The sequence below is a fragment of the Oceanimonas sp. MB9 genome, assembly GCF_011319775.1.
Lineage (GTDB): Bacteria > Pseudomonadota > Gammaproteobacteria > Enterobacterales > Aeromonadaceae > Oceanimonas > Oceanimonas doudoroffii.
Genome location: NZ_VFBE01000007.1, coordinates 55,655 through 112,111, shown reverse-complemented (window position 1 = coordinate 112,111; position 56,457 = coordinate 55,655). Strand labels below are relative to the sequence as shown.

The following is a 56,457-nucleotide window of genomic DNA, read 5'->3' as shown; positions in this document are numbered from 1 at the left end:
ACATGATTTTGAACGCCAGGGGAGGCATGTCCGGGTGACGCACCAGATTGTGGGGCTGACCAATCAGTTCCTCGCGGGTATAACCGCTGACGCTCACAAAGGCATCGTTGCAGTGAAGGATGGTGCCATGCACATCCGTGGTGGATATCAACCGCTCGGCGGCATCAAAGGTACGTTCGTTGCTGGTGACGGGAAGATTTTTTCTCATGCCAAATCCTTGCCTGATGCTGATACCACAAACCGAAACAGGGTGAGCCCGCGTGAATTGTAAGGCATAACGACATCAATCCCTTCCGACTTGACCGCAAATTACCGGGCCTCTGACCTAACCCCGCCGAAAGGAAGCAACCGATTTAGTATGGTTCCAAACAGACCATTGTGCCGACTATTTCTTTCTTATTTGAAGTTGAACACTTAAGTCCCGGCGCCCAAGTGTCATACAATGAGCGCCTGAAGTTCCGCGCGGCGGATTCAAGTCCAGCGCCAGTACCGGTTATCCTTCGGTGCCAGGTGCAACCGCTGCTCCCCCAACATCAACCTGGGAAATAGGGAAATAATGACCACCAAACAATCGACCATCGTCTACACCCTCACCGACGAAGCCCCCGCTCTGGCCACCTACTCTCTGCTGCCCATTATTCGCACCTTTACCGACGCCGCCGGCATTGATGTCACCCTGAGCGACATCTCCCTGGCCGGCCGTGTACTGGCTGCCTTTCCCGAGCGTCTGACCGACGAGCAGCGCGTGGCCGACGGCCTGGCCGAGCTGGGTGAGCTGACCCAGGATCCGCACGCCAACATCATCAAGCTGCCCAACATCAGTGCCTCCGTGCCCCAGCTGCGTGCCTGTATCAAGGAGCTGCAGTCCCAGGGTTATGACGTGCCCGATTTTCCGGAAAATCCCAAGACCGATGAAGACAAGGCCATTCGCGAAGCCTACACCAAGGTGTTGGGCAGCGCCGTGAACCCGGTGCTGCGTCAGGGTAACTCCGACCGTCGCGCTCCGGCCGCGGTCAAGGCCTTTGCCCGCAAATACCCCCACTCCATGGGTGCCTGGAACAAGGCGTCCCGCTCCCACGCCGACTACATGAACGGCGGTGACTTCTTCTCCAGCGAGCAGTCCGTCACCATGGACAAGGCCCAGACCGTGCGCATCGAGTTTATCGGTCAGGACGGCAAGCCCCAGCTGAAAAAAGAGCTGGCGCTGCAGCAAGGTGAAGTGCTCGACAGCATGTTCATGAGCGCCAAGGCGCTGGAAAGCTTCTTTGAGCAGACCCTGCAGGAATGCAAGGAAGCCGGCGTGATGTGGTCCCTGCACGTCAAGGCCACCATGATGAAGGTGTCTCACCCCATCGTGTTCGGTCATGCGGTCAAGGTGTTCTACAAGGAAGTGTTCGACAAGTACGGCAAGCTGTTTGACGAGCTGGGGGTCAACCCCAACAACGGCATGAGCAGCGTGTACGACAAGATCAAGAGCCTGCCCCAGTCCACCCAGGAAGAAATCGAAGAAGCCATTCACGACTGCTACGAGCACCGGCCGGAGCTGGCCATGGTGGACTCCGTAAAAGGCATCACCAACCTGCACGTACCGAGCGACGTGATCGTGGATGCCTCCATGCCCGCCATGATCCGCAACTCCGGTCAAATGTGGGGGCGCGACGGCAAGCTGAAGGACACCAAGGCAGTAATGCCCGAGTCCACCTATGCCCGCATCTATCAGGAAGTGATCAACTTCTGCAAGACCAATGGCGCCTTTGATCCGCGCACCATGGGCTCGGTATCCAACGTGGGCCTGATGGCGATGAAGGCCGAAGAATACGGCTCTCACGACAAGACCTTTGAGCTGACCGAAAACGGCACCATGCGCGTGCTGAACGAGGCCGGCGAGGTGCTGATGCAGCACGACGTGGAAAAGGGCGACATCTGGCGTGCCTGCCAGACCAAAGACGCGGCCATTCGCGACTGGGTCAAGCTGGCAGTGAACCGCGCCCGCAACTCCGACACCCCGGCGGTATTCTGGCTGGACGACGAGCGCGCCCACGACAACGAGCTGCGCAAGAAGGTGGAGCACTACCTGCAGGAGCACGATCTGAACGGCCTGTCCATTCACCTCATGTCCTACAACGAGGCCATCCGCTTCTCCATGGAGCGCATGAAGCGCGGCAAGGACACCATCTCCGTGACCGGCAACGTGCTGCGTGACTACCTCACCGATCTGTTCCCCATCATGGAACTGGGCACCTCCGCCAAGATGCTGTCCATCGTGCCCATGCTGGCCGGCGGCGGCATGTACGAAACCGGTGCCGGCGGCTCCGCGCCCAAGCATGTGCAGCAGCTGATGGAAGAAAACCACCTGCGCTGGGACTCCCTCGGTGAATTCCTGGCCCTGGCGGTGTCGCTGGAAGAGCTGGGCATCAAGGAAGGCAACGACCGCGCCAAGGTGCTGGCTGCCTGCCTGGACAAGGCCACCGAGCAGTTGCTGGACAACGGCAAGTCGCCTTCTCGCCGTGCCGGTGAGCTCGACAACCGGGGCAGCCACTTCTATCTGGCCATGTACTGGGCCCAGGAACTGGCCGCCCAGGGCGACGACGCCGAGCTGGCCGCCCACTTCGCGCCCCTGGCCAAGTCCCTGGCCGATAACGAAGACAAGATCGTGAGCGAGCTGAACGCGGTGCAGGGCAACTCTGCCGGCGTACAGGGCTACTATCACGCCGATCCGGCGGCGCTGGAAAAGGTAATGCGCCCCAGCGCCACCCTGAACCAGACCCTGGCCCAGCTGAACGGCTAATCCGCTCTGCAATGCCTTCATGCAAACCCGGCTTCGGCCGGGTTTTTTTATTGCCATTCTCGGCCCGCCCAATCTGGACGCTCACCCTGACGACAATGGAGAACGGCATGCTAGACTCATACCGGCCTTAATCTCAGAAGGTTAGCCCTTAATGTGCAGATCCCTTGTGTATTGTTCTCTCGCCGCCCCGTTCCTGCTGGCCACTTCGGCCATGGCTCAAACCCTGAACGGCAGCATAGGCGCTTCCGTTATTCAGGCTCCCGACTATCTTGGCAGTGACGATGACGAGGCCAGGGTGCTGCCGGATCTCAACCTGCGCTATGGCGATCAGCTTTACCTCAACCTAAGAGACGGCCTGGGCTGGAATCTTTACCGGCAGCGGAACTGGACCCTGTCTCCCTTTCTGGGGTACCAGCCCGGCCGCGACAACACCGGTGATCTGAGCCGTTTTGACGAGGTGGACGACAGCCTCACCGGCGGCCTGCGACTGAGCTACCAGCCCGCCCCCTGGAACCTGAGCCTGCAGGCGGAAACCCCGCTCAGCGGTGATGTGGACGGCTACAAGCTTACCCTGCGGGCAGGCTGGCGTGGCCAGCCTGCCCCGAACTGGTCTGCCGGCATAGGCCCCAGCCTGGTATACAGCAGCAAGGCGTGGACTCAAAGCCTGTTTCGAGTGTCGGACCGCGACGCCGCCCGCAGCGGCTTCAGCCGCTATGAACCCACCGACGGTTACTGGCGCCTGGGACTGAGCGGCAACCTCAATTACCGCTTTGCCGCACGATGGTCGGTGACCGGCCTGGCCGGCATCACGCAACTGACCGGCGATGCCAAAGACAGCCCCATAGTGAAGAATGCCGGCGACGCCACTCAGGGCCTGGCCGGCATGGTGCTGAGCTACCATTTTTGATCTTTTGGCTGACAGACCGCTAGGTATGTCGGCCTGATTACGTCATGCGAAGCAACAGCAGGGTTGCCTGTTTGGCTTGATGACGACTAGTCTGCTGTTGGGGCCAGGGCGAACGCTTTAGTTACCACTGTAATATTTAGCCCCCAACCCTTTAGCAGTGCTCGCCCAACTTAGCCCACCGCCATCAAAAACCACACAAAAGTCACAAAAACACCAAAATTCACACAACAAATGCCGGAATATGGCGTCATTCCTTTCTCGATGCATCATCAAAACAGATATAAACGAGCCCATCTTCTTGCGTCTTTTTTCTTATTTTGCCAGTCTATAAGCGGATTTAAAGTTAGAACACGAAACCATAATGGAGCACCAAATGGATATGCAAAAGGGATTCAAGTTCAGGCTCAAGCAACTGGCCGGCGTCTCCGCCCTGGCCCTGTTCACCTGCGGCGCCGTCCAGGCCGACACCTGGCGCTATGCCCACGAGGAGTACGAAGGGGATGTGCAGGATGTGTTCGCCCACAAATTCAAGGAATACATCGAAGACAACTCGAATCACCAGCTGCAAATCTACCGCTTTGGCGAGCTGGGCGAGTCCGATGACATCATGGAGCAGACTCAGGCAGGCATTCTGAATTTCGTGAATCAGTCCCCCGGCTTTACCGGTGCCCTGATCCCCGAAGCGCAGATCTTTTTTATTCCCTACCTGATGCCCACCGACATGAAGGACGTGGTGAGCTTCTTTCGGGAAAGTGAGGCCATCAACGAGAAGTTCCCGGCACTGTACGCGGAAAAGGGACTGGAACTGCTGCAAATGTACCCGGAAGGCGAGTTTGTGGTCACCCTGGACGAGCCCATCACCACTCCCGAAGAGCTCAAGAACAAGAAGGTACGGGTGATGACCAACCCGCTGCTATCGGAAACCTACTCCGCCTTTGGCGCCACCCCTACCCCCCTGCCCTGGGGCGAAGTCTATGGCGCACTGCAGACCAACATGATTCAGGGCCAGGAAAACCCCATCTTCTGGATCGAATCCGGTGGCCTGTACGAGGTGTCGCCCAATCTGATCTTTACCGGTCACGGCTGGTTTACCACCGCCATGATGGCCAACCAGGACTTCTACAACGGCCTGTCTGACGAAGACAAGCAGCTGGTGCAAAAGGCATCCGATTACGCCTTTGAAGAGATCCTCACCCACATCGACGGCCTGGCCGAACGCTCCCTGGAGAAGATCACCAGCAGCAGCGACGAGGTGACTGTCACCCGCCTGAACGAAGAGCAGATTGCCGCCTTTCGCGAGCGCGCCCCCCAGGTGGAAGCCAAATTCATCGAGATGACCGGTGAGCGTGGCCAGGATCTGCTCAACACCTTCAAGCAAGACCTCGACGCCATTACCAACTAACCACACGGGGCGCTCACCGCCCCTTTCTTCTTACCCTGGCCGGCGATCCATGCCGGCCAAGGAGCACAGAATGTCTGATAAACCCAAGGAAACCGTCGAAGACGACACCGCCAGTTACCACTCCGGCCTGCCCGGCGTACTGGGCTGGGTCGACGAAGGAATAGCCCGCCTTGAGGCGGTGCTGCTGGCCGCCGGCGTGCTGCTGATGGCGGTCAATACCTGCGCCAATGTTATTGCCCGCTTTGTGTTTGGAGAGGGATTTTTCTTCTCCGGCGAAATCAACCGTATCCTGATTATCCTCATCACCTTTGCCGGCCTGGGCTACGCCGCCCGCCACGGTCGTCACATTCGCATGTCGGCGCTATACGACTCATTTTCGGTCGGGCCACGCAAGGTGCTGATGGTGCTGATCGCACTGTTCACCTCGATAGTGATGTTTTTCCTCTGTTACCACGCCTACGGCTACATTGAAACCCTGTACAGCCGCGGCCGCATTCTGCCGGCGCTGGGGTTCGAGATCTGGTGGATTTACCTGTGGGCGCCGGTGGGCTTTGCCATTACCGGTATTCAGTATTTTCTGACCGCCGTCAAAAACATCACCAGTCGCGGCGTGTATCTCTCAACCGGTGTGCCGGACGGCTACGACGACACCGAAACCGAAGTGTAAAGGGCTGATTCCATGGCAACACTGTTAATGTCGATCATGATTGGCCTGCTGCTGCTGGGCTTTCCCATGATGATTCCGCTGATCACCGCCGCCGTGGTTGGCTTTGTAATGATGTTCGACGGCTTTGGCCAGATGGGCACCTTTATTCAGCAGATGATGGGCGGCATTCGCCCGGCCTCGCTGATTGCCGTGCCCATGTTTATTCTCGCCGCCGACATCATGACCCGGGGCCACTCCGCCGACCGGCTGATCAACATGGTGATGGCCTTTATCGGCCACATCAAGGGCGGACTGGCCATCAGCACCGCTACCTCCTGCACCCTGTTTGGCGCCGTGTCCGGCTCCACCCAGGCCACCGTGGTGGCGGTGGGTTCGCCACTGCGGCCCAAGATGCTCAGGGCCGGTTATTCCGATCCCTTTACCCTGGCGCTGATCATCAACGCCAGTGACATCGCCTTTTTAATCCCCCCCAGCATCGGCATGATTATCTACGGGGTGATCTCGGAAACCTCCATCGCCGAGCTGTTTATTGCTGGCATCGGCCCGGGACTGCTGATCCTGTTTATGTTCTCGCTCTACTGCCTGTATTACGCCCACAAGAACGAGGTGCCTACCGAGCCCAGGGCCAGCTGGCGTGAACGCGGCCGGGCGGTGCGCATGGCGCTGTGGCCGCTGTTCTTTCCGGTGATCATCGTCGGCGGCATTTACGGCGGCATTTTCAGCCCTACCGAGGCCGCCGCGGTGTGTGTGCTCTACGCCTTTTTGCTGGAGTTCGTGGTGTTCCGCTCGCTGAAACTGCCCGACATCTACCGCATCGCCAAGTCCACGGGTCTGATCACCGCCGTGGTGTTTATTCTGGTGGCGGTGGGCAACGGCTTTTCCTGGATACTGTCGTTTGCCCAGGTGCCCCAGACCATTCTGGAATCGGTGGGCGTGAACGAAGCCGGCCCGGTGGGCGTGCTGATCGCCATTTGCGTGGCCTTCTTTATCGCCTGCATGTTTGTGGATCCCATCGTGGTGATCCTGGTGCTCACCCCCATTTTTGCCCCGGCCATTCAGTCCACCGGGCTGGATCCGGTACTGGTGGGGGTGCTGATTACCCTGCAGGTGGCCATTGGCTCGGCCACGCCCCCCTTTGGCTGTGACATTTTCACCGCCATCGCCATTTTCAAGCGGCCCTATATGGAAGTGATCCGCGGCACGCCCCCCTTTATCTTTATGCTGGTGGTAGCCGCCGGGCTGATTATCGCCTTTCCCGACATCGCGCTGTATTTTCGGGATCTGGCCTTTGCGGACTGACTCCCGTTTGCCGCACACAGAAAGGAGGCTATGTGTTTCAACGAATCGTGGTGGCCGTGGACGGCTCCGACACCGCGCTCAGGGCGGTAGACAAGGCGGTGCAGCTGCAACGGCTGCTGCCCGAGGCCGAGATATTGCTGATTTGCGTGTACAAGCATCACAGCCTGTTTGAGGCCAGCCTGTCCATCGGTCGTCCGGTGGAGATGGACATTCCCGACAAGGTGCTGTCGGAGTACGCCCGTGAAGTGGTCAACTTCGCCAAGACTCACGCCCGGGAACGGGGTGCCACTCATCTGCGTGGTTTTGTGCGCGGCGGCCGCCCTTCAAAAATCATCGTGAAGTTTGCTCGGGAAAAGGAGGCGGACCTGATTGTGGTGGGCACCCGCGGCACCCATAGCGACAAAGAAGGCATGCTGCTTGGCAGCGTCTCTCACCGGGTCACCAGCGCCGCCAAATGCCCAGTACTGGTTGTGTAACCGGACAGCTATGCTCCGGCGGCCAAGCCGCCGGAGCATGGACTCAGAGAACCGCCGCCACTTCTTCCGCCTGCAGGCGCACGCTTTGCAGGCCACCGCCGGAAAGGTACCAGAGGGCGGGGCTCAGGTAGCCCAGGCGAATGTCCTGACCACCGGCCGCGTCCAGGGCCTGACGCAGGCTGGCCTGCTCCAGCGGCTCACCGCCAATGGCGGCGCTGCGATCCACCACCAGCACGGCGGCGGGTTGCATTTGGGCCATCAGGGCCGGCGTGAGCGGAGTAAAGCTGCGGGCACCATGAGTGACACTGTCCACGCCGTCCGGCAGTTCGGGTGCCTTCAGCTTCAGCAACTGCTCGACCACGGCCTCATGGCGCAGGGAAAACTTGCCCTCGTTATGGGTCACCACCAGTACTTCAGGGTCGCCGTTAATGCCGGCCCTGAGTTCGGCCAGCCGCCTCTCCAGCTGGCCCAGGGCCCGTTCGCCCCCGTCGGCGGCACCCAGCTCGCCGGCCAGGCTACGCACCCTGGCGCTGAAGGCTGACCAGTAGTCGTCTCCCTGCAGGGTCACATCGCGCACCGGAGCCACCGTTTCCAGCTGTTCTCTACTGCCACCCTGCCGGCCGGTGATCAGGATCAGGGACGGTTCGGCCGCTTTGAGGGCATCAATATCAGGCTCTTTCAGACTACCCGCATCGTTGAAGGCGGCACCGGTGTAGGCCGACAGGTAGGCGGGCATGGCCTGTTTGGGCACGGCCACCACCTGCTTGCCAAGGCCGAGGGCGTCGAGCGTATCCAGGCTGCCGTGGTCAAAGCTAACGATACGGGCCGGTGCGGCGGCCATGGCCAGCTGGCTGGCCAGCACCAGGCCGGCGGCCGACAAGACGGTTGCCAATTTCATCAGAATCTCCTTTGCGCGCTGTTTGTTATCAATAATAATTCTCATTATTGCATGATTAACAGGCTCCGTTTGCGCCTGAATGTGGCACTGTTCGTTGCAAAAACAGCAACGGCGAAACCGAGTACCCATACGGGCAATAAAAAAGGCCGGTGAGTTTGCACTCACCGGCCTTTTCCGTTCAGGAGGTTATTTAGCCTCGTTGCTCGTCGGCAATGCAGGCCGCGGCGGTAAACAGCACGTCGGTGGAGCTGTTCAGGCCGGTTTCGGCAGAGTCCTGCAGCACGCCAATAATAAAGCCCACGGCCACTACCTGCATGGCCACCTCATTGGGAATGCCAAACAGGCTGCAGGCCAGGGGGATCAGCAGCAGCGAGCCACCGGCCACGCCCGAGGCGCCACAGGCCGACACCGCCGCCACCACGCTCAGCAACAGGGCGGTCATGATGTCCACCTCAATGCCCAGGGTATTGACCGCCGCCAGGGTCAGCACGGTAATGGTGATGGCGGCCCCACCCATGTTGATGGTGGCGCCCAGGGGAATGGACACCGAGTAGGTGTCTTCGTGCAGCTTGAGCTTCTTGCACAGTTCCATGTTTACCGGAATGTTGGCGGCGGAGCTGCGGGTGAAGAAGGCGGTCACGCCACTTTCACGCAGGCACTGCAGCACCAGCGGATAGGGGTTACGGCCAATCTTCAGGTACACCAGCAGCGGGTTCACCACCAAGGCAATGATCATCATGGCGCCAAGCAGCACCGCGAGCAGCTGGGCATAACCCCAGAGCGCGTCAAAACCGGTGCTGGCGATGGTATTGGCCACCAGGCCAAAAATGCCCACCGGTGCCAGGCGAATAACAAACTTGACGATGGCCGACACGCCCATCGACAGGTCGCCCAGCAGGGTCTTGGTGCTGTCGCCGGCATGGTGAAATGCCAGTCCCAGGCCCACGGCCCAGGCCAGCACGCCGATAAAGTTGCCGGTCAGCAGAGCATTTACCGGATTGTCGACAATGTTGAACACCAGGGTCTGCAGCACTTCGCCAATGCCTTCGGGGGGCGACGCTTCGCCGCCATGGCTCACCAGCACCAGCTCGGTGGGAAAGGCAAAGCTCAGCAGCACGGCAGTGAGTGCGGCGGCAAAGGTGCCCAGCAGGTAGAGATAGAGAATGGGCCGAATGCTGGTCTGCTCGCCTTTCTTGTGATTGGCGATGGAGGACATCACCAGCACGAACACCAGCACCGGGGCCACGGCCTTGAGCGCGCCCACAAACAGGCTGCCCAACAGGCCGGCCGACTCGGCCGCAGAGGGAGCCAGCACCGCCAGCAGGGCACCGGCCACAATACCGATCAAAATTCGAGTTACCAGGCTGCCGCCATAGACCATGCGCAGCATCAGAGGTTGGGTTTGGTTCATAGTCATCCTTTGTGGCCTGAGAGCCATCTTATATCCTAAAAACCACGCAACTCTATAGCATGACCGCTCACAAACAAACCAAAAATGCAATATTTTGCAATACATGACACAGTTGTAGCGCCTGCTGCCCGGCTTTATCAACACCCCCATCGAATCGATTTTCTTCGCTTGAATCCCTCATGCCCCATAGGCGACCCCTTGGGACCGCGCGGCACAAATAAGTGCCAGACAATTATCGCTCGGGGTCACCGGGCAGCAGCCAGCGGGCCAGCCTGGGTTTGAAATGGCCGAAGTCCGGCGTGGTTAACTCCGGATCCTTGCCCTGATCATCCAGCCGGCGCACGCGAATGGCCATGTCCAGGTAAGGACTGGCTTCCATTTGCTCCACCTCTGCCGCCGACATGTTGCCGCCCTGCAGGATCAACGAGTCCAGGGATGCCTGTGACAACTGTGCTCGATAGTCCGGGTCCACCGTGACCAAATATCGCTTGGCAGCCACATGCAGGCGAATGGGCTCGATGATCTCGGCGGGAAAAAACGGGGCCAGCCAGGCCGAGGCCGACTCCTGATGACGATTGTCCGTTCCCGACATCAGCACTTCCGGCGGCAGCTTGTTGGCATAGTGGCCCACATCATGGAGCAGGGCCGCCAGCACCACGGCCTCACTCTCTCCCTGCCGCTCGCCCAGCCAGGCCGCCTGCAACATATGCTGGGCCATGGTCACTTCTTCGCCCAGGTAGGAGTCGGCGCCATGGAGCGTGAAGATAGCTTCGATCATGTCGAGAATATTCTCCCGGGTCGGGGCCTGGTTCAGCATGATTGGGCTCCTGACTGATACAGGGAGGAGTAGAGCCCGTCCAGATCGCTGTAGGCGCCCTGCAGATGACGGCGACCGCCATCGGTAAAGGCGGTGCGGGCATGCATCACTCGCGTGTTGTCAAACACCAGGCAGTCGCCGGGCTCCAGGCGAAAGGTGAGCGCCAGCTCCGGGTCAGACAGGACTTCCGCCCAGAGCCGATAGGCCTGGTAGAAGGCCCGCTGCTCATCAAACGGCAACATAAAGGGAGCAATGGAGCGGTTGTTGTAACGCACCTTGAGCACATTGCCGGCCTGGTCGGTTTCGATAAAAGGCACTCGGCTGCGCAGATCGGCCTGGCCATCGCTGAACCGATAGGGCAGTCGAACCTGAGTCAGCAACTCAAATGCCTCGGGGTACTCTTGCCGCAACATGGCAGCCGCCTGAAAGCCGTCGACCAGCAGATTCTCGCCGCCGTCCACCTCATTGGCCAGGCAATGCAGCAGCTGTATGCCGGGCACCGGATCCCGGTAGGGGTTGTCGGTATGCGGGCCCAGTCCCAGGTTGCTGAATGCCAGGTTGCTGGGTGAGACCACGGTCTGCACGTCAAACAGGCGGCCATAATTGGTTTCCCGCACAAAGCCAAAGGTCTCGATGACCTTTAATACCTGTCCCGGCTCACAGGGCACGCCCCGCAGCAGCACCAGTCCGCTGTCGGCCACGGCGGCCAGCGCCCTTCGGCGCGCGTCATCCTGACTCTGATAGGCCTGCCAGTCGACGGTGGGCACTTGAAAGTCCTCCCCTCGCCACAGGGTTTTTCCAGACCAGCCTCTGTCGTCCTGCTGGCTCACCAGGCCGTCCTGGTGCAGTCGTGCCAGCGAATAATGCAGCCGGCGGTCATTGCTCAGCCGAATCACCAGTTCGTCGTCCTGCCGCTCCACCGACTGGATGGTGGCCTGCCAGTCCAGATCCAGCACCGAGATCAGCCGCTGGCCATTGGCATGCCGTCCGGCAGGATCATGATCCTGCAGCCACAAAACATCGAGCCGGGTCACCCGGCCGTCATGCCAGTTCAGGGTCAGGCTGTTCTGCTCAAATTCGAAGTCGTTCAACATATGGTCGCTCCCTTTGGTTTGTCGCTACTCTAGCGACGCGGCAGCGTCGGCAACATCGATCATTTCTGTGGCTTGGCCTTAGAAATGCTGAAGCCCATGTCATCAAAACGTCACTCATTCCGGGTACTAGGGAGTAACCCCGAGCACGCCCATTTGGCCGTGCCTTGTCCGTAACAACTGATTCAGGTCTGAAAGGTGATGCAATACAAAACCAACCGTTTACCTCCCCTCAATGCCCTGCTGGCCTTTGAGACTGCCGCCCGCTATCAAAGCCTGACCCGGGCCGCCGAAGAACTGTGCGTAACCCAGGGCGCCATCAGCCAGCGGGTAAAACAGCTTGAAGACTTTCTGAATGTCAGGCTGTTCATTCGCAAGGGCAGCCGCATCGAACTCACCGACGAGGCCCGGTCCTATCTGCCGCTGTTAAGCTGGCTGTTTGAATCCCTGAAGAAGGGCACGGACGATCTGTTTCACGGCGAGCAACAAACCCAGCTGACCTTGCGGGTGGCCCACAGCTTTGCCGAGCACTGGCTGATCCCTCGGCTGGCCCGTTTTCGCGAGGCTTACCCGGGCATACTGCTGAGGCTGCTGGCCACCAACCATGCCATACCGGACGAACCGGGCGAGGTGGATGCGGAAATCATCAATGGTTACGGCAACTGGCCGGATCGGGACGCCGAGCAACTGACCAACGACGACTGGGTAGTAGTGGCCAGTCCGTCACTGCTGGTGCACTACCCCGCCGATGCCCCGCTGCATTTGTTGTCTTCCTACCCCAAGCTGGGATGCTACGGCTACCGTGAAGGGTGGCGGGACTGGTTTCGGCAGCAGGATCCTCAGCAGGGCTATACCATGCCGCCGATGGAATTTAGCACCTCCAGCCTGGCCATTGCCGCCGCCCTTCAGGGGCTGGGCCTGCTGCTGGTGCGCTACCCACTGGTCAGGCAGTTGCTGGCCCGCCGCGAACTGATCCAGGCCCATGCCTACCGCATGCCGAGCCAGAGCAACCACTTTCTGCTGATTCCGCCCCACAAGCGGGAGCTGGAAAAAATTCGAGTGTTCAGACACTGGCTGCTGCAGGAGCTGGAGCAGGAAAATGCCGCCAGGTAGGAAATCGTTCGAGTCTTGCCCCGGTTTTGCTAAGGCTCTCCCTTAGCAACCCTGCCTGCAAACTCGAAAAAAGGGCGTACCTGCATCAAAAAACCGTCACGGCCCCCGGTTAATCTCACTGGCAATCCCCATACCGTTAGTGAGACGTCGATATGAACTGGAAGCACAGCCTGGCCGGATTACTCCTTATCTCCGGCACCACCCTGGCTCAGGCCGAAACCCTGAAGACCCCCTACTGGCTGGAATATAACGGCAAGGAATCCCTCGACCCCATCTCTACCACCCGCTATTACGATGCCGTGCAGGTGCTGTACAACCGGCTGGTGCGCCAGGGCGAACAGGGCGAGCCGGTCGCCTCCCTGGCCAGCGGCTGGAGTGCCAATGACAGCGCCGACCAGTGGACCTTTACCCTGCGCCCAAATGTCAAATTCCACAATGGCAACATCATGACCGCGGAAGACGTGGTCTACAGCTTCAACCGCATTCTGGATCCCCAGCGTGACGCACCGGCCCGCGCGGCCCTGTCGATCATCAAGCAGGTCACCGGCACCGAAGACGGCAAGGTGATTTTTACCCTGAACCAGGCCCATGCCGACCTGCCCATCCTGCTGATGGATTACCGCGCCAAGATAGTGCCGGTAGGCTTTGATGAGGATCCGGCCCTGATGGGCGTGGGTACCGGTCCTTTCAAGCTGACCAAATTCCAGCCCAAAGGCACCACCTCCTTTGATGCCTTTGCCGACTACTGGGAAGGCAAACCCAGGCTGGATGGCATGGAGCTTATCGCCATTGCGGATGAAAACGCCCGTACTCAGGCGTTGCTGGCGGGCCAGGTCGACTGGGCCGGCTGGAACGGCGTTAACGGCCAGCAGCTGCGCATGTTTGAGGGCAACAAGCACTTTCATTACGACGCCATTCCCACCGGTGACTGGCGCGGCATTGTATTTCGCAACGACGACCCGGCCCTGCAGGATCCCAGGGTCAGAAAGGCACTGCGCCTGGTGGTAGATCGCCAGGAAATGATTCAGCTGCTGTTTGGCAAGGGGGGCGCCACCGTGGCCTGCGACAACCCGGTATGGGCCGGAGATCAGTACCGACTGGAACAAACCTGTGAGCAGGACATCGACGGAGCCAGGGCACTGCTGAACGAAGCCGGCTACCCAAATGGCCTGACCCTGGATCTCTATACCAGCACCGTTGACGGTTACTTTCGACCGATGTCGGAAATTTATCAGCGTCAGGCAGCCCAGGCCGGCATCACCATCAATATTCACACCGTGCCCGCCTCCGATTACTGGAACACCATCTGGATGAAAAAGCCCGCGTTCAATACCGCCTGGGGCCAGCGTCCTGCCGATCAGGTGCTGAGTGAAATTTTTGGCAGTACGGCCCCATGGAATGAATCCGGCTTTAACAATCCGGCCTTCGATCAACTGCTGACTCAGGCCCGGCAGGAGCTGGACAAGGACAAGCGCGCCCGCCTCTATCAGGAGGCCCAGACCATGCTGACCGAGCAAAGCGGAACCCTGATCCCCTTCCACCTGAACAACAACCGGGTGATGCGGGCCAATGTATCAATTCCCGCCGTTGAGCACTTCGCCATTCGCTGGCACCTGGTGGACAAGTCCTGAGCCCTGCGCTTTCCCCCATGCGCCCGAGTGGGCGCATGGCCATTTCGGAGATAACCATGTCCGGTAAATTGATTGTTGTTCTGCTGGATGGTGTCGGTGCCAGCCTGTTCGCCCACTATCGCCATCGCCTGCCCCACCTGCATCACCTGGCCCAGGAGGGCTGCCTGGTGCAACGGCTGGGGGCCGATGCCAACGCCAACTCCATGCCCGCCCGGGCCGGCATGCTGACCGGGGTGAACGCCTCCCGGCATGGCATTTACGCCAACAACCTGTGGAATGGCCAGCACTTTCCACCGGCCTGCGCCGAAGATCTGTGTGCACCCACCCTGGCCGAACTGGCCCGGCGGCAGGGTAAAACCGTCGCCTCCGTCGGCTTTGGCATGGTCGGTGCCGATGATTGCGACTGGTATCTGTCTCCCTGGTGGGAGGATGGCTGCCGGCGGGCCAAGGCGCTGGAGCGGCCCGACATGCATGCTCTGAGCGGTGCTGCGGAATCCCTGACCCGGGTTGCCGCCAATGATCACCGGCTGCTGCAGCAGGCCTGGCAACTGCTTGAACGGCACCAGCCCGACCTGCTGTTACTGGAACTGAACAGCCCGGACTACTGCCAGCACATTTTGGGTGACGACCGGGAGCTGGTGGCCTGGTCGCTGGAGCTGGTCGATGCCCAGCTTGGCAGCCTGCTGACCCGGTTGCGTGAAAGCGGACTGGCCGACCAGTACCGCCTGGCCATCGTCAGTGACCACGGCCATGCCCCGGTGCAAACGGCGCTGGTGATAGAGCACATTATTCCGGGCGCCAATGCCCACTGTGACGGGGGCCTGCTGTTTGTCGCCTACCGCAGTGCCGCCGAGCTGGATGACATCGGCAGCAAACTGCTCGCCCATGGCGTGACGCGGCTGGATGGCTCGCAATACCTGCCGGCAGCCCACACCGGCCAGCTGGCCGTATTTGTTGCCCCGTCCCACACCAGTTTTGAGCCCGCCGCCAAACACACGGGGAATGCCGCCGTGGCCAGGCCGAAATACGTGTCCACGCACGGCATGGGCCCGAACCATGCCGAAGACGAGCGCATCGCTATCTTTGCCGGGCCCGGAGTACCGGCCCGGCACATTCCCTGGGCGGACTCGCTGAGCGTGACGCCGACCCTGGCCCGGCTGCTGGGCATCACTTATCAATTCGCAGAGAACACCCATGTTGATGCTGTGCTTTAAACGGCTGCTTTACGCCGTGTTCACCCTGGCATTTGTCGCCGGCCTGGTTTTTACGGTCACCGAGGCACTGCCGGGGGATTTCTGCACCGGCTACCTCGGTCGCAGCGCCACCGACAACAACCTGGCCCTGTGCCGGGACAATTTCGGCCTGAGCCAGCCGATGCAGGAGCGCTTCCTGTCCTGGAGCAGCCACCTGGCCGAGGGCAACTTCGGGCTTTCCCTCTCCAGTGGCCGGCCGGTCAACGATGAACTGCTGCCCCGCCTCGCCAACACCGCCCTGCTGGGCGGACTGGCGGCCGTGCTGGCGATTCCGCTGGCCCTGCTGCTGGGCATGGTCACCGCCATCTACCGGGACTCCTGGCTGGATAACCTGGTGTCCGGCACCACCCTGATGGCCATGACCATTCCCGAATTTATCACCGCCACCCTGCTGACCCTGGTATTTGCCATCTGGCTGCCCTGGTTTCCGGCCATCACCCTGGCGGATGCCCATGCCGGGCTGGATGTACTTCTGCCCAATGCCTGGCTGCCGGCCCTGACCCTGGTGCTGATCAGCACCGCGCACATGATGCGCATGATGCGCAGCAGCACCATAGACGTGCTGTCGGCAGGCTTTGTCAGGATGGCCCGCATTCGGCGCATCCCCACCGCCAGCCTGCTGCTGCGCCATGTGCTGCCGGCCGCCGTATTGCCGACCATCACCCTGTCGGCCATGACGGTCGCCTGGCTGCTGGGCGGAGTGGTGATCATCGAGCAGGTCTTCAACTACCCGGGCATTGGCACCCTGATGATCTCCGCCGTTTACGACCGGGATATTCCCGTGGTGCAGGCCTGTGCCCTGACCCTTTCGGCCATTTATATCGCCTGTAACCTGCTCGCCGATCTCGGTGTTGCGCTGCTCAATCCAAAGCTGAGATAACCATGTCATTCGCCCAACGCTTGTCCGGCAGGCCGACCTGCCCTGCCATGCTGCCCCGCCTGCTTAATACTCGAGCGGGCCAAATCGGCCTGTTACTGCTGACCCTGCACCTGCTGGTGATGCTGTTTGCGCCCTGGCTTGTCCCTTATGATTTTGCGGCCGCCGACAGCCTAGCCACGCTGCAGGCGCCCAGTACCGAGCACTGGTTCGGCACCGATCAAATGGGCCGGGATGTATTAAGCCGCACCCTGATGGGCGGGCGCGAGGCCATGATCACCACCTTTCCCGCCGCCCTGCTGGCCGTCGCCTGGGGCTCGCTGGCCGGCCTGTTTATCGCCCTGCGTGGTGGCCGGCTGGAGGATCTGACCCTGCGCCTGGTCGATGCGCTGCTGTCCATTCCCTGGCTGCTGTTCATGCTGCTGATCATCAGCCTGGCCGGCCCCGGCCCCCTGGTGTTTATCATCACCCTGGGCTTTTTCTATGGCATTGCCGTGATTCGCGTGGTGCTGACCGCCGCCAGGGAGGTGCTGTGCCGTGACTTCGTCACCGCCGCGCGCCTGCGGGGCGACGGTGACTTCACCCTGCTCAGGCGCGAAGTCATTCCCAATGTCATGGACGTGATCCTGGTGGAAATCGCCATGCGCTGGTCCTGGATGCTGCTGGCCTTCAGCTCCCTTTCCTTTCTCGGCTTTGGCGTCTCCCCGCCGACACCGGACTGGGGCCTGATGATTGCCGACTCCCGCGGCTTTATGTCCATTGCCCCCTGGGCGGTGCTGGCGCCCATTATCGCGCTCAGCAGCCTGATCATCGCCATCAACCTGACCTCAGACGCCCTGGCCAAGACCCTGGGTATTGATAAGTCTTCCGCTGTTCATTAAGGAGCCATCATGCCCAATACGTTACTGACCATCGAGGATCTGCAGCTCGGTTACCAGGATCGGCAAGGCGATTATCGCGCCGTCCTGCGCGGCGTCAGCCTGACGCTGGCACCGCGGGAAATTCTCGGCGTTGTCGGCGAGTCCGGCTGTGGCAAGAGCACCCTGGCCATGGCCATGCTGGGCCTGCTGCGCGGCGGCAGCCGGGTCACCGCCGGTGAAGTCAGGGTGAACGGGGCCCCGCTCACCCTTAATGAGCATCGCCCGGACACGCTGATTCACCGACACGGTATCTGCCTTATTCCCCAGCAGGCGGGGCAGGCCCTCACGCCTCACCTGACCATTGGCAGCCAGCTGCAGGAAATGCTGCGTCTGCACCAGGGTTCCGGGGACCACAAGGACGGCGCCATTGCCCTGCTGGAACAGGTGCGGCTGCCCGCGCCGGCCAGCCTGCTAAACCGCTACCCGCACCAGCTCTCGGGCGGACAGCAGCAACGGGTAGTGATCGCCATGGCCCTGGCGGCCAAGCCCCGGCTGCTGCTGATGGACGAGCCCACCACCGGGCTCGATGCCACCACCCAGGTGCATGTGCTGCACCTGCTGCGGCAACTGCGGAACGAACTGAACACCAGCATCGTCTTTATCAGCCATGATCTGGGCGCCGTCTCCAGCCTCTGCGATCGCGTCGCCGTCATGTATGCCGGCCACCTGGTTGAGACCGCCGACAAGGATGCCCTGATCGCCCACCCTCGCCACCCCTACACTCACGCCCTGCTCGCCGCCTCTCCCGGATATCGGAACCAGGGACTGCCTCCCGAACTGCCCGGTGCCCCGCCCGCCGTCGGCAGCCGGTTCGAAGGCTGCCCCTTTGCCGGACGCTGCGCGAGCGTTCAGCCCAAGTGCCGGCAACACATGCCCTCGCTGTCGGCACGGGAGGGGGTGGCCTGCCATTTTCCCCATCAGGTCACGACGGATCTGCCGGCCATCGGGCACACACCGCCGAGGCCGGACTTGAGCCAGGACACGCCCCTGTTGCAGGTCAGTGAGCTGGCCATTCGTTACCAGCGTCCCGGCTGGCTCGACAAGTGGCGGCAGCACACCGTCATCAATACCGTGGACGATGTCAGCTTCAGCCTGAGCCGGGGACAAACCCTGGCCCTGATTGGCGAGTCCGGCAGTGGCAAGTCTTCCATCCTGAAGGCCATCGCCGGCATCAATCCAATTCAGGCCGGGCAAAGCCTGCTCAACGGCGACGTGCTTGGCGCAGGAATAGAGACCCGAACCCGAGCGCAAAAGCGCAATATTCAGCTGATTTTCCAGCACCCGGATGCCGCCCTGAATCCACGGCTGACCCTGTTTCAAAGCCTGGCCCCGGTGCTGCAGACCTGGTTTGGCCTGCAGGGGGACGAATGCCGAAGGCAGGCGGGCCGGCTGCTGCAGGAGGTCAAACTCAACCCCGACTACCTCGACAGGCTGCCGGGGCAGCTGTCGGGCGGAGAGCTGCAGCGCGCCGCCATCGCCCGGGCCCTGGCGGCCAGGCCCGGGCTGCTGCTGTGCGACGAAGTCACCTCGGCACTGGATGTGTCGGTACAGGCGGCCATTCTGCGGCTGCTGGCCCGGCTGCAGCGGGACAGAAATATCGGCATTCTGTTTATCACCCATGATCTCAGCCTGGTCAGGCATTTTGCCGACAAGGTCGCCGTGCTGTACAAGGGCAGGCTGATGCAGCTTTGCAGCACTCGGCAACTGCAATCGGGCCCGCTGCACCCCTATACTCGCCTGCTGCTGAATGCCACCCTGACCCCGGGCACGCCGCTGCCGGCCGCCGACGCGGACGTCGCCCAGGAGCCGGGCCTGCCGGCGCGAGGGTGCGCCTTTCAGGGCCGTTGCCCCCATGCCAGGCCGGGCATCTGTGATCAACGATTGCCACCGATTCAATCCGGCGAAAATGGCTGGCTGCGCTGTCACCTGCCACCGGAAACACTGGCAGCGGAGGCTCCGATGACCCAAGAAGTTGCCTGAGCCCGTGACCTTGGGCTTCCCTGAGCGGAAATCGGCGCCATTGAATGTCGTTTGACTCCTTTCTTGCCGGGCCTGCTAGGATAGAGACACGCCGTTTTCGCCGCCATGAAAGGACTCTTGATGCGCCCGTTTCTTTGCCTACTGCTGTTGTGTGTTGTGCCGTCCGTGGCGGCTCAGCTTTCGCCCTCAAAGCAAGTGCCCGCTTCGCTGCAACCCTGGGTAGAGTGGGCATTGCACGGCGAAACCCAAGCCCGCTGCCCGCTGCTGTACCGGCAGCACACCGAGCGCCGCTGTGCCTGGCCGGGACGGCTGGTGCTCGCACTCACCAATGACGGTGGTCGCTTTGAGCAGGGCTGGCAGCTGGATGACGCCGCCAGCATTCCCCTGCCCGGCGACCGCGAGCACTGGCCCCAGGGCGTGACGGTTAACGGCGAGCCCGCCGCCCTGACCGAGCACAAGGGCAGGCCGGCGCTTTTTCTGCCTGCCGGTGAGCACCGAGTGGCAGGCCACTGGCAATGGGCCCGGCTGCCGGTCAGCCTGCAACTGGACGCCGGCACCGGCCTGCTGGCACTCAGCCTGAATGGCCGGGACATTGCCGCCCCCGAGCTGGATCAACGGGGCCGGCTGTGGCCGGCGCGGCGCGATCTGGCTCAAACGCCCGCGGCCAATACCCTGGATATCAACGTATACCGCCATATCGACGACGACATTCCCCTGCGGGTAAATACTCGCATTGAGCTTAGCGTGGCCGGGGAGCCCAGGGAGTTACTGCTGGGCCCGGCACTGCTTGAGCACCATATTCCGCTGACGCTGAACAGCCCCCTGCCCGCCCGGCTGGAGCCGGATGGTCGCCTGCGCATACAGGCACGGCCGGGCCGCTGGCAACTGCAACTGGCCAGCCGGCATCCCGGCGAGGTCGGTGCCCTGACATTGCCGGTCATTCCCGCCCCCTGGCCCGAGGAGGAAGTCTGGGCGGTACAGGCCTACCCAACATTACGACTGGCTGAGATCACCGGCCCCCCGGCAATGGATGCCAGCCAGAGCGGCCTGCCGCCCGAATGGCAGTCACTGCCCGCCTTTCGCATGATACCGGGCAGCACCATGAATTTTCGCGTGCTGCGCCGGGGCAACCCTGAATCCGAACCTGCCCAGCTGGCCCTGCGCCGGGAGCTGTGGCTGGACTTTGACGGTGGCGGCTACACCCTGCAGGACGAATTCACCGGCACCCTTGGCCACCACGCCCGGCTGAGCACGCCCCTTGCCCTGGGTCGAGTGTCGGTCAATGGCGAGCCCCGACTGGTGACCGAGCTTGAGCAGGGCCAGCCCGGCGTTGAACTGCGCCCGGGAACACTGAGCCTGATGGCCGACAGCCGACTCGGTCATCACACCGGCACGTTGCCGGCAGTAGGCTGGGATCTCACGGTGCAACGCTTGAGCAGCCGGCTGCACCTGCCGCCGGGCTGGAGTCTGCTGGCGGCCTTTGGCATGGACAACACACCCCATACCTGGCTGCAACGCTGGACCCTGCTGGACTTGTTTCTGGTGCTGATCGCCGCCGTCGCGGCATTTCGGCTGTGGGGCTGGCACTGGGGCCTGCTCACCCTGCTGACCCTGGGGCTTATCTGGCATCAACCTTCGGGGCTGGGACCACCGCGCTGGGTCTGGCTGCATCTGCTGGCGGCCTGCGCCCTGCTCAAGGTGCTGCCGGTGGGCAGGCTGCGCCACTGGGTGGCAGGCTACCGGTTGCTGGCATTGTCAGTGCTTACCCTTATTGCCGTTCCCTTTATGGTGGACGAGCTGCGCACCGCCCTCTATCCGCAGCTGGCGGGGGCGGTGGCGCCCGCCGCCGTCGCCGGCAGTCCGCGCCAGACCAAGGCCGAGGCGAAAGCGGCGGCCGATGAGATGATGTCGTTAGCGGATGCTCCCGTTCGCGAGCCCCTTCCCCGGCTGGATCCGAATGCCCTGGTGCAGACCGGCCCGGGGCTGCCGGACTGGCAGTGGCGCAGCGTGGAGTTCGACTGGAACGGCCCGGTCACGCCTCAGCAACAACTGCGGCTGGTGCTGTTGTCGCCCACGATCAACACCCTGCTCAACCTGTTGCGAGTGGCATTACTGTGCCTGTTGGTGCTGCGCATGGCGGGCGTGAGTGTCGGCCGCGGCAAGGGCCTGTATTGGCAACAAAAACTGTGGAGCTGGCTGCCCGCCCTGCTGGTGCTGCCGCTGTTGGCGCTGCCCCAGCAGGCCAGGGCGGAATTTCCCCCTGCCGAGCTGCTGGCGGAGCTTAAAACCCGCCTGCTGGCCCCTCCCGAATGCCTTCCCGAGTGTGCACTCACTAGCGAGATGACGCTTACCGCCACACCACAGTGGCTGACCCTGGCCCTTGAGGTTCACACTCAGACCGGCATGGCCGTCCCCCTGCCGGCGCAACGGGATTCGTGGCAGCCACAGCGAGTACGACTGAACGACAGGCCCGCGCGCGGTTTGTGGCGCAACGCCGAAGGTGTATTGCATCTGCCACTGCCGGCGGGCATTCACCACATCGAGCTGAGCGGTCCGCTGCCGCCCCAGAGCCGGCTGCAGTTGCCCCTGCCATTACCCCCCAAGCGGGTGAGTGCTCGGCTGGACGGCTGGCGGTTACAGGGCCTCAACGACAATGGTGTGCCCGAGGGCCGGCTGCAGCTCACTCGCCTTGACGCCGATGGCCGACCGGATAACACAGGGTTAAAACCCGGGGCGCTGCCTGCCTTTGCCCAACTGAGCCGCACCCTGCAATTGGGGCTGGACTGGCGGGTAGACTACCAACTGGTTCGCCAGAACGGGCTGGAGCAGGCCCTGCGCCTGGACATACCACTGCTGCCCGGTGAGTCGGTGCTTACCGACGGCATCAGGGTGGTAGACGGCAAGGCACAGATCAGCCTGGCCGCCGGCCAGCGCCAGCTGAGCTGGCAGTCGGCGCTGGATCGCGCAGGCACCCTCACCCTTGAGGCACCAGCCACTCAAGGCTGGACCGAAACCTGGCGGCTGAATGCCAGCCCCATCTGGCATATCAGCAGTCGAGGGCTGGCTTCGGTGCATCCTCGGGGCAGCCCCCTGCCCGAGTGGCGGCCCTGGCCCGGCGAGCGGCTTACCCTGGCCATTACCCGACCCGCCGCCGTGCCCGGCCAGACCCTTACCCTGGACGCCAGCACCCTTCGAGTACAGCCCGGCAAACACGCCACCGATGCTCACCTTGAGCTTATTCTGCGCAGCAGCCAGGGAGGACTGCATGCCCTGCAATTGCCCGAAGGCGCCGAGCTGCAGTCGGTCGCCATTAATGGCCGTAACCTGCCGCTGCGCCTGAGTGAGCGCACGCTTACCCTGCCGGTATCACCGGGCACGCAAAACGTACGTGTGCACTGGCGGCAAGCGCCGGGCATCGGCACCTTGTTTACCACGCCACAGGGGCAGCTCAATGTCGACAGCGTCAATCACCGCCTTGAACTGACCCTGGGCCAGGATCGCTGGGTGCTGCTTGCCGGCGGCCCCCGGCTGGGGCCGGCGGTGCTGTTCTGGAGCCTGGTGGCCATTACCCTGTTGCTGGCGGCGGGGCTGGCCCGGCTGCCGCTCACGCCGCTGCGCTTTCATCACTGGCTGCTGCTGGGCCTCGGGCTGACTCAGATTCCGCTGTGGATGGCCGCCACCGTGGTGCTCTGGCTTGTGGCCCTGGGGCTGCGCCAGCGCTGGCAACACCAGCAGGCCGGCGCCTGGTTCAATCTGGCACAAATAGGCCTGGTACTGTTGACCCTGGTGGCGCTGGGCTATCTGTTCACCGCCATTCAGCAAGGGCTGCTGGGCCTGCCTGACATGCAGATTGCCGGCAACGGCTCTTATGGCAATCACCTGAGCTGGTATCAGGATCGCAGCGGCGGCAGCCTGCCTACCGGCTGGGTGCTGTCGGTGCCGCTGCTGGTCTACCGGCTGCTGATGCTGGGGTGGGCGCTGTGGCTGGCCTTTGCCTTGCTGGGCTGGCTGCGCTGGGGATGGCAGGGCTTTACCCGCGGTGGCCTGTGGCGACCGCTACAGTTAATGAAAGCCAGACAAGCCGACAAGGAGCCCGGTAAAACACCAAAAGCGCCTGAATAGGGTTCAGATGAGATATGCCATGGGGTACCCTTGAACTAGGTACCCCCGAATTTTGCCGAACGAGGATTCGCTCCATGAAAACGCTGCTGGCTTCGGCCATGTTTACCCTGTCTGCCGCCCTTGCCCTGCCGGCCATGGCGGCAGATCCCATTGTGGTCTCTTCCAAAATTGACACCGAAGGCGGCCTGCTCGGCAACCTGATTTACCAGGCCCTGAACAACGCCGGGCTGGAAGTGGAAAACCGCAGCCAGCTGGGTGGCACCCCCATAGTGCGCAAGGCCATTATCGCCGGTGAAATCGACATCTATCCGGAATACACCGGCAACGCCGCCTTTTTTCACCAACAAGAAGACAGCGACGCCTGGAAACGTTTTGACGATGGCTACGCCCTCGCCAAACAGCTGGATTTTGACGCCCACCAGTTGGTGTGGCTGGCCCCGGCCAACGCCAACAACACCTGGGCCATTGCCGTGCGCCAGGAAATCGCCGATGCCAACGCCCTGGTCACCATGTCTGACTTTGGCCGCTATGTCAGCGAAGGCGGCAAGCTCAAGCTGGCGGCATCCGCCGAGTTTGTGTCGAGCCCCGCCGTGCTGCCCGCCTTTCAGCAGACCTATGGCTTTGCGCTGAGCGACAGCCAGTTGCTGGTGCTCTCCGGTGGCAACACCGCCGCCACCATCAAGGCCGCCGCCCTGCAAACCGACGACACCAACGCCGCCATGGTCTATGGCACCGACGGCGCCATCGCTTCCGTGGGGTTGGTGGTGATGGACGACGACAAGGGGGTGCAGCCGGTATACGCCCCCGCCCCCATCGTGCGGGCGAGCATACTTGAGGCACACCCGGAAATCGCCGGCATTCTCGAGCCGGTGTTTCAGTCTTTGGATATAAAAACCCTGCAACAGCTCAACAGCCGCATCGCCATCGGCGGTGAAAGCGCCGAGGCGGTGGCCGCCGACTACCTGGCCGGACTGACCCAGGACTGAGGGAGTATCATGGGAATGAGCGTTCAGGGCGTAGGTTGCCGATGAGCGCAGCGAATCGCAACGTGAAGCCAGCTGCGGAATGTTGGAATTCGCTACGCTCATTCGCAACCTACGGCACTAAAGCGGCGACTACATAAACACAGCGCCGTTTGCTACATGGACCCCCGCCTTCGCGGGGGTGACGGCATTCAGCCATTAAGGAGTATGTTTGACCTTACCCAAACCCGACAAGGTCGGTGGCCTGCTGGCCGCGGCGCTGGTGGCCAGCCTGCTGGCACTGCCTTTTGTCGGCCTGCAACCCAACCGCATTTTGCCCGGCGAGGCCCTGGGGCTGCTGAGCGCCGCCGGCGTCACCGGATTATGGCCGCTGCTGTTGCTGCCGTTATGCCTGTTTAACCGCGCCCTCCCCCTGCGACTGACGCTTACCGCCGCCGCCCTGCCGCTGCTGCTGTACAGCGCCGGTCATACCGCCAGCGCCTTGCTGGATAATGCCGGCCCCCTGGCCCGGGTCTCCCTAGGGGCGGGTTTCTGGCTAAGCATGTTCTGGCTGAGCCTGCTGATTACCGACACCGCCCTGCGACTGAAACTCGGGCCCTCGGCCCGGTTGGCGCTGGTGGCTGTCCTTACCGGTGCGGTGCTAGCCCTGCTGGCTTCGGGTGGCTGCGACGATCTGTCGTTGCTCAGGGAGTTTCACAACCGCAGCGACTTCTGGCAACAGGGTTTACGCCACCTGCAGCTGGCACTGGGCAGTATTATTCCCGCGGTGCTGGCGGGCATTCCGCTCGGAATCGCCTGCCATCGCTCGCCGGGACTACGGGCGGCGCTGTTTCCGGTGCTCAATATTTTGCAGACCGTGCCCAGCCTCGCCATGTTTGGCCTGCTAATGGTGCCGCTGAGCCTGCTGGCAACCGCATACCCCTGGCTGGGTGAGCTTGGCATTCGCGGCATCGGCGCGGCGCCGGCGGTGATCGCCCTGTTTCTGTATTCACTGCTGCCGATCGTCAGCAACACGGCGCTGGGTTTTGACCAAGTCAGCCCGCCCGTGCGCGAGGCGGCCACCGCCATGGGCATGAGCCGGCGCCAGCGGCTGTGGCAGGTGGAATTTCCGCTGGCGCTGCCGGTAATCCTGAGCGGCCTGCGGGTGGTGGTCACCCTTAATATCGGCCTGGTGGCGGTGGCGGCCCTGGTGGGCGGTGGCGGCTATGGCACCTACATCTTTCAGGGGCTGGGGCAAACCGCCACCGACCTGGTGATCCTCGGCGCCCTGCCCACCCTGCTGCTGGCGTTTTTGTTCGCCATGCTTATCGATACCCTGATCGCCCTGCAACAAGGCTTTCGCGAATGATTGAAGTAAAAAACCTGAGCAAGCGCTTTGACACCCAGCTTGCGGTAAACGACCTGTCGTTCCGAGTAGACGGCGGCAAGGTCTGCGCCCTGGTAGGCACCTCCGGCTGCGGCAAATCGACCACGCTGCGCATGCTCAACCGGCTGATTGAACCCAGCAAAGGCGAGATCTTTATTCAGGGGCAAAACGTCACCACGATTCCCGCCGAGCAACTGCGCCGGCGCATTGGTTATGCCATTCAGGGAGTAGGGCTGTTTCCACACCAGACCATCGCCCGCAATATCGCCACCGTGCCGCGCCTGCTGGGCTGGAGCAAAGGCGCCATCGACGCCCGGGTAAGCGAGCTGCTGACCCTGTTCCGGCTCGACCCCGCCACCTTTGCCGGCAAATACCCCCATCAGCTTTCCGGCGGCGAGCAACAACGGGTGGGCGTGGCCCGGGCCCTGGCGGCCCGGCCCGAGCTGCTGCTGATGGACGAACCCTTTGGTGCCCTGGATCCGCTCACGCGGGAGCACCTGCAGGACGAGCTGCTGCATATACAACGACTGCTGGGCATCACCATCATCATGGTGACCCACGATCTGGAAGAGGCCATTAAAATGGCCGATGTGATTGCGGTGATGGACAAAGGCGAGATGCTGCAGATGGACTCCCCGGAGGCACTGCTGCGTAATCCCAAGCCGGGCTTTGTGCAGAGCCTGGTGGGCGGTCAGGACAGGGCCCTGCGGCTGCTGGCCACCCAAACCCTGGCCGATATCATGACGCCGGTCACGCAGCCCGTCGATCCGGTCATGGCGGCCGGCACCAGCCTGCGGGATGCCATGGCCGAGCTGCTCTGGCAGGGCGCCGACCGGCTGACCGTGGTCAATGACGCCGGCGAGCCCGTGGGCGAAGTGACCCTGAGTGCGCTGCTGAAACGGGGGGCCGGCGCATGAGCCAGGCCCTTGGCTGGCTGGTGCCGGCGCTGCTGCTGACGCTGCTTACCCTCAACATGGAGGCACTAACCCCGCTGTTTCGCCCGCTGGTGGATGAGCCCGCTCCGGCCATCTACGCCCGGGACAGCTTTGCCAGCCTGCTGGGCTGGCATATGCTGGCGGTGTTTACCGCCATTGGCGCCGCCACCCTGCTGGCACTGAGTGCCGCCGTGGCCGTCACCCGGTCCTGGGGGCGAGCCTTCTTTCCCCTGGCCCGGGCCGTGGCCAACCTGGGCCAGACCTTTCCGCCGGTGGCGGTGCTGGCGCTGGCGGTGCCGGCACTGGGGTTTGGGCTGATGCCCACCCTGGTGGCGTTACTGCTGTACGGCATGCTGCCGATTTTTGAAAACGCCGTGACCGGGCTACAGCAAATTCCACCCAGCGTGCGCGAGGCGGCCAGAGGCATGGGCATGACCCCCTTGCAGCAATTATGGCGGGTGGAGCTGCCCCTGGCCCTGCCCACGCTGGTGGCGGGCATTCGCATTTCACTGATCATCAGCATCGGCACCGCCACCATCGGTTCCACGGTGGCAGCCAAGGGCTTTGGCGAAGTGATCATTGCCGGCCTGCTGACCGACAATCTGGCCTTTGTGCTGCAGGGAGGGATGATGGTGGCGCTGATGGCCATGGTGCTCGACGCCCTGCTCCGCCGCCTGGAGCAACGACTGACCCCACCGGGCGGGTGAGCCCCCATCGTCACTCCGGCGAAGGCCGGAGTCCATGGCGGGTTGCACCATAACCTGCAAAATAGACCCCCGCCTTCGCGGGGGTGACGATTTTGGGGTTTCGCGGGGTGGCGAACGGCGAACCGCCTTACGGATTCGCCAGCCCCAAATGCTCCCGCAGGGTGCTGCCTTCATACTCGGTGCGGAACAGGCCGCGACGTTGCAGCTCGGGCACCACCTGATCCACAAAGTCCTCGATGCCGGCGGGCAGTGACGGCGGCATCAGGTTAAAGCCGTCGGCGCCCTCGTTGCGGAACCACTGCTCCATGCAATCGGCAATCGACTCGGGCGTGCCCACCATGGTGCAGTGGCCGCCACCGGCGGCGAGCCGGCCCAGCAGCTGGCGCACCGTGGGCTGCTCGGTCTCGATAATGCGCAGCACGGTGGCGTAGCGACCTTTCGGGCCGGTAAACACCTCGAGCGACGGTAGCGCCGGCACCGGGGCATCCAGCTCCCAGCCGGAGCAGTCCTGGCCCACATAGGTTCCGAGCTGACGCAGGGAGGCATCGGCGGGCAGCAGCTCGTCCAGCTCCCGTTGCTTGGCCTTGGCTTCGGCCTCGGTAGAGGCCACATAGGTCACCAGCCCGGGCATGATGGGCACGTTCACATTGCGGCCGGCGTCCTTTACCCGGCGCTTGATATCCCGGTAATAGTCCTGGGCCGCCGGCAGATCATAGGCCACCGCGTAAATGGCTTCGGCACACTGGGCCGCCAGGGTACGGCCCTGCTCCGACGCACCGGCCTGAAACAGCACCGGATGCCCCTGAGGCGGGCGCGGCACATTGAGCGGGCCGTCCACCAGAAAGAACTCGCCATGGTGATTGATGGGATTCACCTTGTCGGGATCGGCATAGTGGCCGGCGCGATCCATCACCAGGGCGTCTTGCTGCCAGGAGTCCCACAGTTTGAGCACCGCATTCACAAACTCCTCGGCCCGGCGATAACGCTCGGCGTGGGCCGGCATGGTCTCGTAACCGTGGTTACGGGCTTCCACGTCAAACATGGAGGTCACCACGTTCCAGCCCATGCGGCCGTTGGAGATATGATCCAGCGAGGCCATCATGCGGGCGGCGTGAAACGGCGTGAAAAAGGTGCTCGACACCGTGCTGATAAAACCGATGCGGTCCGTGGCCCGGCTCATGGCCGCCATGGCGGTGAGCGGCTCCAAAAACCAGTAGCTGCCGTCCGCCACATTGCCGGTAGACTGGCCGTCGGCAAAGAACACCGCGTCCAGCTTGCCCCGCTCGGCGGTTTGCGCCAGCCGCTCGTAATAGCGAATGTCACCCAGCTGCTCTACCGCCGAGTTGGGATGACGCCAGGCCGCCCTGTGATGGCCACAGCCGAACAGAAACAGGTTCAGGTGCATCATGCGTTGATTCATGTTCATCAGTTTTTCACCAGGCCGCCGTCCACCACCAGGTTCTGGCCGGTCACCGAACGCGACCAGGGCGAGGCAAAGAACAGGGTCGCATCGGCAAATTCCGCCGGCGTGGTCACTCGGCGCAGCGGGGTATTGGCGGCAATGTAGTCAAACACCGCTTCCGGGGTGGCGGCAGAAGCATCCGTGGTGCGCAACAGGCCGCCGGAGACCATGTTGACGGTAATGCCGTCGGGGCCCAGATCCTGAGACAGGGTGCGGGTCAGCGACAGCAGCGCGGCCTTGGCGGCGGTATAGTCGTGGTAGGGCACCACCGGGTTCTGGAACAGGTTGGTGCCCACGTTGACGATACGGCCAAAGCCGGTTTTACGCATGCCGGCCAGGGCCGCGCGGGTGGTGTTGATGGCACCGCCCACCACGCCTTCCAGCTGCTGGTTCAGGTGCTCCCAGGCCAGCTCCTGGGCGTGAGTGCGGGCGTCGCCATTAAAGGAAAACGCCGGCAGGGCGTTGTTGATAACCGTGGTCACCGGGCTACCGAAATGGGCCTCGGCCTGATCAAACATGGCCTGCACCGCGGCGGCATCGGTCACGTCGGCCTGAATGGCCAGCGCTTGCTGCGGCGCCTCGGCCGCCAGTGCTTGCGCCGCCTCGGCGCTGCTCAGGTAGTTGATCACCACCCTGGCACCTTCGCGCAAAAAGGCGCGCACCAGATGTTCGCCCAGGCCACGGGCCCCGCCGGTGACCAGCACCAGTTGTTCGTTTAACGGAATGGATGTTTGCATTCTCTACCTCGAAGCTGAGGCGAAGGCATGATGAGGCAGCAATGGCGCAAGGCCGGCAGGCTGACATCCCTTCGCCAGTATGAACTGGATCAGGTTCAACGGGTGTTATCTCAGCCCTGCATTGCAGGACACCCCGTGTCTCGGCAAAGACCATAACATACCCCTGCGCCCAAGAGCGAGAGGCGTGAGGGGGAAGGCGTGAGGAGAAAAACTCCTTACCAGGCCGTCTGTTTTTCACCTCTCCCTTCACGCCTCATCCCTCACATTTTCAGAAGTTTGGTGAAAAAGGCCCGTGGGTGGATAATAAAGGCCTCGAAAGCAATGGATAACGCCGAGCCCACTATGACCACACTGACCATTACCCGCCCCGACGACTGGCACCTGCACCTGCGCGACGGTGAGCAACTGAAAGACACCGTTCGCGACGCCAGCCGCTATCTGGGCCGCGCCCTTGTGATGCCCAACCTGGTGCCCCCCGTGACCACCACCGAGCTGGCAAAGGAATACCGCGAGCGCATTCTGGCGGTGCGCCCCGAAGGCAGCCGGTTTGAGCCGGTGATGAGCCTGTATCTCACCGACAACACTCAAGCCGAGGAAATTCGCAAGGGCCGTGCCAGCGGTGACATTGTGGCCTGCAAACTGTATCCGGCCGGCGCCACCACCAACTCCGACTCCGGCGTGACCGATGTGAAAAACATCTATCCGGTGCTGGAAGCCATGCAGGAGACCGGCACCCTGCTGCTGGTGCACGGCGAAGTCACCGACTCCCGCATCGATATCTTCGACCGTGAAAAAGTGTTTCTGGAAACCGTGCTGCCCGACGTGGTGCGCGACTTTCCCGACCTCAAGATCGTACTGGAACACATCACCACCGAGCATGCGGTGCACTTTGTAGAGCAGGCCGGCGACAATGTGGCCGCCACCATTACCGCTCACCACCTGCTGTTCAACCGCAACCACATGCTGGTGGGCGGCATTCGTCCGCACTACTACTGCCTGCCCATTCTCAAGCGCAATACCCATCAAGCGGCGCTGGTGCGCGCCGCCACCAGCGGCAGCAAAAAGTTCTTTATGGGCACCGACTCGGCACCGCACTTTCAGCACCGCAAGGAAGCCGCCTGCGGCTGCGCCGGCGCCTATACCTCGCACGCCGCCGTGGAGCTGTATGCAGAAGCCTTTGAAGAGGCCGGCGCCCTGGACAAGCTGGAAGCCTTTACCAGCTTCAACGGTCCCGACTTCTACGGCCTGCCCCGCAACGAAGACACCATCACCCTGGTGAAAGAGTCCTGGACCGTGGGCGAAACCCTGCCTCTGGGCGGCGATAAACTGGTGCCCATTCGCGCCGGCGAAGAAATTGGCTGGATGGTGAAATAACCCGTTCACGCTTTGCAAAAACGCGGCTTCGGCCGCGTTTTTTTATGGCGTTTCAGTCCGGCATAAAGTCGGTTCGGCGCTCGGCGATGCGATCCTTGAGAAAGCGGGTAAAGGCCTGCACCTTGGCCGAGCGGTGCATGTCGCCATGGCTGGTCAACCAGAGGTCATGGGCCCATTCCTTCGGGGGCGGCAGCAACGGTTGCAGCTCGGGGGCCAGGGTGGCGTGCCAGCAACTCAGCGCCCCGCAGCCCAATCCGGCCTGCAGGGCAGGAATGAAGCCGGTAAAGTCCTGCACGCGATAGAAAACCTGCTCCGCCGGTACCTTTTGCTCCATCCAGCGCATATACATGCTGCCGGGCCGAGGCTGGGTGGTGCCGATAAAACGGTGTCCGGCAATGTCCTCCAGGGTCGACATGGGACCATGACGACGCAGGTAATCGCGACTGGCGTAAAGGGTGCCCGTGGCCCGGGTCAGGTGCTGTACCACATAATCGGGATCCTTCGGCCTGGATACCGAGCGTATGCCCACATGGGCCTCACCGCGTTCCAGCCGAAAGATTCGGCTGTCGGCGGCGTATTCCAGCCGAATGTTGGGATGCAGGCGCTGAAACTCGGCCAGCAAGGGCGTCAGGTAGGGCACCAGGTTATTGACCGAGGTGAGGATCAGGGTGCCCGCCAGGGCCTCGCTTTCGTCGACCCGGGCCCGCATCACCCCAAAGGCGGCTTCGGCCTGGGCGGCGGCGGCCATCAGGACTCGCCCGGCCTCGGTGGCCACATAGCCCCTGGGGTGGCGATGAAACAGGCGCGCGCCCATTCTCGCTTCCAGGGCGTTGATCCGCCGCAATACGGTGCTGTGATGCACCTCCAGCTGCTGGGCGGCGGCGCTCAGGGAGCCAAGCCGGGCCACCTGATAGGCGGTATAGATTTCGTGCCAGTCATCCACCTGTGCGTTCATGCACACATCCTCTGCATTCACTCTGTTTTTCTTCATTTTTGCACATGGAATACTGAGTTCCAAACCAAGCCCATTCCCTCAGGAGCCAGACCATGCATACCCTAGACGCCATCATGTCCCGCCGGGCCATCAAGCATTACGATGCCACCTTTCACATGCCCGAGGCCGATGTGGAACGGCTGTTTCGGCACCTGCTGCAGGCGCCCACTTCCTACAACCTGCAACACTGGCGCTTTGTGCAGGTGGAAGATCCACAACTGCGCGCCGAGTTGCGCGTTGCCGCCTGGGATCAGGCGCAGATCACCGACGCCTCGTTGCTGCTGGTGCTCTGCGCCGACACTCAGGCCTGGCAAAATGATCCCGGCCATTGCTGGCGCGACGCCCCCGCCGACACCCGCGACCTGATGCTGTCGATGATTCACGACTTTTACGCCGGCAAGCCGCAACTGCAGCGGGACGAGGCGATCCGCTCCGTGGGCATAGCGGCGCAAACCGCCATGCTGGCCGCCAGCGCCATGGGCTACGACAGCTGCCCCATGATCGGCTTTGATGCCGAATGCGTGGCCGAGCTAATTCGACTGCCCCCCGGCCATGTGGTCGGCATGATGCTGACCATCGGCAAGGGCACCAGGGCCGCCCATTCCAGGCCGGGGCAACGATCCCTTGACGCGGTGCGGATCCTGAATCGTTTCTGACCATACGGGGTCGCTGGCCGGCCCGGGGAGAGCAACCATGAACACTCAACACTGGCACGCCCACGGACGCGTGTTACTCGCCACCTTGCTGGTAGCGGGATCCTTCATCATCTCGGCCCGGCTGGCGGCGGTGGCCCCGGCGGCCTCCCTGACGCTGCTGCGCTTTGTGCTGGCCGCCGCCCTGCTGCTGCCCTGGGTACTGCGCCGGGCCGACCGGCGTCGCCAGTTGTGGCGGGCCATGCCCCGCGGCCTGACCATCAGCCTGTTTTATGCGCTGTTTTTCATTTTGATGTTCGAGGCGCTGCACAGTACCACGGCGCTCAATACCGGCACCCTGTTCACCCTGGTGCCGGCACTGACCGGGATCGCGGGCATCTGGCTGCTGCGCACCCGGGTCACCGCCGGCCAGGGGCTCAGTTACCTGCTGGGCATGCTGGGCGCGCTCTGGGTGATCTTTGAGGGCAGTCCGGACCGGGCGCTGGCGTTGCAGCTCAATGCGGGAGACCGGCTGTTTCTGCTGGCGGTATTCTGCATGTGCGCCTATTCCCTGTGCATGAAGCTGCTGTATCGCAACGACTCGGTGGCGGTGCTTACCTGCGCCACCCTGCTGGGCGGTGCGATCTGGATGGGACTCATGGTCTGGCTGACCGAGACATCACTGCAGTGGCAGGCGCTGGCGCCGGCCGACTGGCTGGCCATGGTCTACCTGGTGGTGTGCGCCACCCTGGCCAGCGGTTACCTCTTTCAGGGAGGCAGCATTCACCTCGGCCCGCAGCGGGTGATGGCCTACACCTACCTCAACCCGGCGGCGGTCGCCCTGCTGCTCTGGCTGTTTGGCGGCGAGCCGGTGGCGGCCTGGCTCTGGCCCGGCATACTGCTCTCCTGCATGGCAACCTGGTGGCTGCAACAACATGCCTCTTCCCGGCCCATGCCCGCTGCACAGAGGGCCGAGCACTGAGCACCGCCACATTGACAACCACGCCGCCGGCCCTTACTCTCGATTCGCTATTCCTGGGGGAGCCCAAACGGGCTGAGACTCCGCCACACCGGCGGTAACCCTTAGAACCTGATCCGGATAATGCCGGCGAAGGGAAGGAAACGAACGATCCCGCACAACCCCGATCCGTCCCGCCTTCCCTTCACCCGTGTTTCCGGCCATTTAGTGCTCTCGGGAGCAAAGGGAGAACACATGCTGGACACCACCACCGCTATTTTATGGCTCTGTTTATTTGCCGCGGTTTTCGCCATTCCCGGCCTGCTTTACGCCCGCCGGCAAAATGACAAACCGGAAGACTTTATCGTGGCCCGCAACAGCCAGGGCGGCAGCGCCACCATGCTGACCCTGCTGGCCACCACCATGGGCACCTGGATTCTGTTTGGCCCGGCCCAGGCCGCCACCTGGGGCGGCATTGGCGCCATTACCGGCTACGCCCTTGGGGTGCTGGCACCCCGCCTGGTGATGATTCCGCTGGGCAAGCGTATTCGCGAGCTGATGCCGGAAGGTCACACCCTCACCGAGTTTGTGCTGGGCCGCTATGGCCGCGGCATGTACGGCTTCGTGCTGGTGATCATGCTGTTCTACATGTTCATCTCCCTCACCGCCGGCCTCACCGCCATCGCCCAGATGGTGGCGCTGCTGGCGCCGGTGCCGCTGTGGGCCACCGCCGGCATTGTGATGGTGGCCACCCTGCTTTACACCCTCTATGGCGGGCTGCGGGTCACCATTTTCACCGACAGGGTGCAAATGCTGGTGATACTGCCGTTTTTGCTCACCCTGATCGTGCTGGGCTGGCAGGCCACCGGCGGCCTGGTCCCGGCCCTGACCGGCCTGCAGGAAAAGGCTCCCCACCTGCTTGATCCGCTCGACACCACCGGGCTGAAATCGGGTCTGACCTTCTTTCTGGCGGTGGTGCTGACCGGCCTGTTCTATCAGGGCACCTGGCAGCGGGTGTTTGCCGCCCGAGACAACAAGGTGATTCGCAACGGCTTTATTCTGAGCGGTGTGCTCAGCTTTCCCATCATCTTTATCATGGGTTTGTTCGGCCTGGCCTTTGTGGGCCTGGGCCTGCCCGGCGACGGCTCGGTGGCGCTGTTTAGCGTGCTGATGCCCAACATGCCGCTGTGGTTTGCCATTGGCCTGTTGCCCTTTGGTCTGGCACTGATCATGAGCAGCGCCGACTCCACCATCAGCGGCCTGACCAGCATGCTGGTGGTGGACCTGCGCCGGCTGTTGCCCAACACCAGTGTGCACCGCCTGCTGGGGCTGTCGCGCTGGTTGATCGTGCTGGTGTCCATTCCGGTGCTGTATGTGGCCTCTCAGGGCTTCAGCGTGCTCTATCTGTTCCTGCTGGCGGATCTGCTGTGCTGCGCCGCGGCCTTTACCGTGTTCTTTGGCTTTTACAACGCCCGCTACCAGGGCTGGAACGCCATGCTCAGCACGCTGGGGGGCCTGGTGGCCGGCCTGATGCTGTTCCCGGCGCCGGGCGAAGCCGCCACTCACCTGCTGGAGTCCTTCCTGCTGGCCACCTTTGTGCCGGTGGCCATCTCCGCCCTGCTGCTGCTGGTGCCCGCCCGCCAGCCCTTTGACTTTGCCGCCCTGGCCAGCCGGGTACGCAGCCTGGAAAGCTGATTTCGTTTCGTCGCACCTTTTCGTCGTAACGAAAGCACCGGCGCGCCGTCAGGCCGCCGGTTTTTTGTGTCTGAAATAGAGGTGCTGCCACCAACAAACGCCGGTACCCGCTGTTACCTGAAGTCCAACGGGCATAAACTTGTTTGATCGACAAACAGGCTCCGTCAGGGATGAAAATAATAATGCACTTGGTCTGCCGGCTGATGCTGGCGCTTTGGCTGATAGCCGGAACCGCCATCGCCTCCCCCGTGGTATTAACGGACCACACAACCACGTCGCCGGCAGAAGCCAACCTGTGGCGGGCCCTGCCCACAGGCAGCACCATCACGGATTTTAACCAGTTGCGTGCCGCCATCTTGAGCGCCGGCACCGTGGCCAGCACCCTGGGAGGCGAAGGTGCCTTTGGCCTGCGCATGCAAGTCACCTCGTTGTCAGAGCAGCCGGGCACCTGGTTTGTGCGCCTGCCCGCCAACTATCTTGATCGTGGCCAGGCCTACTGGCAGAGCGACAATGGCCGCACTGTACCCTTGCCTGGTTTTGGTCAGCGTACGGGGCAAAGTGTGCGGCTGCTGCATCAGCAGGCATTCCCACTGACCCTGAATGCCGGTGAAACCGGCGTGCTGTGGCTGATGATTGATGCCAAAAAATTTCCGGCACCGGTTCAGCCTCACTTTGTGCCGCAATCCCGCTTTTACCAGCAGCAGTTTTTAACCAACGCCGCCACACTACTGGGCACAGGAGTGATGTTCACCCTGGGGCTGATTGCCCTGTTTGCCTACTTTCGCACTAAAACACCGGTCACTCTGGCCTGTGCCGGCTATGTGGGCCTGCACGGCATTGGCTGGTTTGCTGCGTCCGGCGCCTGGGGCTTTATCTGGGGGGTGGGAAACAGCAATCCGGCCTACTGGGGCATGCTGCTGTTTCCCTTTGCCATTGCCTATGCCAGCCAGTTTACCCGTCTGCTGTTTAACTGCCGGCTGCGACATTCGCGCCTGAACCACTTCTTCCACGGGCTCTCTGTGCTGTGTCTGGGGCTGGGCCTGCTGATGCCCTGGCTGCCCTTTGTGTTGGGCTATCAGGTCTCTCATGCCATCGCTTTGCTGTGGGTGCCCACCGCCATTGTCACCGGCATAATGATGCTGAGCAAAAAGGACTTTCGCGCCAAGTATTACCTCACCGGCAACCTGCTTTACGGCGTGGCCCTGCTGGCCTATATGCTGCTGCACGTTGGCCAGCTCGATCTGGCCGGTTATGCCGAAGGCATGGTGGTGATCGCGCTGGCACTGGACTGCTTTTGCATTTTGCTGTCGATGGCCGAATGGCTGAGCCTGCAGCAACAGGAATACCGCCGCAGTTATCTGATGTCGCGCCGGGACACCCTTACCGGCATTGGCAACCGCCACGCCTTTCATGAGCAGATTGACGAGCTAGGCGACCAGCCTTATGGCCTGGTGTTTATTGATGTAGACGGCTTCAAGGCCATTAACGACACCCATGGTCACGACCAGGGCGATCGCTTTCTGGTGTTTGCCGCCGAGCAGATGCAGACACACTTGGGCAAGCTGGGCACCGTGTATCGCACCGGCGGCGACGAGTTTTTATGGCTGGTGCCCATTTGCCAACCCCAGCAGTTGTCCGGCCTGTCGGCACTGTTGGCACAGCGTCTGCAAAAATCCGAAGCGGCATTGCACAAGGCTGGCTGGAAAAATGCCGGTCTGAGCCACGGCATGGCCACCAGTCTGGAAAGCGACAGCCTGTCTCAGTGCCTGTCATTGGCCGACGAGCGCATGTATCAGCACAAACAGGGGAAAAACCATACCCTGGTTCGCCGCCCGTCCTGAGTGGTGCCGGTTACCGCGCTGTTTAGCAGGCATGTTTACGTTAAAGAGCCAGTGTATCCGTGAATGAACTTTTTGAATTATTCAGCAATCCGGCCCTGATCTGGGCACCGGGCGTCTCCAGAGGTGTGTGCTTTATCGGCTCGCTGCTGGTGCTCCCCGGGCAGGGGCTGCTGACCATACTGATCGCCTTGGTGCTGCTGAGCTTTCCGGGCAAATATCGGCTGGAACGCCGCCTGTTTATGGTGCCCACGGTGCGCAACACCGTGAACTGGCTGCGCAGAAGAGCAGAGCGTCCACCCCTGATATTTGATGGTGAGGCATAACCGACCCTCTTTCTTACAAAAAACGCGCCCCTGATTCGAAGCGCGTTGTTGCTGACCTTCCTGAACAAACAGCCGCGAATGCGGCACCGAGACCTAATTATCACTAATTAATATGTTGGCAAAACCTTCGTCAATTTCGTTACAAAATGACGCTGCCGTTTGAGTGTTGTCGAACCGCTTCCTAGCGTGGTTCGCTACGCAAGCCTTGAAAGATCGTATAACACATGACCAGCATGAGGGCAGAGAATGGCAGCCCGGTTGCGGTTACACCCGCTTGCAGCGCCGACAACCCCCCTCCAATCAAGAGCACAATCGCAATCAAACCTTCGATCACACACCAGAATATACGCTGGGGCACCGGTGCATCAATTTTGCCTCCAGCCGTGATGGTGTCGACGACAAGTGATCCCGAATCCGACGAGGTTACGAAGAACACAAGCGCCAGAAAAATGGCTATCGTCGATGCTGTTTTGGTGAACGGCAGTTCGTTGAGCATGCCGAAGAGTGAGAGCTCGGGCGAGTAGTTGTCGATCACATTGGCTTTCACCAGCGAGGTTTCCGGGCTGACGAGGATCTGATCAATCGCGATGCCACCGAATACTCCCATCCAGATAAAGATGATCAGGGACGGGATCAGCAATACACAGATGATGAATTCACGCACGGTGCGGCCGCGCGAAACACGGGCGATGAACATGCCGACAAAAGGAGCCCATGACACCCACCACGCCCAATAGAATGCGGTCCAGCCTTGGCGGTAGGCGTCATCGGTGCGGCCAAAGGGGTTTGATAGCGGAATAATGTCTCTGGTGTAGGCGACAAGTCCCGTCCAGAACCCATTCAAACCAATCAGTGTCGGCCCGGCCAAGAGCACGAAAAGGAAGAAAAGTACCGCGATCCCCATGTTGATTTCAGAGAGGATTTTTACGCCGCCATCAAGACCACGCCAAACCGAAACCAAGGCCACCGCCGTCACCAGAATGATGATAATAACCTGAGCGTTGGTCGAGATTTCCAGCCCGAAAGCAAAGCTGAACCCCGCATTGGCTTGCTGTGCTCCCAGCCCCAAAGACGTTGCCAGACCGAAAAGAGTGGCAAAGACCGCCAGAATATCAATCACATGGCCCCACCATCCCCAAACACGATCGCCCAGAATCGGGTAAAAGCAGGAACGGATCGAGAATGGCAAACCCTTGTTGTAAGTGAAAAGTGAAAGTGCCAGGGCCATAATGGCATAGACGGCCCAGCCGTGCAGGCCCCAGTGATAGAAGGTTGCAGCCAGTCCCATAGCGCGTGCCGCTTCGACGTTTTCGCCGATAATACTGCCGTCTGCTGCAATGGGTGAGGCAACGCCCAAGGGCCCCGAAACGTTCATGTGATAAACGGGTTCAAGCACACCGAAAAACAAGAGCCCAATCCCCATGCCCGCGGCGAAAAGCATCGCAAACCATTCGAGGTAGGAATAGTCAGGCTCGGCGTCTTTCCCGCCCAGCCTCACCTTTGAGATTGGCATGAAAATCAACGCAATACAGAAAATCACGAAGAAATTCACGATGTGCATGAAAAGCCAGTCAAGTTTGGTGATCGTGAAATCACGCACGGCCACAAAGGTGGCTCCTGCCTGGTCTGGGAAAATCAATGTTAGGAACACAAAACCGACAGCGGTCAATCCGGAAGTAGCGAATACCGGATTATGGATATCGTACCCAATCGGGCCGAGCTTACCGTCGATGTTGTCCTGTCCAACCTTATAATCCGTTTCGATTTCACCACTGCCGAGTGATGGCTCTGTCATGATTTTTCCTGTCTCCGGGCCTCGGCCGAGCGATGGCACCACAGGCCGACGTTATTGTTGATGGTGATGTAACTTCATAAGCCCCTTGGAATATGAAAATTATAGGCAAGGGGTCAGGTTTTGCCTTCTGCCTTACCGAACAATCCGGCTTACCCGCGACTAGACTAGTGCAGGTTGAAAGTCTCGTGTCAGCAGTGATAGGGCTGGCATGATTGAGCACACCCCTGCAAGGAGTGATCATGAGCGAATTTGAACGGTTACCCGCCCGCATGGCGGACGTGGGCGGCATTCCGGTGGCCCGCTTGCTGCCGGTGCGCCAGCGCCGGTTGATCGGAGCCTGGTGTTTTCTCGATCACGCCGGCCCCTCGCAGTTTGCCGCCGGCGAGCCGGGCATGCGGGTGGGGCCGCATCCGCATATTGGCCTGCAAACCTTTACCTGGATGCTCGCGGGCCAAGTGTTGCACAAAGACAGCCTGGGCCATGAGCAGATCATTCGCCCCGGCCAGGTCAACCTGATGACCGCCGGCCGGGGCATCGCCCACAGCGAGGAATCGGTGGCCGGCGAACGCACACTGCACGCGGCCCAGCTGTGGATTGCCCTGCCCGCGGCCGACCGGAACACTCCGCCCCGCTTTGACCATTACCCCAGGCTGCCAATGTGGTCACAACAGGAGGTGTGTTTTACCCTGCTGGCGGGCGAATACGCGGGCCACAAGGCGCCAACCCTGCTGTTTTCGCCCCTGGTGGGGCTGGATTTACATGCGCGCGAAGCCGCCGATCTTACCCTGCCGCTACGGCCGGATTTTGAATACGGCCTGCTGGCACTGGAAGGCGGCATCACGCTGGCGGGAGAGCACATTGACGCCAACGAACTGATCTATCTCGGCGCACAGCGTGAGCGGCTGGAACTGGCCCTGGAAGCAAACACGCGCGTACTGCTGCTGGGAGGCGAGCCCCTTGCCGAGCGCATTTACATCTGGTGGAACCTGGTGGGTCACAGCGAGGCCGAGATTGCCGAGGCACTGGCCGACTGGCAGGCGGGCAGCCCTCGCTTTGGCACCGTCGAAGGTTTTGACGGTGAGCCCATGCCGGCGCCGCCGCTGCCGGGCGGGTTGCGCTGACCAAGATCACGCCATGGTGTCACTACCCCGCCGCACCGTGAAAGCATTCCACCTTCACGGCGGTCTCACACGGCATCATTCAGACCCATCTCACCATAAAGGATCGCAATGAAGCCAAACATCGCCATTATCGGCGCCGGCCTGGCCGGCCTTACCCTGGCCCGGGAGCTGGCCGACCACGCCAACATCACCCTGTTTGAAAAGGCCCGGGGCCTGGGCGGACGCATGGCTACCCGCCGCCGCGACCGGCACCGCTGGGATCACGGCGCCCAGTTTTTTACCGCCCGCTCCCGCGCCTTCAAAACTCTGCTCAGACCCTTTATCGACAACGGCACCGTGGTGGAGTGGCGGCCCAATATCACCACGCTGAGCCCCCGGCAACCGCCCTACAAGCGGCCCTGGTTCGAACCGCATTACGTTGCCACACCGGGCATGAACGGCCTGCTCAAGGCCATGAGCCCGGGCCTGAACATCGCCCTGCAAACCCGGGTGGACACCCTGAAGCAAGAGGCCGGCAAATGGCGGCTGTTTGATGATCAGGGAGCAGAGCTGGGAGAGTTCGACTGGGTGATCAGCTCGGCGCCGCTGCCGCAAACCGAGGTGCTGCTACCCTTGGCTGCCGACACTTACGCAGACTTTGGCATGCGGCCCTGCTACGCCCTGATGCTGACGGTGAACGACGGTGATCTGCCGGCGTGGGATGCCGCTCAGGTGAACGACTCCCCCCTACGCTGGATTGCCTTTAACCATCGACTGCCCGGCCGCGACCGCAACTTGGGCGCCGTAGTGGCCCACAGCACCGCCGACTGGGCCGACGCCCATCTGGAAGACCATCAGGAACAGGTGAAACACACCCTTACCGAACAGTTCTGCACACTCACCGGCGTGAGCCCGAATGCAGTGCAGGACGCACAACTGCACCGCTGGCGCTACGCCCAGGCCAACGCCGTGGAAAACGACCCCGAGGGCTATGTGCTCGACGCCGAACGCAAGCTCGCCGCCTGCGGCGACTGGTGCCTGGGCGGCCGGGTAGAGGCGGCCTTTACCAGTGCCCACCGGCTGGCAGCACAACTCATACGGCAAGGGCTATAAACGGCGCACATTTACCAGCATGGGACTGCCGGTGGCCGGATCGGCCATGATGTCGCAGTCCACCTGATACAACTGGCGCACCAGGGCCGGCGTCAGCACCTGCTCCGGGGCGCCGCACGCCACCACCCGGCCCTGGTGCATGGCCACCAGCTCATCTGCATAACGGCAGGCGTTGATCAGATCGTGCACCACCATCACCACCGTTTTACCCCGGTTGGCCAGCCGCCGAATCAGCTCAAACACTTCAATCTGGTGGCCCAGGTCCAGCGCCGAGGTAGGCTCATCCAGCAACAGCAGAGGCGTGGACTGGGCCATGGCCATGGCAATCCAGGCCCGCTGCCGTTGGCCGCCCGACAGTCGGTCCAGCTCCCGGTGCTGCAACTCCAGCAAATCCGCCGCGGCCAGGGCCTCGGCCACCACCGCCTGATCGTCTTGCGACCATTGCTGCAGCCAGCCCTGATGGGGCTGGCGGCCAAAACGCACCAGATCGAGTACCGTCATGCCTTCCGGGGCCGAGGTGTGCTGAGGCAACAAGGCCAGCTCCCGGGCCAGCTGTTTTCCGGACTTTTGCCGAATGTCATCGCCTCGCAGCAGCACCTTTCCGCTGGCGGGGCGCAGCACCCGCCCCAGGGTATTCAGCAGGGTCGACTTGCCGCAGCCATTGGGACCCACAATGGCGGTTACCCGGCCCGGGCGCAGTTGCAGGTTCAAGCCGTCAAACACCAGGGTACGATCGTGCCCGGCGCTAAGCTCCAGGGCTTCCAGCACCGGCTCGGCGGCCAGCGCGACAGAGGGAGTAAAGGCATTCATGGCCGGCTCCGTTCAGGGGTTAACAACATCCACAGCAGGTAAGGGCTGCCCACCACGGCGGTGACAATGCCCACCGGAATTTCCAGCGGCGCCAGCAGCAGGCGCCCGGCCAGATCCGCCAGCAACATCAGCAGGCCGCCGGCCAGGGCCGAGGCCAACAGCGGCACACCGCGATGGCGGCACAGCATGCGTGCAATTTCAGGGCCCAACAGCGCCACCAGCCCCACCGGGCCGGCTACCGCCACCGCCAACCCGGTCAGCGCCACCGACAGCAACAGGGTCATGCCCCGCACCCGCCGCAGGTTAACACCCAGGCTCTGGCTGACCGAGGGCGGTAACTGCAGCAAATGCAGAGGGCGGGACAGGCGCAACGCCAGCAGCAGCCCGAGCAGCAAACCAAACATCAGCAACCGGGTGGCCTCGGGGGAACGGGCATTCAGGCTGCCCACCGTCCACGGAAAGGCGGCATTGGCGTCATCAATGGCCACCATGCTCAGCATCAGCTGGGTCAGGGCGCCGGCCACGGCGCCCACCCCCAGCCCCACCACAATAAAGCGGTAACCGCGGGTGCCGCTGCCGCCGGCCAGGGCAAAGACCAGGGCGGTGGCCACCACGGCACCCACCAGCGACATGGCGGACGGAACCAGAGCAGAGGCCATGCCCACCACCGAGGCCACGGCAAAGGCGGTGGCGGCATTGTCGATGCCAATGATGCCCGGGGTGGCCAGGCGGTTGCCGGCCAGGGTCTGCATCAGGCAACCGGACAGTGCAAAGGCGGCGCCGCTGGCCAGCCCCGCCAGCACCCGCGTCAGCCGCAGGTCACGTACCACCAGCTGGTTGAGCGCAGCGCCTTCGCCCCATAACGCCTGCCACACCTCCAGGGGCCCCAGCCGCACCGTGCCCAGCCCCAGGCTGGCGGTAACCGTGGCCAGCAGCAGCACCAGCAACACCGCATTCACGGCCACCGCCCGCCGCGACACCGGCAGGCTGATATCGTGCCGGCCCAGACTGATAATCCAGTAACCGGGCAGTGGCAAAGACACGAAAGGAGAGTTCATAACGCCTCGGGATTTACATTACAGGGTAGGCAGGCGGCGGCCGCGCACCACGGCGATCAGCACGGGAGCGCCGATAAGGGCGGTCAGCACCCCCAGCGGCAACTCCGCCGGGGCCACCAGCAGGCGCGATACCGTATCGGCGGCAATCACCATCACCGGTCCCAGCAGGGCACTCAGCCACAGGCTGCGGCGAATATCGGGTCCGGCCAGGGCCCGGGCCGCAAAGGGCACCACCAGCCCCACAAAGAGCACGGGGCCGGCCACGGCGGTGGCCGAGCCGGTCAGCAGGGCCACCACCAGCACCGTCAGCAGGCGCACACGCCCGGGATGATGACCCAGCCCGGTGGCCACGCTTTCTCCCAGCGCCAGGGCCGCCAGCGGCCGCGCCAACAACAACATCAGCAACAGCGCCAGCAACAGCGACGGCAGCACCTGCATCAGGGTGGCCAGATCCCGTCCGGCCACGCTGCCGATGATCCAGAAGCGGATTTCATCGGCGCTGCGCTGATCAAATAACAGCACCAGCGAGGTCAATGCCAGCAGCAGGCTGGACAGGGTGGCACCGGCCAGCACCAGCCGCACCGGATCATTGCCGGTACCCTGCAGCCGGGCCGCACTCAGCACCAGCAGGCAGCCGGCCAGGGCGCCGAGCTGGGCCACGTGCACCGACAGGGTGACCGAGCTGGCGCCCAGCAACAGCGCCAGGGTCACGGCAAAGCCGCTGCCGGCACTGATGCCCAGCAAGCCCGGCTCGGCCAGGGGGTTGCGCGCCAGGGTCTGCATCAGGGCGCCGGCGCAACCCAGCGCCATGCCCGTGACCAGCCCCATCAGGGTGCGGGGGCCGCGCAGCTCGGCAAGCACAAATCGGGCCTGCTCATTGCCACCGCCAAACAACACCGCCAGCGCCTGCCCCGGCGTTACTTCGCCCGCCCCCAGCATCAGGCTGGCCACGCATACCGCCAGCAGCAACAGGCCGCCGCCGAGCACCAGCACCGGCAGCGAGCGCCGGGCAGGCGCCCGGGCCAGAGTGTGCATCAGTTTTCGGCCTGTTCCAGAATACGCTCAATGTCATCGAGAATGACTCCGGCGGCCAGCGGTCCGGAGGCACTGGTCCAGACCTGTCCGTCGACCGGCATCACCCGGTTTCGCGCTACCGCCGACAGGCGGGCAAAGGCGGGAGAACTTTCGGCGGCCGCCATGGCGGCGCGGCCATCCTCGTTCAGGGTGGCCATGAAAATCCAGTCCTCATCCATCAGCGACAGGTTCTCCAGGCTCAGCGGTGAGCTGTGCGGACGCCCCGCCTTGACGATGCCACCGTCTTGCACGTCAAAGCCGGCGGCGGCCAGCAGGCTGGTGGAAAACAGTCTGGTTGACATCATCAGCGCCCCTTGAGGCATCCAGCGTGCCAGTACCGCTTGACGATCCTGCTCCGGCAGTTGCCGCTGCACCCGCTGCTGCAGGCCTTCGGCACGTTCGTCCAGCCCGGCCAGCACCCGCTTCATGCGCGCTTCACGGCCCAGGGCCCGGGCGTAGGCCAGCGCCTCATTTTTCCAGGTATCAGGCTGATAATATTCAACGTCGGGCACCAGGGTGGGCGCCACCGCCGACAGCAGCCGGTACTGCTCTTCGGGCAGGGTGGAAGACGCCAGGATCAGATCCGGCTGCAGCGCGATCACCGCTTCCAGGTTGGTTTCTCGAGTGGTGGCCACCATGGCCACATTTTCCACCTGCTGCTGGATGTAGCCGGCAACGCCGTCACCGCCCCGAGTGGCAACCGCCCCGACCGGCGTGATGCCGACCGCCACACTGCTGTCGAGGGCACCCTCATAGAGGGTGACCACCCGCTTGACCTCGCCATTCAGGGTAAGGGGTCCATAACGGGTTTCCAGCGTGCGTTCCCCCGCATGGGCCTGGGCGGCCAGCAGGCCGGTAAACATGACAAGGGCACGCAGGGTGCGGGTTACAAACATTGCTGACATAACACATCTCCGGCTGTAGCACGACGAATAGGCCATTCAAAACCGAATAATGATAATGGTTTGCGTTACCGTTTTTCAGGAAAAATGCTGAACATCTGGTTGCATTTTGTGGAACAACACTGGCCCGGTTGGCGTTTTTATGACAGTGGCATGACAGCAAGATTGACATGCGAAAGTCCATATATAAGATGAGCGCATTAATCAGGAAACAGACGTTGCCATGACTTCCGTGCTTTTTGTCTGCCACAGCAATGGGGTGTGTTCACTCATCGCCGAGGCGCTGCTCTGCCATCTGGCGGCCGATCGCTACCGGGTAATGAGCGCCGGCGTACAGCCAACCCAGGCCGACCCCAATGCCCTCGCCGCCCTGCACAAACTGGGCGTCAATACCGAAGGGCTGAACTGCAAGGGGCTGGATGCCGTGGCCGGAGAATATTTCGATATTGTCGTCAGCCTGTGTGAGCAGGCAGAAGCCACCGCCGCCGCCCTGCCCGGCGACCGCTTTATGGCCTGGCACTTCGAGGACGAGCCCTGTTGCTCCCAGGCCGATGCCACCAAGGTGGTTCAGGAAATTTACGAGCGCATCAAACTGCTGGTACTGGTACAGGATCGGCAGGAAAAAAGCCTGTGGTAACCGCCTCCTCTCCCCTTTCCCTGTTCAAGGCGCTGGCCGACGACACGCGGCTGCAGCTGGTGATGCTGATCATGGTCGAAGGCGAGGTCTGCGTGTGTGAAATGACCCACGCCCTGAACGAAACCCAGCCCAAGATCTCCCGTCACCTGGCACTGCTGCGCCGGTGCGGCCTGCTCGCCGACCGCCGCGATTGCCAGTGGGTTTATTACCGGTTGTCGCCGTCTCTGGACGACGCGGCCCTGGGCCTGCTGCAACTGACTCAGGACCGGTATCGGCACTATATTGCACCGGCCCTGGAGCGACTGGTGAACATGGGCAACCGCCCCGTGCGACAGCGCCTGTACTGTTGATCGACCGGGCCGGCAGTCAGCGCCAGTCGTGGGGCAGGCTATGGCGCAGGTGCGCCAGCAGGGCGGTCACTTTTTTGGGCTGGCGTCCGAACGAATACAGCAAACCCAGCGGCAAGGCCGGCGGCTGCCATCCGGGCAGGCAGGCCAGCAGGTTGCCGGGGTGGGCTTTCAGATGCCCCTCGGCAAAGCGCACCGGCAATACCCCTATTCCCTGCCCCCGCACCAGGGCGTCCAGCTGCAGCATGTAATTGTCTACCGTCAGCCGTGAAGGCGGTGGCTGAAAGGCATATTCCCCTTCGGTGTCATGACGCAATATCAGGCCTTCGGCCGCTACTCCCAGCCAGTCTACCCAGGGGTGCGCCGGCAACTCGCTCGGGTGCGCCGGCAATTCACGCCCGGCCGCATAGCCGGGGCTGGCATACAGGCCGCAGGGCCAGCGACACAGCACCTCATGGCGCAGGCCGCAGTCCGGATCCGATCCTAGCCACAGCCAGATCTCTCCCTGTCCCTCATCGGCCCTGGGTGGCCGGGTTTCGGTATGCAGGCTGATGCGCACACCGGGGTAATCGGCCAGAAAACGCTCCAGCGCCAGGGGAAACCAGCCTCGAATAAAGCTGCTGTGTACCCGCACCACCAGTTCACCGCTCACCTCTTCGCGCAGATCGTCCATGGCCTGGCGGCCCTGCTCGGCCAGACGTAAAATCTGCCGGCTGTAGCGCTCAAATAACAGCCCCGCCTCGGTGGCCTGCAGCCGGTTGCCCCGGCGGTGCAACAGCGGCTGGCCAAGGCGGGACTCGAGCTGGCTTAGCCGCCGGCTCAGGGTAGACTTGGGCAAACCCAGCCGGCGGGCGGCCTCGGTCAGGCTGCCGCAGGCCATAACGGTGGCAAAGCCTTCCAGCTCCAGCAAATCCTGCATGCAAACCTCCACGCAACAAGGAAACAAGCTCCACACGCCAATCCTATCCCAACCGGAAAGGAGGCTAAAAGAAGTGAGAACCGTTCAGGCCAAAAGTGTGAAATTGACACAAGAAAAAGCGGAGTGGCCGGCGCAGTGCCGACCACTCCGAATATCAACGCTCGGCGCACCCCGCGCGTTGCACTACCTCAGAAATCGATGCTGATGCCAAGGTTTACCCTGCGGCCGTCGAGCACGGCGCCATAGGTATCATTGGTCACTTCCTTGTCGGCAATGTTGTAAATGCCGGCGGTCAGATCGGTAGACGGGGTGAGCGCATAGACCAGGCCCGCGTCAAATAAGGTGTAACTCGGTGTGCCATCGCCCATGCTGGTGCGGCTCAGGTAGTCGCTGGTTTCGCCCCGGTAGTTGGCCTGGGCCCACAGGTTGAGCCTGTCTGTGCTCTGCCAGTCGAGGCTGGCATTGGCCATGTGCTCGGGAATTTTATTCAGCGGCTCACCCGCAAACTCACCGGTCTTCTGCTCCGACTCGGTGTAGGTGTAGCTGGAGCTCAGGTGCAGATTCCGAGTCAGGTCATAGTCAAGGCTCAGTTCAACCCCCTGCATCATGGCTTCACCAATATTTTTACGGGTGCTCAGGAAGTAGTAATCGGTTCCCTGAAAATTACAGTTCCAGGCCGACACATTGTTCCTGTTGGTCGTGGAACCATCCGTATCCGTTGAGCACAAGCGGTCTTCCGCAATCTTGTCCTTGAACTCGGTGCGGAACACCATCAGGCTGGAATTCAGTCCCAGTTCCTGGCTCTGATAGACAAAACCGGCCTCGTAGCTGGTGCTCTGCTCCGGCTGCAGATCCGGGTTGCCGATGATCAGTGCCCGCGGGTGAGGCGCCGGTGAACCACCGCCACCGGTGCCACGGCCAAAGCCTTCGGTGGCCTCGGCCAGCCCGGGCTGCTTGTAACCGGTAGACACGCCGCCCTTCAGGGTCCACTCCGGGGTCAGGTGATAGGTGGCATAGACCCGGGGAGACAGGTGTCCGCCAAACAGCTCGTCATCATCGTAACGCAGGCCGGTGGTGAGGTTGAGATCGTCGGTCAGCGACCACTCGGCCTCGGCGTACAGGGCTGCAATCCAGCGATCCACCTGGGCCACGGCGCCGGGCACGCCGGTAGACAGCAGGCCATTGGTTTCGTCGGTAAAGTCTTCAAACTTGTACTGCCCTCCCAGGGTCAGCACATGCTCACGCCAGAAATAGCTGCCCTGGGTGTTGAAAATGGTGACTTTTTCACGCTTGGTCAGATCCTGAACCCGCTCTGACACGTCGTGCTGCACATAGCTGCTGAGCTGCAGATCGCCATAATGACCATCGTGAGACAGCACATAGACGTCCTTGTGAAAGGTGGTTTCGGAGCCGGTGTCGGTGGCCGCCACACTCTTGCCCGGGGTCGTGGTTTCATCCAGGGCGGCGGTATCGTAACTCAGGCCGAATTCGTTGGTATCATCGGGGGTCAGTATCAGTTTGACGCCGCCCTTTTTACGCTTGCTTTCCGGTGTGCTGGCGGCGCTGTCGTCGCCGCCGGCAAAGTCGCTTTCATCCGCCCCCTGCCAGCTGCCGTTTACCTGGGCGCCGAGCAGCCCCGGGATCAGCGGGCCGCCGGCAAACAGGCTGACCTGCTGGGCATCGTTGCTAACGTCATTAAACGACTTGGTGTAATCGGTGCTGATGGTGCCGCTCCAGGTGTCGGCGGTTTTGCGGGTAATGATGTTGATCACGCCACCCATGGCCTCGGAGCCATAAAGGGACGACATCGGGCCGCGAATTACCTCGACGCGCTCTATCATCGAAATCGGCGGCAGCCCGATTTGCTTGCCGCCGTCGCTGCCGTTGGTATTGACCGCACGGCCCGCCGACACCGGTCGGCCATCCACCAGATACAGGGTGTAGGCCGGCGACATGCCGCGAATGCTGATGTCCTGCGCCTTGCCGCCGCCGGTCACGTAGACGCCGGGAATGTTGTTCACCGCATCGGTGATATCGGTGTAGGCCTTCTTCTCCAGCTCTTCCCGGCTGATCACCGAAATGCTGGCGGGCGCATCGGCAATGTTCTGCTCAAAGCCGGCGGCGGTCACCACCACGGTATCCAGGGCGGTAAACTCCTCGGCCACCGCCGTGCCACCCAGGCCCAGCAATGCCAGGCCCAGCGCCTTGCTGAGCGCATTGCGGGTAAAGGGAGCGGGAGCGTTGAAAGGCTCGGACATGTCGTTGACTCCTTGATAACAACCTGATTGTTTTTCCATGATGAGGCGTACCCGACATTGGGCATACACCACGAAGGAAGCCAATGATAATGGTTATCATTGAGTTTCAAAGAGCAAGTTTGGTAACAACATGTTCCGAAAAATGGAACAGAAAAAAGAAAGGCGAAAGGCGCCGGTGCCCGCGGACGACGGGCGCCGGCAATCGGGGTCAGGGGGAGACGGTCAGGGCCTGCTCCAGGCTGGCGGTGAGCCCGCTCAGCCAGGCGGCCAGATCCTCCTTGCCGGGCCGGGCCAGGGGCTCAAGCCGCCACTGGCCCGGCTTGCTACCGCCCTTGCCGGCATCCAGGCGCAGATCGGCCCGGTCGCCACTTACCTGTGGCAACGCCAGTCCCATCACCAGCGGCACCAGCCGGTCGTCCTCGGTGGCGAGGGCGCCGATATTGGCGTTGAACAACAGCTCATCCATGGCCAGTGCCTGGCGCTGAATATGCCGTTGCAGCGCCCGGCGGTTGACCTCGATTTGCTCGGCCTGCCCGGGCCAGATGCGGGCCAGATCCCGCGCCGCCACATTGCTCATCAGCAGCAGGTTGTTGCTGTCGAGCCAGAAATAATCGGGCTCGGAGAGGTTCGGCCGCAGGGTCACTCGAGCACCACTCGGCGCCAGCTCTTGCGCCACGTCCACCGGAATCACCGCGATATTGCGCTGACGCAACAGCGGATAGGTCGATAACGCCGGCCACACCGACTCTATGGTCAGCAGCGCCGCGGCGTCGGGCAATGTGGCGGCATCGGCCTTGCCCAGCCAGCCGGAAATACGGTTCACCGGCAGACGCCGGGGCGGCAGATACACCACTTCGACACCGGTGTCCTGCATCAGCGACAGCCCCAGTGCATGGAGCACGGGCACGGCGCTTGCCAGCACCGGGCGGGGTTCGGCGGCCTGGGCGCCAAACCCCAGGCACAACAGCAGCAACAGACAGATTTTTTTGATCATTCGATGTTTCTCCAGCGACGCAGCACCAGTGCCAGCACAAAGCCGACGGCGGCAAACAGAACAATGGCCGCCCCCGAGGGAATGGGCAGGGCGCCGGCCATGGGCACCACTATGCCCAGCAGGCAGCTGAGGGTGGAAAACAGCACCGACAGCCAGAAAAACTGGCGGCCGTTGCGGCTGATCAGCCGCGCCGTGGTGGCGGGGATCAGCAGCAGGGCGCCCACCAGAATGGCCCCCACCACCTTGACCGAGGCCACGGTCACCAGGGCGATCAGCAGCACGAACAGGTAGTCATACAGCCGCACATTGATGCCCCGGGTCTGTGCCAGCTCCGGCGACAGGCTGGCCAGCAGTGCCCGGTTGGCGCCCCGCCAGATCAGCCACAGGGCCAGCGCGGCGATCACCGCCAGCACCAGAATGTCGGTGTCCTTGACCGTGAGAATGGAGCCGAACAACACGTTTTCCAGAATGTGCACGTTCACCTTCTTGGCCACATAAAGCAGCAGCGCCGCCCCCAGGGCGATGGCAAACGACAGAAACACCCCCACCAGGGCGTCGTAGGGCACCTGAGTGCGGCTTTTTACCCAGTGCAGCAGCAGGGCGAACATCAGGCAGAAGCTGAACAGTGCCACCAGCGGCTGGGTGGCCGGCTCGCCCAGCAGAATGCCGAGCGCCACCCCGGTAAGGGCACCGTGGCCCACCGCCTCGGAGAAAAACGCAAGTCGCTTGACCACCACCAGGGGACCCAGCGCCCCCAGCAGCGGACCCATCACCAGGGCCGCCACCAGGGCATTGGTGAGAAAGGCATACTGAAACATGTCGGGCAGCACGCCGCCCTGATAAAGGGCCAGCACCCCCTGTCGCAGGGTTTCCATCAGGCGCAGGCCTCCAGTCCGGGTTGAGCGTATTGAGGAAGCACTTGCAAAGGACTGCCGTGGGCACGCAGGCCACCGTCAATCAGCCACACCTCATCGGCAAAGCGGCGCACCCAGTCCATGTCGTGGTGGATCACCAGCAGGGTGGCGCCGGCCGCTTTAAGGGCCTGTATTTCCCGGTTGATCAGGCCTTCGGCTTCGCTGTCGAGGCCGGTCATGGGCTCGTCCAGAAACCAGAGCCGGCTGTCACGCTCCAGCCCCTGGGCAAACAGCAACCGCTGGCGCTCACCGCCGGACAGCTGGCCCAGGCGCAGATGCAGCTTGTGCTCCAGCCCCACCCGGGTCAGCAGCGCCTCGATGCGCGCCCGGCAGCGGCGGCGGGAGCGACCAAACAGTGGCCGCCGGCTCAGGGTGGTGAGCATGAACTCTTCAATGGTAATGGGCAGCGAAGGCTCAAAACGGGCCAGCTGGGGCACATAGGCCAACCGACCTGGGCGCCCGGGCCAGTGCCGAATGATCTCGCCCTGATGGGGTTGCAGCCCCAGCAGGCACTTCATCAACGACGACTTGCCGGCGCCGTTGGGGCCGATAATGGCGTGCAGTCGGCCCGCCGCCATGTGGCCGGACACCGGCGCCAGAATTTGCACCCGATTAAGGGACAGTGCCAGTCGCTCAAGGGTAATGCCCGGTCCCATCAGGCCTCCTCGGCGGCAAAACGCAGCGCCTGCACCAGGGTTTGCAGGTTGTGTTCCATTTCCCGGCCGACCAGCTCGGGGTCATAGTCGCCGTGGGTCATATGGGAGAAATGATAAATGCGAATGCCGGTGGCCTGTTCGATGGTGTCGACATAGCGATTTTCCATGTCGAGCTCGGTAAACAGCAGGTGAATGTCGGCCTCGCGAATGCGGTCGATGGTTTTCTGCAGCTGGCTGGCGCTGGGCTCCACGCCGTGGGCCGGCTCGATCACGGTGTCGATGCCGATGCCGAATTCCTGCAGCAGGTAGCCATAGGCGTTGTGGGTGCTGGCGATGCGGATGCCGGACAAGTCCAGCTCCAGCAGCTCGCGCCGGTAGCGGTTTTTCATGGCGCGCAGCTCGCGGCCGTAAGCCAGGGCGTTGGCCTGAAAGGCGTCGGCGTTATCGGGATCGAGCCGGCCCAGCTCCCGGGCAATGGTATACAGCTGGCGAATGGCGGCGTCGATGGACACAAAGGTGTGCGGGTTGTAGTTGTTGTCGCCGTTGCCGCCGCCGAGCAGGGGCAGATCCTGGTTGGCCTGGATCAGCGTCAGGTTCGGCAGCGCCAGCCCCTGCAGGGCGTGCATGGCGAATTCGTCATGGCCGATGCCGTTGAGCACCAGGGCATCCATGCGACCAAGGCGCTTGAGATCCGAGGGTTGCAGCTCGTAGCTGTGGGGGTTGAAGCCGCTCTGGATCAACGGCAGTACTTCGCCCTTGTCGCCCAGCACCTTGCTGACATAGCTGTAGTAGGGGTGCAGGGTAATGCCCACCACCAGGTGTTTGGCCGAGGCATTAAAGGCAAGCAGCAGGCCGGCGCAGAGCAATAGCCATGTTTTCATTGTTATTTATCCATTTTGGTCCAGTGGGCCAGATCCCGGCAGTGGTGCAGCGCCTCACCACCGGGGTGGTAAAACAGGCCGCCTTCCGGCGCCAGCCAGAGCGTAAAGGCCGCACCCGTGGTCGGCTCTGTGGTGCTGTAGCAGGCCGCTTCCGGCTGCTGCCAGACAAGCTCAGAGCGGTCAAAGGGGGGCACGCCCAGTTCGGCCAGCCGCATCACTGTGGGCCAGGCCTCGCCCTCCGGGGTCATAAAGCGAATTTCCTCGGCGGCGATGGCCAGCTCGGTGAGCAACCGGCTGCCCGGAGTGCTAAGGGCGGTGTGCGGAGCGGCGGTGAGGGTGACCTGCTGGCGCCAAGTAATGCCGGCGGCGCCAGCCAGCAGCACCAGCGCCAGGGTGAGCATGACCCAGAGAGTTTCGCGCCGGCCGTCATTGGGCGGCACCCGCTCCAGGCTCTCCACGCTCAGTTCAGAGCTCGACATAATCAAATTCCGCCGGCTGCTCGTGGCCGGCATCGAACTGAATGTAGAACTCCTGTTCACTCCAGGGAAAATGCACCTCGGAGCGGGCATCGGCCTCGGCCCGGGCGATTTCGTCGTCATCGTAGCTGAACATCACCACCTCGGCGCCTTTGGCCAGGGTGCCGTCGCTGTAACCGACGCGACAGTCCACGCTGTCGCCGTTTCGGCTGCAGTCCATCACCGGATAGTGTGCCGAGGCCGGGGCGGCCAGCCCCAGCCCCGCACACAGCAGCAGGGCTCGCAACATGGTGGTCTCCTTATTCGGGCATGGCTTCAAAGGTGAGCAGGTAATTCACCCCGGCCTGATCCGCCAGCGGGCTGTCGACGGGCTGACGCAGGCCGGTGCTCAGCAGGTGCGGGCCACCCTGTTCGGGGGTGAAGTGCACCTCGCCGTTGGCGTCGGTCATCAGTTCGGTCTGGCGGCGGTCATCCCGGTAGTTGGTGCCGTAAGGCACCACTTCCACCTTGAGATCCTTGACCGGCTCGCCATTGAAGGTGAAACGGAACCCGGCCTCTTCGCCCACGACAATGTCGCTGGGGTGGGTCAGGGCGTCGAGCTCAAAGCCCTTGCCGGTGGCGGCCAGCACCTCACGGGACGGGGCCTGCTTGGTCACGTAAAAGGCGCTGATGCTCTGCACCGCATAGGTGGTCACCTCGCGGGCGGCCTCGGGCAGTTGCTCCTGCACTTCCTGCTTGTTGCCGAAAATGCGGCGCTGGGTGTTGCGCTTGCCAATCACATAGTTGGTGATGTAACGCTCGGGCGTGCGCAGCTCCACCTTGTAGGTGCCACTGTCGGTCAGCTCCAGATCAAACACGCTGCGGCGCTGGCCCTTGAAGTAAGAGCCGATACGGCCAGGCTCGTTGGCCGGGTTGTAGATGGTGACGTAGTCCAGGCCAACCGGCTTGTCAAAGCTGAACACACCGTGGGAAGCGGTGGCGTCCACGGTGATCCATTTCGCTTCTTCAACAGACAGGCTGAATTCGCTGGGCAGCATCCACAGCGGGTGGGCGCTGACGCTGCCGGCCAGCAGGGCCAGGGCGGCGATAGAGGCCTTCATCTTGTTCACGTTATTGTGCTCCTGTGCTGATAATGACGTCGCCCAGCTCTTCCGTGGGCTTGAGATGATAACGGGCGGGCTCGCCGCCGAGTTCGATAACCTGGCGCACCAGGCTGCGGCTGCCGTGTTCCCGGGCCGCTTCCACGTTGAGGCGGTACTTGCCCGGGGCCACCGGTTCACCGGCCTGATCGGTGCCATCCCAGCTCAGCCGGTATAGCCCCGGCTTGCGGGTGGCGGAGGTGACCGCGTCCAGTTCGCCCTGATCGTAGCGGCCGGCCTTGCGCCACCAGCGGCGCATGTCTTTGAGCCAGTCGCTTTCCTTGCGCCACACCGCCAGGGTTTTGACCGGTTGCTGCCGGTCGTTTTCCACCCAGACGGCCACATAGGGCCGGTAGTGGCCGCCGCCGCTGCCTTCGGGCAGGGAGATCTCGATGTTCACCGGTTGTGCCATGGCCGGGGCGGCACACAGCATCAGAGCCAGCAGGGGCTTTTTCATGACAATCTCCACTCAGTAAAGGATCAGCAGATACAGGCCGGCCATCAGCACACAGCCCAGGCCGGTGGCCGCCAGCAGGCGACCGCGCTTGCGCCGCATGGGCAGCACCAGCCAGAAGCCGGTCAGGGTGAACAGCAGCATGACGGCGGCGGATACATCGATAAACCAGCTCCACGCCGGGCCGGCGTAGCGGCCCATGTGCAGATCGTTAAGCACCGCCATCCAGCCGAAACCGCGCTGAGTGACCAGCACGGAGCCCTCTTCCGGAATCACTTCCGCCAGGCTGTAACCACCGGGGCGCTTGACGTCGATAAAGAGCACACCTTCGTCGGCGGTCCAGTCGAAACGCACCTCACCGCCGGCCAGTTGCTGCTCGGCCTTGAGCCATTGCCACACCTGGCCCGCCGCCAGCAAGGGATCCTGTTGCCACAGCGCCGTGGTGGCGAACGACTCGGGCAGGACCAGCTCGGTTTCCTGCTCGGGCACGGACTCGGGCAGCCACTGACGATTGTTGAGGGTCAGTCCGGTGGTGGTAAAAAACAGCATAATCAACAACATAAGCATTGAGCTGTAGGTATGAACCGGGCGCACCCAGCGAGGGGGCTGGCTGGCACGGGAAGCAGGGCCGAACATGAGAAAAGGAAGGCTCCGGTCAACGAAAACCGGCCGAATATTCCACCATTGAGAATCATTGTCAACATCACTTGCATTTTCAGGCAGCGATGAATTTCTGCCGCTCGCTTTCCTGTTTGGTCGTAATGGTGAATAATCAAACAATTCATTTGAGTCATTGGATGAGGCGCCATGAACATCGACAACCGGCTCAACGACGCCCTGTTTGCCGCCACCCCCACCGTTGGCAGCCAGCCACGCCAGGACAATGAACAGCGCGAACGGGTGCCTCCCGCCGAGCAGGCCGATGCCTTTGCCGGCCGCGATCCGCGCCGGGAGCGCGGCAACGACGAAGTGGCCCTGTATGACGCTCAAGGCCGAAAAACCGGTAATGAGGCGGCACCGGCCGAGGACGAAAACGTCGACAACGCAGAAAGCGCCGACGCCGACAACGAACGGCAGTCCGTCGAGGACACTTCCCGACCCACCAAGCCGTCCGGAGAACCCATGTCCGAGGAGGAGGTGCTGGAGCTGAACGATCTCAAGCTGCGGGATCAGGAAGTGCGCACCCATGAACAGCAGCATGCCGCCGTGGGCGGCCAGCATGCGGGCTCACCCAGCTACGAGTACGAAACCGGCCCCGACGGCAAACGCTA

The 56,457-nt window shown here is 62.4% G+C and carries 52 protein-coding genes and 2 riboswitches (2 of these 54 only partly in view); of the genes, 28 read left to right on the top strand and 24 right to left on the bottom strand.

Translation table 11 applies throughout. The features are described from left to right. A protein-coding gene (locus OJHNALOF_RS10660; protein WP_094201585.1) for a PAS domain-containing methyl-accepting chemotaxis protein crosses the window boundary here: on the bottom strand, positions 1-208 show its beginning. The gene continues 1,346 nt to the left of window position 1, outside the view; 208 of the gene's 1,554 nt are visible here — the first part of the coding sequence; the start codon lies at positions 206-208; the stop codon falls past the left edge of the window. 348 nt (positions 209-556) lie between these two features. Between OJHNALOF_RS10660 and OJHNALOF_RS10655 the strand changes: the two genes are divergently transcribed. From OJHNALOF_RS10655 to OJHNALOF_RS10630, 6 genes are all read left to right on the top strand, one after another. Next, positions 557-2,788 carry an NADP-dependent isocitrate dehydrogenase gene (locus OJHNALOF_RS10655; RefSeq protein WP_094201584.1) on the top strand — a complete coding sequence of 744 codons (2,232 nt, stop codon included), beginning with the start codon at positions 557-559 and terminating at the stop codon, positions 2,786-2,788. 151 nt (positions 2,789-2,939) lie between these two features. Then, positions 2,940-3,695 carry a MipA/OmpV family protein gene (locus tag OJHNALOF_RS10650; protein WP_165662018.1) on the top strand — a complete coding sequence of 252 codons (756 nt, stop codon included), beginning with the start codon at positions 2,940-2,942 and terminating at the stop codon, positions 3,693-3,695. Positions 3,696-4,068: 373 nt separating this feature from the next. Further along, the gene (gene dctP, locus OJHNALOF_RS10645) at positions 4,069-5,097 is read left to right on the top strand and encodes a TRAP transporter substrate-binding protein DctP (protein WP_094201582.1); all 1,029 of its coding nucleotides are present in this window, start codon (positions 4,069-4,071) and stop codon (positions 5,095-5,097) included. 70 nt (positions 5,098-5,167) lie between these two features. Then, positions 5,168-5,764, top strand: coding sequence for a TRAP transporter small permease (locus OJHNALOF_RS10640; protein ID WP_165662017.1), 597 nt, complete (start codon positions 5,168-5,170; stop codon positions 5,762-5,764). Positions 5,765-5,776: 12 nt separating this feature from the next. Continuing rightward, the gene (locus OJHNALOF_RS10635) at positions 5,777-7,063 is read left to right on the top strand and encodes a TRAP transporter large permease (RefSeq protein WP_094201580.1); all 1,287 of its coding nucleotides are present in this window, start codon (positions 5,777-5,779) and stop codon (positions 7,061-7,063) included. 32 nt (positions 7,064-7,095) lie between these two features. Then, a complete protein-coding gene (locus OJHNALOF_RS10630; RefSeq protein ID WP_094201579.1) occupies positions 7,096-7,539 on the top strand; it encodes a universal stress protein in 444 nt (147 codons plus the stop codon). Between the two features lie 43 nt (positions 7,540-7,582). Here the strand turns inward: OJHNALOF_RS10630 and OJHNALOF_RS10625 are convergent, their stop codons facing one another. The 4 genes from OJHNALOF_RS10625 to OJHNALOF_RS10610 all read right to left on the bottom strand — a co-directional run bounded on the left by OJHNALOF_RS10625 (position 7,583) and on the right by OJHNALOF_RS10610 (position 11,759). Continuing rightward, positions 7,583-8,437 (bottom strand): ABC transporter substrate-binding protein, encoded by an 855-nt coding sequence (locus OJHNALOF_RS10625; RefSeq protein ID WP_165662016.1) that lies wholly within the window; start codon positions 8,435-8,437, stop codon positions 7,583-7,585. A 190-nt stretch (positions 8,438-8,627) separates the two neighbouring features. Continuing rightward, positions 8,628-9,848 carry a serine/threonine transporter SstT gene (sstT, locus tag OJHNALOF_RS10620; protein ID WP_094201577.1) on the bottom strand — a complete coding sequence of 407 codons (1,221 nt, stop codon included), beginning with the start codon at positions 9,846-9,848 and terminating at the stop codon, positions 8,628-8,630. 232 nt (positions 9,849-10,080) lie between these two features. Continuing rightward, positions 10,081-10,665, bottom strand: coding sequence for an HD domain-containing protein (locus OJHNALOF_RS10615; protein WP_094201576.1), 585 nt, complete (start codon positions 10,663-10,665; stop codon positions 10,081-10,083). Beyond that, the gene (locus OJHNALOF_RS10610) at positions 10,659-11,759 is read right to left on the bottom strand and encodes a TauD/TfdA family dioxygenase (RefSeq protein ID WP_094201575.1); all 1,101 of its coding nucleotides are present in this window, start codon (positions 11,757-11,759) and stop codon (positions 10,659-10,661) included. Before OJHNALOF_RS10610 ends, OJHNALOF_RS10615 begins: the two co-directional genes overlap by 7 nt. A gap of 198 nt (positions 11,760-11,957) precedes the next feature. Between OJHNALOF_RS10610 and OJHNALOF_RS10605 the strand changes: the two genes are divergently transcribed. From OJHNALOF_RS10605 to OJHNALOF_RS10555, 11 genes are all read left to right on the top strand, one after another. Next, positions 11,958-12,869, top strand: coding sequence for a LysR substrate-binding domain-containing protein (locus tag OJHNALOF_RS10605; RefSeq protein WP_094201574.1), 912 nt, complete (start codon positions 11,958-11,960; stop codon positions 12,867-12,869). A 152-nt stretch (positions 12,870-13,021) separates the two neighbouring features. After that, entirely contained in the window at positions 13,022-14,500 is a 1,479-nt protein-coding gene (locus tag OJHNALOF_RS10600) for an ABC transporter substrate-binding protein (protein ID WP_094201573.1), read from the top strand. Between the two features lie 56 nt (positions 14,501-14,556). Continuing rightward, on the top strand, positions 14,557-15,714 hold the full coding sequence (locus OJHNALOF_RS10595) for an alkaline phosphatase family protein (protein WP_165662014.1): 1,158 nt from the start codon (positions 14,557-14,559) through the stop codon (positions 15,712-15,714). Further along, the gene (locus OJHNALOF_RS10590) at positions 15,695-16,633 is read left to right on the top strand and encodes an ABC transporter permease (RefSeq protein ID WP_165662013.1); all 939 of its coding nucleotides are present in this window, start codon (positions 15,695-15,697) and stop codon (positions 16,631-16,633) included. The genes OJHNALOF_RS10595 and OJHNALOF_RS10590 overlap by 20 nt, the downstream gene beginning before the upstream one ends. Before the next feature lie 2 nt (positions 16,634-16,635). Continuing rightward, positions 16,636-17,511, top strand: coding sequence for an ABC transporter permease (locus OJHNALOF_RS10585; RefSeq protein WP_165662012.1), 876 nt, complete (start codon positions 16,636-16,638; stop codon positions 17,509-17,511). Between the two features lie 9 nt (positions 17,512-17,520). After that, positions 17,521-19,530, top strand: coding sequence for an ABC transporter ATP-binding protein (locus tag OJHNALOF_RS10580; protein WP_165662011.1), 2,010 nt, complete (start codon positions 17,521-17,523; stop codon positions 19,528-19,530). A gap of 120 nt (positions 19,531-19,650) precedes the next feature. Continuing rightward, entirely contained in the window at positions 19,651-23,652 is a 4,002-nt protein-coding gene (locus OJHNALOF_RS10575) for a hypothetical protein (RefSeq protein ID WP_165662010.1), read from the top strand. Between the two features lie 74 nt (positions 23,653-23,726). After that, positions 23,727-24,638: an ABC transporter substrate-binding protein gene (locus tag OJHNALOF_RS10570; RefSeq protein WP_165662009.1), complete on the top strand. Its 912-nt coding sequence runs from the start codon at positions 23,727-23,729 to the stop codon at positions 24,636-24,638. 208 nt (positions 24,639-24,846) lie between these two features. Next, on the top strand, positions 24,847-25,983 hold the full coding sequence (locus tag OJHNALOF_RS10565) for an ABC transporter permease (RefSeq protein WP_165662008.1): 1,137 nt from the start codon (positions 24,847-24,849) through the stop codon (positions 25,981-25,983). Further along, positions 25,980-26,918 carry an ABC transporter ATP-binding protein gene (locus OJHNALOF_RS10560; protein WP_165662007.1) on the top strand — a complete coding sequence of 313 codons (939 nt, stop codon included), beginning with the start codon at positions 25,980-25,982 and terminating at the stop codon, positions 26,916-26,918. Before OJHNALOF_RS10565 ends, OJHNALOF_RS10560 begins: the two co-directional genes overlap by 4 nt. After that, on the top strand, positions 26,915-27,643 hold the full coding sequence (locus tag OJHNALOF_RS10555) for an ABC transporter permease (RefSeq protein WP_165662006.1): 729 nt from the start codon (positions 26,915-26,917) through the stop codon (positions 27,641-27,643). The genes OJHNALOF_RS10560 and OJHNALOF_RS10555 overlap by 4 nt, the downstream gene beginning before the upstream one ends. Positions 27,644-27,770: 127 nt before the next feature. On the opposite strand, the gene OJHNALOF_RS10550 is transcribed toward OJHNALOF_RS10555, so the two are convergent. Beyond that, positions 27,771-29,069 (bottom strand): LLM class flavin-dependent oxidoreductase, encoded by a 1,299-nt coding sequence (locus tag OJHNALOF_RS10550; RefSeq protein ID WP_206063669.1) that lies wholly within the window; start codon positions 29,067-29,069, stop codon positions 27,771-27,773. Next, a complete protein-coding gene (locus OJHNALOF_RS10545) occupies positions 29,069-29,842 on the bottom strand; it encodes a 3-oxoacyl-ACP reductase (RefSeq protein WP_165662005.1) in 774 nt (257 codons plus the stop codon). The genes OJHNALOF_RS10550 and OJHNALOF_RS10545 overlap by 1 nt, the downstream gene beginning before the upstream one ends. A 49-nt stretch (positions 29,843-29,891) precedes the next feature. Continuing rightward, positions 29,892-29,988: riboswitch (TPP riboswitch) on the bottom strand. Between the two features lie 196 nt (positions 29,989-30,184). On the opposite strand from OJHNALOF_RS10545, the gene pyrC reads away from it, so the two are divergent. Beyond that, entirely contained in the window at positions 30,185-31,216 is a 1,032-nt protein-coding gene (gene pyrC, locus OJHNALOF_RS10540; RefSeq protein WP_094201562.1) for a dihydroorotase, read from the top strand. 52 nt (positions 31,217-31,268) lie between these two features. Here the strand turns inward: pyrC and OJHNALOF_RS10535 are convergent, their stop codons facing one another. Next, positions 31,269-32,171 carry a LysR family transcriptional regulator gene (locus tag OJHNALOF_RS10535; protein ID WP_206063667.1) on the bottom strand — a complete coding sequence of 301 codons (903 nt, stop codon included), beginning with the start codon at positions 32,169-32,171 and terminating at the stop codon, positions 31,269-31,271. Between the two features lie 92 nt (positions 32,172-32,263). On the opposite strand from OJHNALOF_RS10535, the gene OJHNALOF_RS10530 reads away from it, so the two are divergent. The 5 genes from OJHNALOF_RS10530 (at position 32,264) to OJHNALOF_RS10510 (ending at position 37,659) form a co-directional block, all read left to right on the top strand. Then, positions 32,264-32,866 (top strand): nitroreductase family protein, encoded by a 603-nt coding sequence (locus tag OJHNALOF_RS10530; RefSeq protein WP_165662004.1) that lies wholly within the window; start codon positions 32,264-32,266, stop codon positions 32,864-32,866. Positions 32,867-32,903: 37 nt separating this feature from the next. Beyond that, positions 32,904-33,824 (top strand): DMT family transporter, encoded by a 921-nt coding sequence (locus OJHNALOF_RS10525; RefSeq protein ID WP_165662003.1) that lies wholly within the window; start codon positions 32,904-32,906, stop codon positions 33,822-33,824. A gap of 45 nt (positions 33,825-33,869) precedes the next feature. Then, a riboswitch (TPP riboswitch) is annotated at positions 33,870-33,976 on the top strand. A gap of 79 nt (positions 33,977-34,055) precedes the next feature. After that, positions 34,056-35,495 (top strand): sodium:solute symporter family protein, encoded by a 1,440-nt coding sequence (locus OJHNALOF_RS10520; RefSeq protein ID WP_165662002.1) that lies wholly within the window; start codon positions 34,056-34,058, stop codon positions 35,493-35,495. A 182-nt stretch (positions 35,496-35,677) separates the two neighbouring features. Beyond that, entirely contained in the window at positions 35,678-37,336 is a 1,659-nt protein-coding gene (locus OJHNALOF_RS10515) for a GGDEF domain-containing protein (protein WP_165662001.1), read from the top strand. Positions 37,337-37,395: 59 nt separating this feature from the next. After that, entirely contained in the window at positions 37,396-37,659 is a 264-nt protein-coding gene (locus OJHNALOF_RS10510; RefSeq protein ID WP_165662000.1) for a hypothetical protein, read from the top strand. Positions 37,660-37,840: 181 nt separating this feature from the next. On the opposite strand, the gene OJHNALOF_RS10505 is transcribed toward OJHNALOF_RS10510, so the two are convergent. Further along, the gene (locus OJHNALOF_RS10505; protein WP_165661999.1) at positions 37,841-39,454 is read right to left on the bottom strand and encodes a BCCT family transporter; all 1,614 of its coding nucleotides are present in this window, start codon (positions 39,452-39,454) and stop codon (positions 37,841-37,843) included. A gap of 239 nt (positions 39,455-39,693) precedes the next feature. On the opposite strand from OJHNALOF_RS10505, the gene OJHNALOF_RS10500 reads away from it, so the two are divergent. Beyond that, positions 39,694-40,575: a pirin family protein gene (locus OJHNALOF_RS10500; protein ID WP_165661998.1), complete on the top strand. Its 882-nt coding sequence runs from the start codon at positions 39,694-39,696 to the stop codon at positions 40,573-40,575. 108 nt (positions 40,576-40,683) lie between these two features. Continuing rightward, entirely contained in the window at positions 40,684-41,667 is a 984-nt protein-coding gene (locus OJHNALOF_RS10495) for an NAD(P)/FAD-dependent oxidoreductase (protein ID WP_165661997.1), read from the top strand. Here the strand turns inward: OJHNALOF_RS10495 and OJHNALOF_RS10490 are convergent. Genes OJHNALOF_RS10490 through OJHNALOF_RS10475 form a run of 4 tightly spaced genes read right to left on the bottom strand, consistent with a single transcriptional unit; the run spans position 41,662 to position 45,514 of the window. Next, the gene (locus tag OJHNALOF_RS10490; protein WP_165661996.1) at positions 41,662-42,477 is read right to left on the bottom strand and encodes an ABC transporter ATP-binding protein; all 816 of its coding nucleotides are present in this window, start codon (positions 42,475-42,477) and stop codon (positions 41,662-41,664) included. The two genes, OJHNALOF_RS10495 and OJHNALOF_RS10490, sit on opposite strands and share 6 nt — an antisense overlap. Further along, positions 42,474-43,535 (bottom strand): iron chelate uptake ABC transporter family permease subunit, encoded by a 1,062-nt coding sequence (locus OJHNALOF_RS10485; protein ID WP_165661995.1) that lies wholly within the window; start codon positions 43,533-43,535, stop codon positions 42,474-42,476. The genes OJHNALOF_RS10490 and OJHNALOF_RS10485 overlap by 4 nt, the downstream gene beginning before the upstream one ends. A gap of 18 nt (positions 43,536-43,553) precedes the next feature. Beyond that, positions 43,554-44,570 (bottom strand): iron ABC transporter permease, encoded by a 1,017-nt coding sequence (locus OJHNALOF_RS10480; protein WP_165661994.1) that lies wholly within the window; start codon positions 44,568-44,570, stop codon positions 43,554-43,556. Next, positions 44,570-45,514 carry an ABC transporter substrate-binding protein gene (locus OJHNALOF_RS10475; RefSeq protein ID WP_165661993.1) on the bottom strand — a complete coding sequence of 315 codons (945 nt, stop codon included), beginning with the start codon at positions 45,512-45,514 and terminating at the stop codon, positions 44,570-44,572. Before OJHNALOF_RS10475 ends, OJHNALOF_RS10480 begins: the two co-directional genes overlap by 1 nt. 220 nt (positions 45,515-45,734) lie before the next feature. Between OJHNALOF_RS10475 and OJHNALOF_RS10470 the strand changes: the two genes are divergently transcribed. Next, entirely contained in the window at positions 45,735-46,148 is a 414-nt protein-coding gene (locus tag OJHNALOF_RS10470; RefSeq protein ID WP_094201551.1) for an ArsR family transcriptional regulator, read from the top strand. After that, on the top strand, positions 46,142-46,498 hold the full coding sequence (locus OJHNALOF_RS10465; RefSeq protein ID WP_094201550.1) for a metalloregulator ArsR/SmtB family transcription factor: 357 nt from the start codon (positions 46,142-46,144) through the stop codon (positions 46,496-46,498). The genes OJHNALOF_RS10470 and OJHNALOF_RS10465 overlap by 7 nt, the downstream gene beginning before the upstream one ends. A 16-nt stretch (positions 46,499-46,514) precedes the next feature. On the opposite strand, the gene OJHNALOF_RS10460 is transcribed toward OJHNALOF_RS10465, so the two are convergent. The 11 genes from OJHNALOF_RS10460 to OJHNALOF_RS10410 form a co-directional block, all read right to left on the bottom strand. Continuing rightward, on the bottom strand, positions 46,515-47,414 hold the full coding sequence (locus OJHNALOF_RS10460; protein ID WP_094201549.1) for a LysR family transcriptional regulator: 900 nt from the start codon (positions 47,412-47,414) through the stop codon (positions 46,515-46,517). Between the two features lie 188 nt (positions 47,415-47,602). Then, positions 47,603-49,672 carry a TonB-dependent receptor domain-containing protein gene (locus OJHNALOF_RS10455; protein ID WP_165661992.1) on the bottom strand — a complete coding sequence of 690 codons (2,070 nt, stop codon included), beginning with the start codon at positions 49,670-49,672 and terminating at the stop codon, positions 47,603-47,605. A gap of 208 nt (positions 49,673-49,880) precedes the next feature. Then, on the bottom strand, positions 49,881-50,666 hold the full coding sequence (locus OJHNALOF_RS10450; protein ID WP_165661991.1) for a hypothetical protein: 786 nt from the start codon (positions 50,664-50,666) through the stop codon (positions 49,881-49,883). Next, positions 50,663-51,541 carry a metal ABC transporter permease gene (locus OJHNALOF_RS10445; RefSeq protein ID WP_094201546.1) on the bottom strand — a complete coding sequence of 293 codons (879 nt, stop codon included), beginning with the start codon at positions 51,539-51,541 and terminating at the stop codon, positions 50,663-50,665. Before OJHNALOF_RS10445 ends, OJHNALOF_RS10450 begins: the two co-directional genes overlap by 4 nt. After that, positions 51,541-52,236, bottom strand: a complete 696-nt coding sequence (locus tag OJHNALOF_RS10440) for a metal ABC transporter ATP-binding protein (RefSeq protein WP_165661990.1) — start codon at positions 52,234-52,236, stop codon at positions 51,541-51,543. Before OJHNALOF_RS10440 ends, OJHNALOF_RS10445 begins: the two co-directional genes overlap by 1 nt. Then, complete coding sequence (locus tag OJHNALOF_RS10435; RefSeq protein WP_094201544.1) at positions 52,236-53,117, bottom strand: metal ABC transporter solute-binding protein, Zn/Mn family; 882 nt, start codon at positions 53,115-53,117, stop codon at positions 52,236-52,238. Before OJHNALOF_RS10435 ends, OJHNALOF_RS10440 begins: the two co-directional genes overlap by 1 nt. 2 nt (positions 53,118-53,119) lie before the next feature. Continuing rightward, positions 53,120-53,596: a hypothetical protein gene (locus tag OJHNALOF_RS10430; RefSeq protein ID WP_165661989.1), complete on the bottom strand. Its 477-nt coding sequence runs from the start codon at positions 53,594-53,596 to the stop codon at positions 53,120-53,122. After that, entirely contained in the window at positions 53,583-53,882 is a 300-nt protein-coding gene (locus OJHNALOF_RS10425) for a hypothetical protein (RefSeq protein ID WP_094201542.1), read from the bottom strand. The genes OJHNALOF_RS10430 and OJHNALOF_RS10425 overlap by 14 nt, the downstream gene beginning before the upstream one ends. Before the next feature lie 10 nt (positions 53,883-53,892). Further along, positions 53,893-54,693 (bottom strand): DUF4198 domain-containing protein, encoded by an 801-nt coding sequence (locus OJHNALOF_RS10420; RefSeq protein WP_240919711.1) that lies wholly within the window; start codon positions 54,691-54,693, stop codon positions 53,893-53,895. Positions 54,694-54,703: 10 nt separating this feature from the next. Continuing rightward, positions 54,704-55,189, bottom strand: a complete 486-nt coding sequence (locus OJHNALOF_RS10415; protein WP_165661987.1) for a DUF2271 domain-containing protein — start codon at positions 55,187-55,189, stop codon at positions 54,704-54,706. A 12-nt stretch (positions 55,190-55,201) separates the two neighbouring features. After that, complete coding sequence (locus tag OJHNALOF_RS10410; protein WP_255459178.1) at positions 55,202-55,822, bottom strand: PepSY-associated TM helix domain-containing protein; 621 nt, start codon at positions 55,820-55,822, stop codon at positions 55,202-55,204. 171 nt (positions 55,823-55,993) lie between these two features. Here OJHNALOF_RS10410 and OJHNALOF_RS10405 point away from each other — a divergent pair, with 171 nt between their 5' ends. Then, positions 55,994-56,457, top strand: the 5' portion of a protein-coding gene (locus OJHNALOF_RS10405; RefSeq protein ID WP_165661985.1) for a putative metalloprotease CJM1_0395 family protein. 373 nt of this gene lie beyond the right edge of the window; the window shows 464 of its 837 coding nt (coding positions 1-464); the start codon lies at positions 55,994-55,996; its stop codon lies beyond the right edge, outside the window.

Bases quoted from the DNA above. Each gene is read 5' to 3' on its own strand.
- OJHNALOF_RS10640 (WP_165662017.1), top strand. From the start codon at position 5,168: ATGTCTGATAAACCCAAGGAAACCGTCGAAGACGACACCGCCAGTTAC.
- OJHNALOF_RS10520 (WP_165662002.1), top strand. From the start codon at position 34,056: ATGCTGGACACCACCACCGCTATTTTATGGCTCTGTTTATTTGCCGCG.
- OJHNALOF_RS10545 (WP_165662005.1), bottom strand. From the start codon at position 29,842: ATGCAAACATCCATTCCGTTAAACGAACAACTGGTGCTGGTCACCGGC.
- OJHNALOF_RS10500 (WP_165661998.1), top strand. From the start codon at position 39,694: ATGAGCGAATTTGAACGGTTACCCGCCCGCATGGCGGACGTGGGCGGC.
- OJHNALOF_RS10600 (WP_094201573.1), top strand. From the start codon at position 13,022: ATGAACTGGAAGCACAGCCTGGCCGGATTACTCCTTATCTCCGGCACC.
- OJHNALOF_RS10585 (WP_165662012.1), top strand. From the start codon at position 16,636: ATGTCATTCGCCCAACGCTTGTCCGGCAGGCCGACCTGCCCTGCCATG.
- OJHNALOF_RS10435 (WP_094201544.1), bottom strand. From the start codon at position 53,117: ATGAAAACATGGCTATTGCTCTGCGCCGGCCTGCTGCTTGCCTTTAAT.
- OJHNALOF_RS10425 (WP_094201542.1), bottom strand. From the start codon at position 53,882: ATGTTGCGAGCCCTGCTGCTGTGTGCGGGGCTGGGGCTGGCCGCCCCG.
- OJHNALOF_RS10430 (WP_165661989.1), bottom strand. From the start codon at position 53,596: ATGTCGAGCTCTGAACTGAGCGTGGAGAGCCTGGAGCGGGTGCCGCCC.
- OJHNALOF_RS10450 (WP_165661991.1), bottom strand. From the start codon at position 50,666: ATGATCAAAAAAATCTGTCTGTTGCTGCTGTTGTGCCTGGGGTTTGGC.
- OJHNALOF_RS10650 (WP_165662018.1), top strand. From the start codon at position 2,940: ATGTGCAGATCCCTTGTGTATTGTTCTCTCGCCGCCCCGTTCCTGCTG.
- OJHNALOF_RS10595 (WP_165662014.1), top strand. From the start codon at position 14,557: ATGTCCGGTAAATTGATTGTTGTTCTGCTGGATGGTGTCGGTGCCAGC.
- OJHNALOF_RS10610 (WP_094201575.1), bottom strand. From the start codon at position 11,759: ATGTTGAACGACTTCGAATTTGAGCAGAACAGCCTGACCCTGAACTGG.
- OJHNALOF_RS10475 (WP_165661993.1), bottom strand. From the start codon at position 45,514: ATGTCAGCAATGTTTGTAACCCGCACCCTGCGTGCCCTTGTCATGTTT.
- dctP (WP_094201582.1), top strand. From the start codon at position 4,069: ATGGATATGCAAAAGGGATTCAAGTTCAGGCTCAAGCAACTGGCCGGC.
- OJHNALOF_RS10635 (WP_094201580.1), top strand. From the start codon at position 5,777: ATGGCAACACTGTTAATGTCGATCATGATTGGCCTGCTGCTGCTGGGC.
- OJHNALOF_RS10515 (WP_165662001.1), top strand. From the start codon at position 35,678: ATGCACTTGGTCTGCCGGCTGATGCTGGCGCTTTGGCTGATAGCCGGA.
- OJHNALOF_RS10535 (WP_206063667.1), bottom strand. From the start codon at position 32,171: ATGAACGCACAGGTGGATGACTGGCACGAAATCTATACCGCCTATCAG.
- OJHNALOF_RS10615 (WP_094201576.1), bottom strand. From the start codon at position 10,665: ATGCTGAACCAGGCCCCGACCCGGGAGAATATTCTCGACATGATCGAA.
- OJHNALOF_RS10440 (WP_165661990.1), bottom strand. From the start codon at position 52,236: ATGGGACCGGGCATTACCCTTGAGCGACTGGCACTGTCCCTTAATCGG.
- OJHNALOF_RS10575 (WP_165662010.1), top strand. From the start codon at position 19,651: ATGCGCCCGTTTCTTTGCCTACTGCTGTTGTGTGTTGTGCCGTCCGTG.
- OJHNALOF_RS10560 (WP_165662007.1), top strand. From the start codon at position 25,980: ATGATTGAAGTAAAAAACCTGAGCAAGCGCTTTGACACCCAGCTTGCG.
- OJHNALOF_RS10550 (WP_206063669.1), bottom strand. From the start codon at position 29,069: ATGAACATGAATCAACGCATGATGCACCTGAACCTGTTTCTGTTCGGC.
- OJHNALOF_RS10420 (WP_240919711.1), bottom strand. From the start codon at position 54,693: ATGAAGGCCTCTATCGCCGCCCTGGCCCTGCTGGCCGGCAGCGTCAGC.
- OJHNALOF_RS10530 (WP_165662004.1), top strand. From the start codon at position 32,264: ATGCATACCCTAGACGCCATCATGTCCCGCCGGGCCATCAAGCATTAC.
- OJHNALOF_RS10505 (WP_165661999.1), bottom strand. From the start codon at position 39,454: ATGACAGAGCCATCACTCGGCAGTGGTGAAATCGAAACGGATTATAAG.
- OJHNALOF_RS10625 (WP_165662016.1), bottom strand. From the start codon at position 8,437: ATGAAATTGGCAACCGTCTTGTCGGCCGCCGGCCTGGTGCTGGCCAGC.
- OJHNALOF_RS10525 (WP_165662003.1), top strand. From the start codon at position 32,904: ATGAACACTCAACACTGGCACGCCCACGGACGCGTGTTACTCGCCACC.
- pyrC (WP_094201562.1), top strand. From the start codon at position 30,185: ATGACCACACTGACCATTACCCGCCCCGACGACTGGCACCTGCACCTG.
- sstT (WP_094201577.1), bottom strand. From the start codon at position 9,848: ATGAACCAAACCCAACCTCTGATGCTGCGCATGGTCTATGGCGGCAGC.
- OJHNALOF_RS10460 (WP_094201549.1), bottom strand. From the start codon at position 47,414: ATGCAGGATTTGCTGGAGCTGGAAGGCTTTGCCACCGTTATGGCCTGC.
- OJHNALOF_RS10470 (WP_094201551.1), top strand. From the start codon at position 45,735: ATGACTTCCGTGCTTTTTGTCTGCCACAGCAATGGGGTGTGTTCACTC.
- OJHNALOF_RS10605 (WP_094201574.1), top strand. From the start codon at position 11,958: ATGCAATACAAAACCAACCGTTTACCTCCCCTCAATGCCCTGCTGGCC.
- OJHNALOF_RS10485 (WP_165661995.1), bottom strand. From the start codon at position 43,535: ATGAACTCTCCTTTCGTGTCTTTGCCACTGCCCGGTTACTGGATTATC.
- OJHNALOF_RS10455 (WP_165661992.1), bottom strand. From the start codon at position 49,672: ATGTCCGAGCCTTTCAACGCTCCCGCTCCCTTTACCCGCAATGCGCTC.
- OJHNALOF_RS10415 (WP_165661987.1), bottom strand. From the start codon at position 55,189: ATGAAAAAGCCCCTGCTGGCTCTGATGCTGTGTGCCGCCCCGGCCATG.
- OJHNALOF_RS10580 (WP_165662011.1), top strand. From the start codon at position 17,521: ATGCCCAATACGTTACTGACCATCGAGGATCTGCAGCTCGGTTACCAG.
- OJHNALOF_RS10410 (WP_255459178.1), bottom strand. From the start codon at position 55,822: ATGTTCGGCCCTGCTTCCCGTGCCAGCCAGCCCCCTCGCTGGGTGCGC.
- OJHNALOF_RS10490 (WP_165661996.1), bottom strand. From the start codon at position 42,477: ATGAATGCCTTTACTCCCTCTGTCGCGCTGGCCGCCGAGCCGGTGCTG.
- OJHNALOF_RS10655 (WP_094201584.1), top strand. From the start codon at position 557: ATGACCACCAAACAATCGACCATCGTCTACACCCTCACCGACGAAGCC.
- OJHNALOF_RS10445 (WP_094201546.1), bottom strand. From the start codon at position 51,541: ATGGAAACCCTGCGACAGGGGGTGCTGGCCCTTTATCAGGGCGGCGTG.
- OJHNALOF_RS10555 (WP_165662006.1), top strand. From the start codon at position 26,915: ATGAGCCAGGCCCTTGGCTGGCTGGTGCCGGCGCTGCTGCTGACGCTG.
- OJHNALOF_RS10495 (WP_165661997.1), top strand. From the start codon at position 40,684: ATGAAGCCAAACATCGCCATTATCGGCGCCGGCCTGGCCGGCCTTACC.
- OJHNALOF_RS10570 (WP_165662009.1), top strand. From the start codon at position 23,727: ATGAAAACGCTGCTGGCTTCGGCCATGTTTACCCTGTCTGCCGCCCTT.
- OJHNALOF_RS10590 (WP_165662013.1), top strand. From the start codon at position 15,695: ATGTTGATGCTGTGCTTTAAACGGCTGCTTTACGCCGTGTTCACCCTG.
- OJHNALOF_RS10480 (WP_165661994.1), bottom strand. From the start codon at position 44,570: ATGCACACTCTGGCCCGGGCGCCTGCCCGGCGCTCGCTGCCGGTGCTG.